Genomic DNA, 57,671 nt, shown 5'->3' on the forward strand with positions numbered 1-57,671 from the left:
TCCGTGCTGCTCTCGCGGCCGGATTTATAATATATCATAATCGCCCAACCAAATGCAAGTTTTATTTTTACTTTTTTCGATAAAAATTTCAGCTCGTTTTGGCCGGAAGAACAATATATCATGGTAACATGAATATTGCAATACGTTATTCGACATTTTTTTCAGGTGGGCGTGCGATCAAGTACTTGCTCTACAAGCTCCTGCTCGAAACGCTCCTTTAATGAATCATTACTAGGCCCTACAACCAAGCCAATCTCTTTGAATTCGCGGATCAAGTTTTGAATATCAGCAAGGTTTCCCTCTTGAGCGAATTGTTCCGTTTGCTCAATGACATGATAAGCAATCGCTTGATAAGCATCGGAAAAGCTTTGATCAACATTGGCAGCACCTCTGTAATCCGCATAATACCTTTTAAATGTAGCCATGAGTGTTTCGTCCATCTGTCAACTCTCTCCTTTCAAGATAGGAGTCAGTTTGCCTCAAGGAAAGGAAAAATATGCAGCATATAAAAGCAAAAGCTCCCGCTGTCTGGCAGCAAGGAGCTTTTCGCATGATTCATGCCTTTTTCATTTTTTCTCTAAAGGAAAATTATTTGACTTCAATTGAAGTAATAACTTGATTATATCCTTTTAACTGAACCGGATGATTTTGCACTAGTTGAGTACGGTCGCCAGTTATTACTACATTCGGAGATACGTTGTAGATTGTTGCTGTGTTATTTTGCGTTAATGAAACTGTTGCGATCTTACCTTGTGCGTCTGGTGTCGAATAGTTAAAGAAGCCAATTACATCAATTGCTTGATTATCTTGAGCCAACTTCGTCACTTGAATAGTAACTTGGTTACCGGAAGTTGTGATATTGACTACATCGCCAACTTGAAGCAAGGCAGCAGGTACCTGTACACCACCACGATAAATAACTACATTAGAGCTAAGTGTGTATGGAGTTGTTGTTCCTGCTGAATTCGTCAAAGTCAACACATTATTGTTGTTGTAAACTGCAGCACTAATCGTCCCGCTTGTGACGTTATTTTGTTGAGCCATTTTCGTTACTTCAATATAATTAACAATATTATTAAAACCATCAACTTTAATTTCATCGCCTACTTGCAGTTGAGCAGGGCTTACTTGTACACCATCACGTAGTATGAATACATTTGGGTGAAGGGTGTACGGAGTTGATACGCCATTTTTAATAAGCGTAAGAACGTTATTAGCAACTACGGCGTTCACAGTTCCAGTGCTGATACTTTGATCTTCGTCTGGCAGTTGGTTGCCTGCACGATCCAATAAAGCAGCCAATTGAGCGCGTGTTACGTTTTGAGTTGGTTTAAATGTGTTATCCTCAAACCCGTCAATCAGACCTTTTTCGATCGCTACAGCTACATAACCTACAGAACCGGCCGGGATTTTGTTTGCATCTTTAAATTGAAGGTTTGTATTCATTTTCGCTTTTGCTTCAGCTTCCAATTTCAAAGATTTGACCAAGAGTGTAGTCGCCCACAGACGGTCTGCAGGTTGATTCGGTTTAACGGAATCTTCACTTTCAGAGAACAAATCATTTTCAAGAGCTACAGCTACATAACCTACAGCCCATGCAGGAATTTGATTCGCATCTTTAAAGTTCAGTTTCGTTTGCATTTCAGCAGCAGATTCTGCTTGTTCACGTAATCCCATATTACGAACGGCTGCTACAATTGCTTGAATGCGGGGAACCGCAATGTCAGGCTTAAATGATCCATCTTCAAATCCTTCAAATACGCGTTTGGAAGATAAACTTGCTATGTAACGCAATGCCCATTTCGCGCCTTCCATATCGTTGAAGTTCAGATTAATATTGATGTTCGTATTAACTTTATTATGGTTGTTGCTTTTGTTTTCATATTTAAAATCTTTCTTATCATCACGGTCATGATCATTGCCTTTAGCGAACGCGGCAGCTCCGCCCCCCATTACCATTGTAAGCACAAGACCTGTTGCTACTGCTTTTTTCATTAAGTTCTTCTTCATTGTCAAATTCTCTCTCCCTTATTCATATGATTGGTATAAATAATGTGGAGCCTTCGCGAAGGGTTCCTGGTTATGCTACAAGAATTCGCCTACCCAATTATCTTTTGGGGGGTGGACCATCAAATCTTTTATATCAACCTAACTTCTGAGTCTATTAAATCCACTATGAAACTGCTAAACTTAATCCATATCAGACTATTGCTAAAGGAGTTTATACATGCGTTTAAGGAATCCAAGAGTTCAACTTATTATCGCTTTAGCCGTTCTGCTTATTGTTTTGTCCGCCATTTCGTATAGCAAGGTTTGGCTTAAGCAAGGGAACATGGAACCAGAAGCAGTTTCGACCCCAGCCATCACGCATTCAGACACTCCAATCGTTAGCGAATCACCCACAGCACCTGTTGTTGCAACAAATAATGAGAGCATTAATACGTATCCTTCTGAACACATTGATGTCGTAGTGATCGGCAGTGAGCTTGAAGGTCTTTACCTAGCTAGAGCTGCAGCAGATGAAGGGTTGAAGGTTAAAGTACTAGATCCTCATAAAGCATTCGGAGGCCAGATTCTTCAGAGTCAAATGCTATTTCTTGATGAAACCCGCGACGATCAAGGCCATTTACTCGTTCAAGGCCGTGTCAAAGAATTATTCGACGGTTTCAGAAACGCCAAAATTCGTAAGCTACCTGAATTCACTACATATATGAATAAATTAATGAAAGATATTCCTATAGAATCTGGCATTGTCATTAATGAGATTGAACAAACGAATACACCTGATCATATGCACAAAATCGCTTCTATCGTTTACAGTACGGAACAGAATGAAAAGAAGAAAATCACGGCCTCCTATTGGGTCGACAACAGTGATTATGCGGCGTTAATCAGTCGATTGGATGCCAAGCGGTTGCCAGGTCTTGAAAAGTTCTATGGTCAAAAAGAGATTGAGTATATGAGCGCAGGCATGATGATGAAGTTCAAAAATGTCGACTGGAAAAAGTTTAACACCGCATTTAATCTATTAAAACCGGAAGAGAAATCAAAACAATTCGGTGGCGGTTATGTAAGTGATAGCTTCGCTATTGGGCTAAGCGGAATGACTAAGGCCTATCATCCTTCTAATGATCGAGTCTTTCTAAGAGGATTGAATGCGGTACATCAAAGAGATGGGGAAGTGCTAATTAACGCCCTTCTTGTTTATACCGTCGATCCTTCAAAACCTGAATCAATCCAAGAGGCTGTTAATCTGGGAAATAAAGAAACTCCTTTGATTCTCAATCACTTCCGTAAAACGTTGCCGGGTTGGGAACATGCTGAATTAGGCGAATTTCCTACGTATCCCTATGTCCGAGAATATAATCACTATGAAATGGACTATGTTTTAAAACCATCTGATCTCCTTTCTGGCACGATGTTCTGGGATAATGTCAGTATTGGTGGGTACCCGCTTGATTTACAGGGCACTAGCGCTAACAAGTGGGGTATTGAAATGGGGCGTCCTGACAAATACGGCATGCCGCTGCGCAGCTTTTTACTGAAGAATTATGATAATGTCATCGCGGCCGGGAAAAATGTAGGTTCATCGGCTATCGCCTATGGAAGTACAAGGATTCAACCGAACACTAGTCTAGCTGCAGAGTCTATCGGAGTTATATTAGGTCAACTGCATGGCAAGCAAAAGCTGAGGGAAATAAAACCTGATGAAATGGCCAAACTCCAGCAGTACTTAGCTCACCACTATCAAATCAAGCTTACGGGTGTAGTAGGTACGAATAAAATTACCGGTTGGAACGAAGAAGAAATTAGAAAGCTCGACTCCGGAGAAATTACATATCCTAGCTATATTAAAACTAGAAAAAAACCTGCTATTAAATAATCAGATAAATGGATTAGTAACCGTGCATTCGTTCTTTGAACGAGTATACGGTCTTTTTTTATGCAATTTACACAAACAAAATAGTTGAATTAATGCATATTCAGCATTATAATAAGCCATATACTTATAATCACTTATAATCACTTAAGCGAAAGGAGTGAAATCCCCTTGTTTCAAGAAGAAAGACTTATTTCAATCGTCGAATACTTAAAATCAAATAAACGAATTACGGTTGATCTTATTTGTGAGCTCTACGATGTATCACGGGACACAGCTAGACGTGACATGGTTAAGCTCGAAGAGCAAGGCACTATTGTTCGAACGCGCGGTGGCGCCATCCTCCCTACCCTTTCCAAAGAAGTTGGAGATTATGATCAAAGGCTGCAAGCCGAATCTTCCTCGAAGCTAACGATAGGCAAGACAGCTGCAGCACTCATTCAAGACGGAGATTATATTATGATGGATGCCTCGACCACAGTCCTTCATGCAGCCACCGCACTAAGCTCCAAACAGAATATCGTCGTGACAAGTTCAATTGAAATTGCTGCTATTCTCACTCGTAAAGATGAAACGACGATCCATATTCTTGGCGGTGTACTGGATAACAAGCACCATAGTGTATATGGAGCGAAAGCGATCGAGATGTTAAATGACTATCATGTCGATAAACTGCTCATCGGGACTTGCGGAATTACAGAGGAAGGGCTGTCTGCTCCAAACGAAGAGGATTGTTATCTCGTGAGAGCCATGATGCAGCATGCAGACCAAGTTATTGTTCTAGCGGATCACTCCAAATTCGGAAAGCGATTGTTTCATCGCGTAGTGGGATTCGAGAGTATTGACATCCTCGTAACGGATCAGGAATTAAGCAATGAAATGAAAGAGAAATTACATGCATGTGATGTGGAAATCGTATTAGCAGGAGGAGAAGGCCAAAATGATTAAACTTATCGTAAGTGATTTGGACGGAACATTACTTGATCATAGTAAAAAAGTCAGTTCAAGAGAATTGGCTGCATTAAAGAAGGTCAAAGAAGCCGGTATTATGCTTTGTTTGGCATCGGGAAGAATGAATATTGAAATGCAGCAGGTTTTAGAGGAAATCGGCCATCGCGCCTATTCCGTATCACAAAATGGCGCGTTCATCCACTTAGAGGACGGTACGTTCATGAAATCTCAGCTTTTTCAACCTGAATTGGCTTATCAAGTGTACCAGCTTCTGAAGGATTTTGATCTCGTCAAGCTCGTTTGCTCGGGCGAAGCGAATTATATCACGAGTTTGACTCCTGCTTCTGATGAGGTGCAATCTCGAACATTCCAACCTTTTATTGTAAAAGAAGATGTGGAGCAGTCTTTGAAAGGTGACTTTGCTGTTTGTAAGTTCTCGATGTTTGGAGAAATAGAAACGCTCTTAGAGCTTAAAGCTCTTATGGAAGAAAAGCTTGGGGATCAGCTAGAAATGTTCATTTCCGACAAAGATTGTCTTGATATCATGCCTCTCGCTGTTTCAAAAGGTAGTTCTCTGCTTGTTCTCATCGAAAAATTGGGCATGCGGCCGGAAGAGATTGCTTGTGTCGGGGATTCTTTCAACGATGTATCGATGTTCGGCATCACACCTCATAGTTTTGCTATGAAAGGTGCTCATCCGGAGGTCAAACAAAAGGCATTGTACCATGTTGATTCTGTTGCAGAAGCCGTCGGTCATGTATTTGCTTATAATGAGAAATTTGCATTAGAACAAAAAGGAAGCACTGCATTATGAAAAGACTACTTATTATGGGGTGCTTGTCATATTTATTGACAGGTTGTACCCACGTTATTTTTGGCGCAGTTTTACCTGAATTACTTGCCCATTACGATCGGAGTTACAGTGATGGTGGAATGCTAGTCTTCCTAGAATTCGGCGGTTTCCTTCTTGGTGTCCTCTGTATGCCTAGTCTTATTCGTCGCATCAGTCGCAGAAGTACCATTACAGCGGCTTTTGGTCTTCTCTTTTTCGCCATGATCGCCATTGTCTTACTGCCTCCGTGGCCTATTACGGTTTGTCTCTCATTCATAGCCGGGGTCGCTTTCGGACTTGTCGAATCCTGCATTAGCACCTTTGTACTAATGGCTGCGAAGGATAATCAAGCGATTGCCTTCAACAAGCTTGAGGTTTTCTTCGGACTCGGGGCGCTGTTTATGCCAATTATATCAAGTATCCTTATTGCCGGCGGCTTATGGAAATACGGATTCCTGCTCTTAGGATTAAGTGCACTCGCTACGGGTATCGTCTGGTCGAAGCTTTCCTTAGGCGAGCATGATGCGTTATTAGCTCATAAAGCGGATCGCACACAGCGGACAGAGAAACTCCCTGCACTTACGAAGAGCTCCTTGACGTTTCTTCTTCTACTCATGATCGTTTTCTTCTTATATGTAGGAATGGAAAATACCATCGTTAATTTCTTGCCATCCATCTTTACTGATCAATTACATGCTTCCAGCTCTGTTTCGTCCCTCGCCGTAACAGCCTTTTGGCTAGCGATGGTGATAGGACGTATATTCGCCGGTGTTGTTGCCGAGAAAATGACTTATTTCCGTTACTTAGCGGTTTCGTTTGCAGGCAGTCTGCTCACCGTACTTATCTGGGTGTTTAGCACGAATCTATGGAGCAGCTTCGCCGTTGTACTATTACTTGGATTATTCATGTCCGGTATGTTCGCAGTAGCTCTCATTTATGCGAATCAACTGCTTCCAGGGCGTACAGAGCAAACAACGAGTACGCTTATCGCGGCAGGCGGATTAGGAGGTTCTATTCTTCCCTTAGGTGTCGGTTGGGGGATGGACCGTTTTCATGTAGGCGTGTCAATTTGGTTTGTATTGATTGGCATGTGTGTCGTATTAGGAATCATTTTATATTCTCGGAGATGGAATGTTCAAACCTCGAAGTCTGTATAAAGTTAAAAAAAGCTGAAATCCTTAGTGGATTCAGCTTTTTCTATGTTATCGCAACGGCTTTAATTGGATGATGATGGCTTTTTCCTCGAACAGTACGTTCTTTACACCAATAAGTTTTGGCAAGTGATCTTCAATAGGGAGTTCAAAAGGCGCAAGTTGAACCCATTCACTTGGTACTTGCATACCTTTAATACTTGTATTTCTATGTTTAACGACTAAATTCGGCGGGTTCCAAGCAAGGGTGAACATCATTTGGGCACCGATCGGGATCTTCTCCCGCCACCTCACATTCACATCAGCCACAAGGTTTGAACCTTGAAGTGTAAGTTTCGCCCCTTCAATTCGAAAATCGTTAGGCATAACCTGATGTGCAGCTAGCTGCTTCTTTACCACATCATTAAGATCTTGTTCCGTTAGCTGTACCTCAAGCTTCCGGTTCTTGACGATGTCTGCGATCTTACTGCTGATCGTAATTTCTTTATAATCTAGGTTTAAAGCTTCGGTTGGTTTAACATGCCAAACGGCGATCACCAGAGCAGCCGTAAGGATGATGACCACAGCTATGGCGAAAATAAATATTTTTTTCAGCACGTATCACACCCCGCAGATGACAATTTGTTGTTGCCCTAATAAATAAGGCTACTCTTTGTTCTGCTGCTTTTCTTTGAGCCAGCGAGGAGCGCCCTTGCTCTTGCGATCTCGCTCGCGTTGGGCTTTGCTCACGGGCTTGCCACCGGCGGCCGTGTTCGTGTTCGCCTGCGCTGCCGGCTTCGCCGGGGCAGCGCTGCTCTGGCCGCGCGCGTCAGACGCCGCGGCACTAGTGCGCCCCGCGCCCGCTGGCGCGGCAGCATCCCGCGCGCCGGCGGAGCTGCGCGTAGGTGCTGCGCCGCTCGGGCGCGCAGCTTCACGGCGGCTGCGCATCGTCGCCGCACTGCGGTCCTGGGCCGGGTCGACGAGCCGGCCTTCGAACATCGCCTTCGGCGCGATCGTGATGCCGAGCTGCTTCTCGAATTTGTCGAGAATGAACTGCTCCTTCGGCGTCACGATAGAGATGGTCGTACCCTCGCGGCCCATCCGACCGGTTCTGCCCACGCGGTGGAGATAATACTCCGCGTTAGTCGCAGGATCCAAGTGGAAGACGTGGGTCACGCCTTCAATATCAAGTCCTCTTGCGGCAACATCCGTTGCCAGCAGCAATTGAATTTTCCCGTCCCGGAAATTCCCCATCACTCTGGCCCGATCTTGTTTACTAGCTTCTCCGTACAAGGCTTCAACAGATAAACCAACGTATTGGAGTTTACCCACCACTTGGGCAATATCGTCCGTGACGTTAATAAACACAATAGCTGATGTAGGCTTAATCAGACGCACAAGTCTTCTTAATGTATCGATCTTTTCACGTTCCTGGCACACCACATACATGTGTTCCAATGTTTCGGCTGTGCGCTGATTCGGATTGATTTTGATAATCACAGGATCTTTGAGCCATCTCCCCGCAGCTTGTTCGGTGCTTTGCGGGATCGTCGCGGAAACAAACACCATCTGACTGGACTTTAGCATTCCTTTAAGGACTGCTTCAACATCCTGCATGGAGCCTAGCTCGAACACTTGGTCCACTTCATCAACAATACCCATTTTCACATGATGCAATGTTAGCTTCTTTATTTTCATAAGTTCAAGCAAACGACCTGGCGTACCAACAACAATATGAGGGTGTAGTCGAAGCTTTTCTACTTGTCTAACAATGGCCGCTCCCCCGATAAGAGATTGAGAACGAATCGGCCCTCCTTCGGTGAACTTCTCAATTTCCTGCATGATTTGCATACCAAGCTCCCTAGTAGGAACTACTACAAGCACTTGCAATTGTTTTTGAGTAGGATCGATTCGTTCCAATGCTGGTAGCAAATAGGCTAATGTTTTGCCCGTACCCGTTTGAGATTGAATGATGGCATCTTTCCCTTGCTTTAAAACAGGAATACCTTCGGCTTGAATCGGTGTTGGCTCACCAATCCCTAATTCTTGCAATTTATCTAAATAGGACTGCGCGATCTGCAGTTGTTCAAAGCTTGTACTCAATTTATGAAAACCCCTTTTCTCATCCAATCTAATGTCCTTATTATATGCCACGCCGTAAAACGATACAAATCGACATCCACGCAAGCAGAAATAAGAGTCCTTAAGGACTCTTATCCGCCAGATCCCCACTCTTCAAGCAGTCTCTGCTTAATCACATCACGCGCCCGGAATAAGCGTTGTCGAACGACTCCCTCCGTTACACCAAGCTCATTAGCCATATCCTTGTAAGATAAATTATGGATCCATTTCATCGCAATAATTTGTCTGTAGGAGGGACTAAGTTGATTGATGTAGGTGATAATAGCCTCGCGCATTAGCTTCAGTTCGACTTCTTGATCTAGTGGAACCAGATATTCAGATGTTGGTGCCGCTTCCTTGATACAGAGCTTGAGTTCAGCTTCCAGCTCATCCCGGTTGCGTTTATGCTTACGAAGATGATTGAGTGTAACATTCCGAGTTAACTTCTTAACCCAGCTTTCATATTTATCAATTTCAGTCAATAAAGGCGCTTTTCGAACAGCCCTAAGAAATGACTCCTGAATAATGTCCTCCACCGCCGCATGATCCCTTAATATGAAGTAAATCATGGGATAAACGAGGAGATAGAACTCTTGGTATATCTGCTCCTGCACGCTCTTATCTAATGTATAAAAATCACTGCTGAATATCAGTCTCAGAGACTTCGAATTAAACGCCCCCTAGCCTACCAGGTAGAACCTACGTGTTGTGTTCCTACCTTATTTTAGGTCATAAATGGGGAGTAAACAATAATAATAATTAATTTATGTGGAAAAGACTTCCTGCTTACTTTGTTTAAGCTTCTCATCAAGCCATGCAAATACGTCATCCAAAGCCTTTTCATCTTCTTTCCGAGGAAACCGATGTTCAAGTCCTGTATATAGAACCATCGTATAATCTTTGCCGGCTTGATCCAGAGAGTTAGCCAGTTTTCTTGCATGCCCAATATCCACTTGTGAATCATGCGTACCATGAATAATATAGATGGGCGAGTTGATTTCATTTACCCAACATGCTGGCGACCGATCAATGTAAGCCTCGATTTGTTTCTTCGGATGTCCGACAACCCGTTTGAGCATCCGCCGCAAATCTACACGCTGTTCATAGGTATCCAACATGTCACTTACACCTCCCCAAACGACAACAGGGCCTACCCCACTGCACTCTCGGGCTGCGCGCATGGCCATAACAGCACCTCTGGAAAATCCGATTATTGGTACGGGACCAGGCAATACTTCCTCTAAAGATTGCACCATTGGAATGGCATGAAACAAATCGAACCTGTCTTCCCCGCCAAAATCCTCACGTCCTTCCCCACCTTCATTCCCCCGATAATAAGGAGCAAAGACGACGTAGCCGCGTTTAGCCATCGATATAATTCTTCGTTTACGAACCATTCCAACACGTTTAATACCGCCGCGGCAGTAAATGACAGCAGGTCGTGGACTTGTTCCATCAGGAACAGCTAAAAGGCCTTTCACTTTTAGGCCTTGACTAACATAAGTAAGGATATAAAGCGATATATGCTTCACGAAGCAGCGAATTTGCTCTTTTCCAACTAGTTGACCATCTTGGATATCATCTAGTGCTATGGACATGGGTCCCCCCTATTTTGACAGCTGTCATATCATCATATAAACTAAATGTACTCCACCTATTTTCCATCCGAAGGGATGTAACTATGAATACAGATTTTGAGAACGAATTTAATTCCTTAGTGTTCAAAACAGCTGAACTCATCACAGGCGATACTTCACCTGAAATGCTTGAGAAAATCAAGATTTGGGCCTTTTTTAATCATGTTCATAAGTCGCTGCCGGCCTTAACTTCCCACTGGAATCAAACGCATCCAGAAGGCAAAGCCGAAGTACGTCGCATTTTCGAAGAAATTCGAGATTTGAACCAGGCCTTGCAAGCGAAAAAGCCCGAACAGACTTAATCGTCAATCAATGAAAGAAAAAAAGCGGAATCCCAATCTATAACTGGGAGCCGCTTATTTTTTATTTAAAATGCCTGAGGCCAAGCGATCGAACATTCGCGGGAATAGATGAAATAATTTGATCCCCATTCCAGCCACAAAAGGAAGATCTTTCTCAGGAACATTTCTTTCTATCGCATGTATGAGTTCTTTGACGACTTTCTCCGGTTTAAGCATAAACCAAGCCACATTTTTGACATAGTTACCACTCGGGTCTGCTTTATCAAAGAAAGGTGTTGAGATGGGTCCCGGGTTAATCGCTGTTATAGAAATTCCAGATCTTATAAGCTCCTGCCGCAAGCTATTCGTGAAACCTAACACTGCGTGCTTAGTCGCGGAATAACCCGTGGATTTGGCAGAACCGATCTTACCCGCCATAGAAGCCACGTTCACAATATGACCGCTCCCGGCCTTCAACATATGAGGCAATACCGCTTGGGTACAGCGGACTAAGCCCATGTAATTCACATTCATCATATCTTCAAAGTGAACAAGCGGCGCTTCCGCAAACGACTCAAATATCCCGTACCCCGCGTTATTAATCAAAATATCGATACGACCAAATTTGGCTATAATTTGTCCCACAACTTCATGAACCTGCTCTGTATTCGTTACATCCATCTCGTAAACGGCATGCTGCCCTTGCAAGCCCGAAGCAATTTCTTTAAGTTTATTTGTACTGCGTGCAGTTAATATAGGAATGGCTCCTTTGGCTGCAAATTGCTGTGCCATAACGGCCCCAATGCCGCTCGAAGCTCCTGTTATCAAGACGATTTTGTTCGAAATGTTCAAGCTTACCTTCTCCTTATAAAAAAATGGAGATGCCGCTTCAGCAGCACTCCAGTTCATTTTAACATATGTATCAAAAATAGGCCTCTTACGTGATTAATACTTGAATGTCCAGCTCTCCAATGTTGTCCATGATCAAAGGTATGGTCAATGCTCTCTTCGGCACAAATCCTGCAGCCGTCGCAGATTGAACAATTTTCGGCGGTGTAATATCCACCCTAACCCCTTGATTGAAGAGCATCGTGCTTGCATTCCCACTAATCATATTCCCCAGCTCAGAGATGGCGCTCTTACCCATATCGTCCATTTCTGTAATTACAAATCCACCCATCATGGCAGAAACCATTTTCAAAGCAACATCCTCAGCTAAGCCGAAAACAATATCGCCTTCCATCTGCCCAGTCATCCCGATTTGGATCCAGATATACTTTTCCACAAATTTGACGTCTTTGACGCCGAGCTGCCCCGTTGTTGGGCGAATGTTAGCAACTTGCTCGATGACAATTCTAGCCGACTCCAAAAAGGGATTAATGTACTCAGCCTTCATAGCTCCGCTCCGATCTCATTTGTGAATAAGTTCCGCAGAAAAACGACCTTTTTCAACATTATACCTAAAAAAATAGGACAAGTATACTGTCTTTTTCTATAAAATAGTTCCTACTACTCAGATACACATTCTCATCCTGCCTTCATACTTATATTGTCGAACAACGATGTTATTGTTCATGAACAAAGGAAAATGGAACATGAATATGGAAGATTATATATATTCGTGTCGAATCCTGATAAGCATATGGGGAAAATTCCTTGAAGGAGCGTTGAAAGTCTGTATGATAAAACAGCATATTACTGCTCGAAATTGGAGTTTATATCAACTTGCGCTTGTTTATCATATTATTGCCATATTTTTAATCGGGGCAAATTTCTACTTTATACAACCTCTTGCTTATGTGCAAGACAACCCATTGATAGGTCTATTTATCGATGTTATCTTATTTGGCTCCATTCTGGCATTAGCTTTATTTGGCATTAAAGTCCTTAAAAAAAGAGAATCTTCCATTAATGAGACCGCGAAGCGATATAAATCACTTTATGATAATCATCCTGATTCTATTATCTCGTTTAGCTTGGACGGCGAGGTATTGTCCGCTAATCATGGATTGGAAAGCCTTCTTGGACTAGCTCGTGAGACCTCGATGCTAACTTCCTTCATTCCTATGATCAATCCGCCCGATCTGCTCAAAGCCTTGCATCATTTCCAAGTGGCTTCAGCCGGGATGTCGCAAAATTTCGAGGCTGCTTTTGTTCATCAGAAAGGATACCCTATCCAATCTAATGTAACGTTCGTCCCCACGATGGTAGATGGCAGTATTGTTGGGGTCTTCGCCATTCTTAAAGATTTGACTGAAGTCAAGGAACAGAAGAAGGTCATCGATAAGCTGTATAAGCAAAATCAACTCATTCTCAATTCCGTTTCGGAAGGTATTTACGGGATTGATATGAGTGGTCGCACAATTTTCTGGAATAAGGCCGCTGAGGCGATAACCGGATGGAAAGTAGATGAAATGCTGGGCCGACAAATTCATAATCTCATTCGACCCGTTAAGAGCGATGGTACTCTTTATCCACCTGAGGAAAGTCCTATTTTGAATACGATTTTGAATCATGAAGTTTCTGATATGCAAGAGGATAAGTTCTGGAGAAAAGATGAAACCACCTTCCCCGTCATGTACATGTCCAGTCCTATGCTGGAGGGCAAAGGTCAACTTCTAGGTACGGTTATTACTTTCAAAGATATTACCGAGTTAAAAAAGACGCAAGAGCTATTAATCAAATCAGACAAGCTATCTGCTGTTGGGCAATTGGCTGCTGGCGTTGCTCATGAAATCCGAAATCCGCTAACGGCTTTGAAGGGATTCTTACAGCTGCTTAAGACGAATAATGAGAAAGAGAAATATTACATAGAAATCATGCAAAATGAGCTGAAGCGTATTGAATTTATTGTGAATGAGTTCTTGTTTGTATCCAAACCGCAGGCAACACATTTCGTAACTCAGACCTTGGATTCCATTGTCACAAGCACAATTGAACTCCTTCAACCTCAAGCACTGCTTGATAATATTCAGATTGAAGCTGAACTTATGCCAGATCTGCCACCTGTCTCCTGTGATGAGCATCAGCTTAAGCAGGTTTTTATCAACATTATGAAAAATGCGTTGGAAGCTATGCCACTAGGTGGTACAATGCGTATTCAAGCTCTACTGGACAATAACAGAAACTACATAACTATACGTTTCATCGATCAGGGTTGCGGTATTTCACCCGAGCGGCTGCCCAAGCTGGGAGAACCGTTTTATAGTACGAAGGAAAAAGGAACAGGACTAGGTCTTATGGTTTGTTTTCGAATTATTGAGGCACACGGCGGCTTTATGGAAATTCGCAGTAAATTAGAAGAAGGAACGACGGTAGAGATCAAACTTCCTTCCACGCAATCATCACATGAAAGGGAGCGTTAGCAAAATGAAAGGTTTTCTCATTGATCTAGACGGTACACTGTACCGGGGGCATGAACCAATTCCCCATGCCGCGGCATTCATTCATTGGCTTAAGCAGCAGCAACTGCCTTATTTGCTCGTGACGAACAATTCGTCTCGTACGCCAGAGCAGGTTGCCGAGCATTTGCAAGAGCTCGGCATAGAGGTTCCAGCGGCGGCCGTCTATACTTCCTCGCAGGCGGCAGCTCAGTACTTGACCGAGCAGCGCGGAGGTAACCGCGTGCATATGGTCGGCGAAGCCGGACTACGGATCGCCTTGGAGGCGACCGGCTTCGCCCTGGGTGCTGAGACGACGCCGAATTACGTCGTCCAAGGCATTGACCGCAGCTTCTCCTATGAGAAGCTGACCGAAGCGGTCCGCCATCTGAAGCATGGCGCGACCTATGTGTTAACCAATCCCGACCGCATGCTGCCGTCGGATGGTGGGCTTATGCCAGGAGCTGGCTCCCTGGCAGCTTCGATCACCGCCGCCTCGGGCGTCGAGCCCGTGGTGATCGGCAAGCCTTCGCCGATCATCATGGCTTACGCCATCGAGCGGCTCGGGCTGCCTGCCGCCGATGTGTGGGTCATCGGCGATAACGTGCATACCGACATCCGCGGAGGCAGGTTGGCGGGATGCCGCACGGCGCTTGTGTTGACCGGTGTCGCCATGGCGGACAACGTGCAAGAGCAGCTGGCGTCGGCGGGCTTGACGCCGGACTTGATCTGCGATGATTTGCAGCACTTCATCGAGCAGTTCAACGGAATTGACAGTTTATAGTTTTACTTTTATATCCAACAAGGACTAATTCCGTAAACGGTAAATACCAACTAACTCGGCCCAGCACCAATTGCATGCTAAGTATCTCAGTGATTGCTGTCTGATAAAAATAGCTGTTTGCGCCAATTGTGTGAGTTTGGTCGGAGTTAAAGATATTTTTCATCGCTAAATTGGGATGAGTGTGAGAAGTAGCTATTTAAGGATGTTTTATATCGTTACCGCGTGATTTAACTCTATTTGAGTGAGTTTGACCGGAGTTAAGGATGTTTTTCATCGCTAAATTAGGATTAGCCGAAGAAGTAGCTACATTAAGGATGTTTTATATCGTTACCGCGATGATTTAACCCATTTGAGTGAGTTTGGCCGGAGTTAAGGATGTTTTTCATCGCTAAATTAGGATTAGCGGAGGAAGTAGCTACTTTAAGGATGTTATAGATCGCTACCGAGGTGGAGTTACCCTATATGCGTGAGCTAAGCCGGAGTTAAGGATGTTTTACACACTAAAGTAGGATGAGTGAGAGAAATAGTTACTTTAAGGATCTTTTATTTCGCTACCGAGGTGGAATTACCTATATGACTTTCAAATAAAAAGCCGCAACTGCACTCAACAAGAGCAGTTGCGGCTTTTCTTCTATTCAATACGGTCCCAGTCAACTTCCAGCGGGGAATTCTTCTCTTGCAAGCGGCCTTCTCTTGCATCCTTCTGCAGCTGCTCCAGCCATTTCAGTTCACTAAATGCGCGCTTGTACGCGCCCACCATCATTTGTAAGACAACTCTTGGAACAATGGAGATGTGTTCTTCATACAAACTTTTCATCTTGTTCATAACCATTTTTTGGGCCATAATCTTATTTTCAAGAATGTCGGCAATCTTCGCCTGATCCCCATGCACGGAAAAAGGCAGAGCGACATAAAGCGGATGATAGTGCTTGATTTCTTCATGCAATTGTTCCACTAATAGTTCTTGAAACTTTAATTTCCCGGCTGCGGTAATTTGATAGATCGTTTTCTCCGGACGATTCGTATCACGTATAACTTCAAGTGCCTCTACGAGTCCATCCTTATGGAGTTGATCCATCGCATAATACAGCGAGCCGTCTTGCAGCTTCATGTAGTTGTTCATGCCTCTTTCTTTCATCGTCTGCCGAATTTCATAAGTATGCCGATTGGCTTCCATTAACAGTCCGAGAATGACGAGCTTCATCGACATGGATGTTAACCTCCTAGTGTCCTACTGGTGCGCTTTCTTTGACTGGAGCACTTCCCACTTCAAGTTTAGCGTTACCCATGAATAAGATGAACACAAGACCGATTACAGCCAGAACGATGGTCGTCTGGAAAACAACAGCAATGGAATCCGCCAATGCTGTAAGGAGCTTGTGTAAAACTTCAGCGGGAATGTTTGCACGGACCTGTGGCTGAAGTAGAATTCGCGCATCATGAAACTTCTCGGCCATCGCTGGATCCTGAAGGGATGTTGTAATGTTATCTCTTAGCGAGTTGACTTGAATGCTGCCAAACACCGCTACCCCGATTGCCGAACCTACGGAACGGAAGAAACCAACAAGTGAGGTCACTGTGCCTCTTCGGCGAAAATCTATTTTATGCAGCGCAGACATCGATGTTATCGGGAAGCAAGCGCCAAGCCCAAGACCTAAGAGAATCATATAGGTTGTAATTAACCAGCGTTTGGAATCGATGGAGAGTCCGCCTAAAAGTGAAGTTGCAAGCAGAAGTAAGGCTATGGAAACAAGCATGACATTGCGATAAGAGAACTTACCGATAAAGCGCCCACCGAGTGCACTGCTGACAACAACACCAAGCATCATTGGGGTTAAAGTAGAGCCTGCACTTGTAGCTGAGCCTTCAAATACACCTTGAATGAATAAAGGTATGTATGTACCGGCTGAGATCAAAACCGCACCATAAGCGAAACTGACACCCATGCTGGCAGTAAATAGACGATTTTTGAACAAATCAAGTGGGATGATCGGTTCTGCTGCATATTTTTCAATCATAATAAATGTACCTAAGAGAACAGCAAAACCTACAAACAACCCGATGATTTGTAAGGAATCCCAAGCATATTCTTTACCGCCAAGTTCCAACGCGAACATGAGGGAGATAATCGATGCTGTTAGGAAAATAGTACCGCCCCAATCAATTTTCGCCTTACTGTGTTCCACGGACTCGTGATAAGAGAAAATAATTAATATTAAGGACACTATGCCAAGAGGTAGATTGATAAAGAAAATCCATTCCCAAGTCACATGGTCGGTGAAGTAAGCGCCAATAATCGGCCCCAATACGCTGGATAGTCCGAATACAGCTCCGAACAGCCCTTGCATTTTACCCCGTTTCTCTGGTGGGAAAATATCAAAAATAATCGCGAAAGTAATCGGCATAAGGGCACCGCCCCCGATACCTTGAATGGCGCGGTAGATGATAAGTTCGGTCATCGATCCTGCCGTTCCACATAAGGCTGAACCAATCATAAATACAATAATACCGATAATAAAAAATAGTTTTCGGCCATACATATCGGATAGTTTACCGAAAATAGGCATGGCAGCCACATTCGCAATTAAATACGCAGAAAAAACCCAGACGAATTGGCTGAAACCGCCTAGTTTGGACACGATCGTTGGCATCGCTGTTGATACAATGGTCTGATCCAGCGAAGCCAGTAAGAGTCCCAACATCAACGCCACAACGGTCCACGTTGTATTTGACTTACGGGTTAACGACATAAATTGAATCTCCTTCATAGTTTATTTAATATATATAAAGTATTATAATCAAATTTGAGTAATTAGCAACGAAAATTGGCTATATTCGTCCTAATTTCCTGGCTATATTGTGCTTGGTTGTCCATCTTTATTCTGAAATGTTGCCGATTCTGGTATTCCTATCATATAATGGGGTTACAAAAGGTTTTTATGTTCTTTACAATTCCGATAAATTTTATTTGTATCTTTAATATAAAAAAGCAGGAGGTATGCTCATGAATATGAACCAGTTAGAAACATTGCTCACCATATCCAAAACAATGAGCTTTCGAAAAGCTGGCGAAATTCTCAACTTGACCCAACCTGCCGTTTCCGCACAAATTAAGAGTCTTGAAGACGAATTCGGCACAATTCTCATTGATCGCAATCAGCCTGTTACTTTAACCGATAGTGGTAAGCTTTTCTTAGAGCATGCAGAAAAAATGCTGCGGATCGCCAGTGATCTCAAGCAGCGACTATCCGATTTACATCATACACCGCAAGGTCATATTCACATTGGCACAACAACGTCGATTGCCATGCAGATTTTACCGAGGGTGCTGTCCTATTTCCAAGACCAATTCCCATTGATCAAGACGACCATTCACTCGATGACCTCTTCCCAAATCATGACTTCAGTGGAGAATAGCCAAATTGATATTGGCATCACGTATTTGTTCGAAAAAAACCAAGCCTTAGAAACTTCGGTGCTTTATTATGATACTTTCGAGCTGATTGTTTCCACGCACCATCCTCTTAGTCGATTTGCCCATTTATCTATTGAGAAGCTGCGCAACATTCCATTCATTATGCTTTCTCCGGAAACAGCCGGGCGACGATTCGTCGATCAAATCTTCAAAGCCTATGATGTCTCTCCACACATTGTGATGGAGCTCTCCAGCAGCGAAGAAGTGAAGCGCATGGTGGAATTAAATCTTGGGGTCGCTATCATCTCCAAGCTTTCTGTCGCAGATGAACTGCGACATGGAACTTTGAAAATGGTCAAAGTGAACGAATTGGATATTACGCATCCTGTAGGTGTAGTATATAAGTCAGGACGCTACTTAAATTCTGCGATGCAGCAGTTCCTTCGTGATCTAAAAGGAATGCCGGAAACCCAGTTTCTCGGCTCAGAATAAAAGTTCATGCTTACGATGCCAGTTTTGCTAAAGCAAAACTCTGAAGTTCATGCTTACGATGCCAGTTTTGCTAAAGCAAAACTCTAAGGTTCATGCTTACGATGCCAGTTTTGCTAAAGCAAAACTCTAAGGAGGTTATTTTCGATGAAATTCGACCTACATACCCATCATGACCGATGTGGACACGCTAAGGATAAAATTCGCGATTATATCGAAGCCGCTATTGCCGGCGGATTGCAAGTCATCGGGATTTCTGACCATTCCCCTTATTTTGGGAGCCCCGATGACCAAGCTCAACCTTTAATCGCCATGGCTAAGAGCGAATTCCCCCGGTATATCGAGGAAGTTCTGCATCTAAAGAAAGAATATGAAGGAAAAATTGATGTGCTTCTAGGTGTTGAGTCTGACTATTTCCCTGAGCATGTCGAAGTTTACCGGCAAGAATACGCGAAATATCCATTCGATTACATCATTGGCTCTGTTCATTTATCTGGTGGGGTCAGTATTTTCAATCGCAACAGGTGGAAACATTTAAATGAAGAGCAGAAAATTCAGCATAAAGAGGAGTATTATAACCTTATTGCGGAGTCCGCACGTTCCGGCATGTTCCATATTCTTGGGCATATCGATGCAATGAAAGGCTTCTATCCAGCCTTCTCTGATATCTCCACACCTAAGGTTAACGAAACGTTGAAGATCATCGGAGAAGCTAGCGTAGCGATTGAAATCAACACTTCAGGAAAAACGAAGGATGTTGGCGGCTGGTACCCTTCCAATGAAATATTGGAGCAAGCGCTGCATTATGGTGTTGAAGTAACCTTCGGTTCAGATGCTCATCTGCCAAGCCGAGTTGCTGATGATTGGGAAGAAGTTAGCAAGACGTTAAAAGAGATCGGCTTCAAACATTGGGTCTATTTCAAAAATAAACAAAAACAAATCGTTCAACTCTAAAAAAATCTCCTTCGCTCATCATTCAGCGGGGGAGATTTTTTTGTTATTTATTCAATATGACCAGATGGGTTTGATTCAAGAAAGGCAAGCTTAGGCTGTAAACATTCCTGTAACACAGGCAGTGCTTGTTCGGCAGACATGGGCCGAAAGAAGTAATAGCCTTGAATTTGACTGCAGCCATTATTGACTAAGAAGTCCGCCTGTTCTTCTGTTTCAACACCTTCCGCAATAATTTGCAATTGAAACGAATTGGCTACAGAAATAATCGCTTTGATCATCGCTCGATCCTTGTCATCCGTTTGTACGCCGCGGACAAATGATTGGTCCAATTTGATTTTGGTGACAGGGAACCTTTTCAAATAACTTAGAGAGGAGTAGTGTGTACCGAAATCGTCGACGGATATCGCAATGCCCAGCCCGCGAAGCTTGCTAAGTGCGTCCAGTTGTTCATCCTGCATCGCGAAATTTTCAGTAATTTCCATCTCCAAATACTTAGCTTCCAGGCCTGTCTCCTCTAAAATTTGTTTCACTTTATCAACAAAACGTTCATCATTCAGCTGTTTGACCGATAGATTGACTGATATCGCTAAAGGTTCAATCGTCATGCTGTGCCAAGCCTTCATCTGTTTGCAAGCACCTCTCAGAACCCACTCACCAATACTTGCAATTGTACCTATTTCTTCTGCTAGAGGAATGAAGTCAGCTGGAGAAATATATCCTTTGGTTGTATGATTCCATCGCAAGAGTGCTTCAACGCCGATAATTTTGCCCAATAAACAATCAACCTGCGGTTGATACACAATTTCGAGTTCATTCCGGTCAAGTGACTGACGCAGATGATTTCCCATCTCCAGCTTTGATAGAGAATTCATTGCCATTTGCTGATTAAAGAAGCTGTATGAGCTGCCGCTCTCTTTTTTGGCTATGTACATGGCAATATCCGCATTCTTGAGCAACGCTTCCCAAGTCACACCCCCATAAGGATACTGTACGATACCAATACTGGCGCTTATGAAAAAAGAGCGATTCGATAACAAACAAGGCGGCTTTAAGATTTCTATTAATTGTTCACAGAAGAGCTGAATCTCCTTCTCACTTGGACAATCTTCTAATAGGATGGCAAACTCGTCCCCACCAAATCTGGCAAACGTATGATAGGAAAGGTTTGATTGTCCAATACGATTAGCAACTTCCTGCAGCATAAGATCACCCATATGATGACCGTGCGAATCATTAACCATCTTGAAGTTATCCAGATCAAAGAAAAGCATAGCAAGGGATGTACGATTAATTTCGTTGTGTACAATTTGTTCTTTTAAGATCATTTGAAAGTGGGCTCGGTTATGTATCCCTGTCAGAACATCATGATAAGCCATGTACGATAGCATTTGTTCGGATTCCAACAAGCGTTTGGTTGAATCGTGCAGTTCCTGTTGTCCTGCCAGAAGCTCTTCATTCACAGCAGTCAAATCCTCATTTGCAAACTGTAACTCTTGTGTGCGTTCATTTACCGATCGGTATAACTTATCCCGCTGTCTAACGATATACAGGATAAAGATGAGACCGATTAGCAGAACAAGCATAAAAGCGGTGCGTATTAATGTGATTTGATGCTTAATACTCTGAACAGCACTTGCCTGCGGAAGCGCAGCAAGCTCCCATTTGGTATCTGTATGCTCAATGGTGGCCATCATCGGATTTTCTTGAAAAATAGAATCGTCGCCAAAAAACGCAGGCTCTCCAGGATTGCGGATGGAAATCTGTAAATCCCCTAAATCTCTATTCTTAATCCCTGCTTCGACAAGCAGTTGATCCAGATTAACACCAATAGATACGAAGCCCCAAAAAACACCATCTTGATAGATCGGCTTTCGAGCGACTAAACCATTAATGCCCTGCAGTAATTGAAATGGGCCATTCATAGTCATTTTTTTAGTTTGCAAAGCTTTTGAAATTTGCTGTTGAACACTGGCGCGGGGATCCTTCAGTAAATCCCAATTGTATATACTTTCGTTGCCCTGTATCGGATAAACGAACTTCATAACGCCATTAGGCGCAATAATTAAATTTAACGTTGATCCCTGAGCGCCAAGATAAAGAGAGGAAATGTATTCCATGACTTCTTTATCGTCTTTGTTTTGCAAGTAATTCGCATTCACATAAGCTTCCAGGCTTACCATCATATTAAAATTACGGTCAATAACGGATTGTAAAGCCAATGCTCTCGAGGATAATTGGGACTGTTCCGTAATTTCAAGCTCATGGAGTAAGGAGTCCTTATACTTATTAAGAACAAACTCTGACGATGAAACTAATATGACGAAAATTAGAGCTATTATCGTGTTTTGAATCATTTTCATGCTACTCTACCCCTAAGTCATATGAAAGTTTTATGCCACAATTCGACATCATCACCCTCTATTATTTCATCTATAAACCTTCCGATGCAATCTTTTTATTGATGTTGGTATTACTTTGCAAAAATGGATGAGAAAAAACAAGAAGGACCATGCCTAGATTGGCTGGGCCCTTCTTGTTTTCCGATTTTACAACGCTCTGGCTGCCGTTCCTGTACGCCCTATACGTATTGCCATAATGGCAGCAATCATACAGACGAAGCCCGCCATAAGAAAGGGTAGCGAATAGCTGCCGAGCAAATCTCTCAGCAGACCTGCCTCATAGGCAGCAAAGGATGCCCCGAGCTGGTGTGCTACTACAATCCAACCAAAAACCATGCCTGCCTTCTCCTTGCCGAAAATATCCGATGCGATCTTCACGGTTGGCGGAACGGTTGCAATCCAATCTAAGCCGTAGAAAACGGCAAAAATAAGAAGCTCCGTGTAGCCTAAACCAAGCGCTTGCGGCAGAAAAATAAGCGAAATTCCGCGAAGCCCGTAGTACCAAAACAGCAGCCAACGCCCGTCAAATCGGTCGGTCAACCAACCGGACATTGTCGTCCCGACCAGATCAAAGATGCCCATGAGCGCCAGCAATCCCGCTGCGGTTACTTCAGGAATGCCAAAATCCCCGCAGGCGGGAATAAGATGCGTACCAATTAACCCATTCGTGGAGAAACCGCAGAAAAAGAACGTCCCCGCAAGCAGCCAAAATGTCTTGTTCTTACTGGCATCTCGAAGGGTAAGCAGAGGGTTCATAAAGATGTTGCCTTTGAATTCGGCAGGCTTGATGACTTGATCTGACCCATAAGGAGCAGCGCCTATGTCATAGGGATGATTGCGCATCCAGATCGCTACAACAGGGATTAACACCGCAATCACAGCAATTGCTGTGTAAATGGCATAGCGCCAACCGACGTCCACCGTTATTTTAGCTAGAAGAGGTAGAAACAGCAGTTGCCCTGTCGCCGCGCTGGCCGTCAGAATGCCAACCACCACGCCTTTGTTCTGAGTGAACCATCGATTCGCGATTGTTACACCGAGCACGTTGGCAAGTGAACCCGTTCCAAGCCCCACAATGACCCCCCAAAGTAAATGAAACTGCCACAAAGCCGTGATCATAGGCGTCAGCGAAAGGCTGGCCGCGATGCAAATGAGGGAGATCAAAACCACCCGGCGGGTACCAAAACGCTCCATCAATGCAGCCGAGAATGGCCCCATCAGACCATATAGGAAAATATTAATTGAGACAACGGAGGATACATCCGCTCGGCCCCATCCGAACTCTTTTTCAAAGGGAAGCATGAAAATGCTAGGCACCGAGCGTATACCCGCCGATACAATCAAAGTAAAGAAGGTCACCAGGACAACAATCCAGCCGTAATGCAGTTTGGTGTGTTTCGCTAAAGTTCCCACTCCATTTACTCCCATTCTTCTGCCAAAATCCCATAAACCTCATGATCATGAAAGATGCTATAACTGAACTCAGCCTGTCTAATTGTTCCTTCATGCTTGAATTTCAACCTCACCGGTACTGCGCGGCTCTTGAAGTTATCCGTCCGAGCTCTTATTTCGATCCGGTTTAATTTCAACTCTTTCAAGGAGTAGCTCACGATACATCTACAAGAATCAGTCATGATCCCTTTCCCCTGATACCCTTCTGCAAGCCAGTATCCAATCGACGAATGCTTATTCCCCCAATTAATTTCATGGAGACCTATACATCCAACAATTTCATTTCGATAAAAAATGCCGCAAGAAAAGCCATTGTTCTTTGCAAAGCGGCTAAGCTCTGATTCAATATAAGCTCTCGTGTCTTCTACTTGTGTTGTTTTATCAACCCATGGAAGCCATTTCGCTAAATGAGCACGATTCTGATTGACCAACTGGAATAAGGCATCTGCATGCCTGACTTCTAGTAGCTTTAGTTCCAGTTCATCACTTATTTTACATGAAAACATGATTGACCTCCGATCTAGTAGCATGATTGGTATTTCCACGATTTTGTTCCTTGTTATATAATAATCCAAGGACAACCTGAACGAATGGAGAAAATGAATATGAATATACATGAAATTCCCATGCATTTAATTGACGAGGATACGGATCAGCCCAGATATCAATTCGATGAAGAGGCGCTCCAAGAATTAATGAAAAGCATCGAGGAGATTGGCTTACTCTCTCCGATTAAAGTGAGAACAACGTCTGACAACCGGTACAAAATTATTTACGGGAACCGGAGATACAAAGCTAGCAAAATGCTGGGACGCCCCACCATGTCCTGTATCGTATCGACCGTAACGGATGAGTTGGAGATTTATTTAGAACAGATTGCGGAGAATCTAACAAGAGAAGGCTTTTCCCCAATTGAGGAAGCCGAGGCCTTCCACAAACTTATGAATGATTCCAAATTCAGTTCCTCTATTAAATACCTTTCTAGCAAACTGGGCAAGCCAGAAACTTACATCAAAAACAAATGTGATTTGTTAAAGTTTGGAAATTCAGTCAAGAAGCTGATCGTGAGCGGCACGGAAATTCGGAAAGACAAGTTGACCGAGGACCAGCTGCTGCCTATCAAAGATTTACCGATCGAGCACCGCGATCCGCTAGCTTTGATTATTGCCAGAGATGAAATGCCTGTCAGTGATGTCAAAAAGATTGCTCGCATGTTCAAAGATAAAGATATTTCAGAAAGCACCAAAGGGAAGCTTCTCTATAAAACAGGTCATGATCTGGTCGAAACTTGGTCCGTCTTTCAAAACAATCGAGCAGAACGAGCCAAGCCTGCAGCTGCAAAAGCTCCGACAAAAGTGGAGAAATCCAAGGAAATAGTCCCGGACAATAAATCAGAAATGTCGATACAAAACGAGCTGTCTGCAGCTTCAACTAGTACAACAATTAGCCCAACAACTAGCCCAATTCAAAGCAAACTTCTGCAAATGCTTAACGCATTTCCTACAACTAGTGATTTTCAAATTGAAGCCTTAGACGTCGATGCTCGTGATAAAGAACAATTTCTGAATGATCTCAATACCTTAGTCGGTAATTTGGAAAAGCATTTGGATGCGTGGAAAAAAGTTAGAGAGCTTGCCGTTACCAAATAACATACTAGTCTAGTACTTCAAGCTTCTTCGCATAGCAATGCCTTAGAAGACCGCCATACATCGGACGGGTGAATTGAAGTGTGAAGCCTGCTGTTTCTAAGTTTTGCCGACTTATAGCATTGTCAGGATGTACGGTTGCGTAGAGGTATAATATGCCTTGTTCACGCGCGCGCTTTTCCCTCAAAGTATGAAAATGCCGCTGCAGCCCTTGTCCCCTGACCGACTCATGTACAATGGATCCTTCTAGAGAAGCAACTCTAGGTAGATCGACTTCCGGCACTCCAAACTCTCGTCCTAGATTACTGGCACTTAGACCGGGAAATGCGATAACCGTATAAGCAACAAGCTTTTCACCTTGAAAAGTGCCATACATCTCTCCCTTGTCTTGGACATATTCGTATAGTGCCTCCAAGCGGTCCATCGAATAAAGCGCATCAGAAGGAAGACGTGACACCACGTCAATCATTAGTGCTTGTACTTGCGGTATATCTTGTTGCCATAAACGCCTTATTTCCAAGTTGTGATCCTCCTCATGTTCCGTTAATCATTAGGTCACCATGGATTGCTGAAACCAAGTCTCATTTCGTCCGTCATTTTCATGAGCTTTAATTTCAATCCTGCATACCATGGTGGCGTATTTGATAGATCACTATCCTCCAAAGCTGTTAGGATTCTTGAAAAGCTATAGAGTTTAGAGAACCTTAAGAACTTTGGAAAGTGTTCTATCATTTGCTTGTCTAATGGACAAATCGCTGTATAGCCTCTCAGAAAAATTTCTACCTGACTGCTGGAATCCCTCTCTGTATTATCCAACACGTCAGCAAGAGCTGCAACAATATCCATCGCATACCAATGATACATAGCATCATCAAAATCAATAACATGAAATTGCGACGTACTTGCATGCCAGAAAATGTTATCCTGTTGAAAATCATAATGAATGAGACCATACTCATGTTTGGATTGCTTTAAAGAATAAAGCCAAATCCTCAGGTTATCCAGCTCCATCAAGGCTTCTTTTTCATGTGGATGACGATTTAATGCCACTGCAATATGATCCAGTCCATCTCGCCAATCCTTACGCTTTATTTCTTTTGGAGGTTCATATTCCTGTGACCTTACATGCAAGCTGCCAAGTGATTTCCCCCACGCCTCCATTTGCGAATCATTCATTTGATCACAATCTAAACTTTCCCCTTCCGCATCACTGAACACAACAGCAATATATGCCCCTTCACTTGTCGTTACTCTTTCAACTAGCTTACCCTTGCTAGAACGTATAGGCACAATTGTAGGATAATGAGATAAGGCTAAGTAATTTATGAAATCAAGTTCAGCTTCTACTTGCTCCAGGGCCTGTTCTCCTTCAAAAGAAAACCTCAAAAAGTATTTCTTACCTTTATTTTCAAATCGATATACGAAGTTAGAACTTGCTCGCCAAACTTTTAATGTTCCTTCCTCATGTTCCCATAACCGAATGAATGCCTTAGCCACATGATCGTCGATTAATCCAACAACCATCGTTCTTAGATTCATCATTTTATTCTACCTCTATTTTCGCAGCAGTTGCTAACTCGGGTTGAATGCGATGTTTCGTTGCCTGCTCAAACCCATAAGCAATTTTTATCAAAGTGGGTTCGCTAAATGCCGTTCCTACAAAGGTAATCCCTTGTGGTCCCTTCGTTGTATACCCGCCCGGTGCGATAATCCCCGTTGCCGCATACCCTCCCGGTACAGTAATGGACGGGTAACCGGCTCTTGCCGCAAGATCTGTCCCACCCTCAGCCCCTAGGAATAAGAGTGCATCCAGTTGATGCTCCTTTAATGCATGGTCAATCCCCTGCTCACACGACATCTCTTTATCTCTCTTTTTGCTGTCCAAATAGGCTTGTTCCGTTAGCGTCCCGCTCGTTTCCTCAGACCAGATTAAGGTTCCTTGCCCATATTTCAATGCTTGATTTGCATGAGCTTCATTATAGGCGATCACGTCTTCCAATGAATGGACGGGTATCTTGCCTGACAATTTGGATAAATAATCATTCAAGTCTTTCTTAAATTCATACCTCATGACATTGCCATCCCAAGGCGTCTGCTCACATGGAAGCACCACCGGATCAACGATTGTAGCACCCTTTTGTTTCAAAACGGCGATAGCCGCCTCTACAATATCAAGCCGAGCCTTGTCTAATTCATGATAATAAAATCTCGGGATCCCTATTCTAGCTTTCTGCAAATAATTGGCGTCTAAGAATGGGGTGTAGTCTTGGAAAGAACGTCTTTTACTAGCTAACGTCTCAACATCACGCTCATCCATGTTGGTTAAAGCGCCAAGCAAAATCGCTGCATCACTGACCGTTCTTGCCATAGGCCCCGCAGTGTCCTGACTATGAGCAATTGGGATGATGCCCGTTCGGCTAACTAATCCAATCGTTGGCTTAATGCCAACTAAGCTATTCTGGCTGGCGGGGCTGATGATAGAGCCCGATGTTTCCGTTCCAATCGCCGCTGCTGCTAGATTCGCTGCCGTGGCTGCTGCTGAGCCAGAGCTTGAACCACCTACGAATAATTCGCCAGGGCCGTAAGGATTTAAGGTGAGACCACCTCTTGAGCTATAGCCCGCCCAAATATCGCCTGACATGTAGCCTGCCCATTCGGTCATATTCGTTTTACCAAGAAGCACAGCCCCCGCCGCTCGAAGCTGATCTGCAACGAAGGAATCGGCTGCTGCGAAGGATTCCGCTAATGCGATAGAACCGGCGCTTGTATGCATACGATCGTGTGTATCGATATTATCCTTAAGCAGAATAGGGATACCATGTAAGAATCCACGGCTGCCCTTCACTTTTCGTTCTTCATCTAAAGCTTTGGCTATGTCGATAGCGTCTGGATTTATTTCTAGAATAGTATTTAATATGGAGTCGTACTTTTCTATGCGGGTTAGATATACATGAACCAATTGTTCCGAAGTAACCCGCCCCGTATTCATTGCTTGCTGCATACTTGCTATATCTGCTTCTATGATCCATCTCTCCAACTCATTTTCCATTCATCTATCTCCTTCTAGTTCTCAGTCTTATTAACACTTTTCTATGTAGGGTATGAAGTTCCTTTATGTGTAAGTTGGGGAGTTTAATTATAGTTATTTTTGAATAAAAAGCGTCTCACTAACCACCGGAGATAGGCCTGGCTTCCGAAGCTATTCCAACCAACACTAGACATATAAATTTAATTTTTCTGCTAGAAATCATTTGATTACTTGTTATAATAGGAATTACTAAAAAATGGATTCTAGGAGGATATGTTTTTGTTAAACCATGAAAATAAGTCTTTAGATAAAGACGAAAGATTTTATCAAAAAAAAGAGAACTGGGTAATTTGGATCGGAATTCTGGTAATTGCATGCGCCATTTCTCTACCTTTTATAATTCTTTATAAATTAGGTTGGAATATCACATACGATCAATTTGATGATTTGGGTGTTGTTGGTGACTTCTTCGGAGGTACGACCGTGGGATTATTCACATTAGCATCTATAATTTTTGTAATAGCTGCTATCGTGATGCAAAAAAAAGAGCTAGAGTTACAAAGAAAGGAATTAACTGAGACACGAGAGGAATTTAAGACAGGAAATGCTACAGCGAAAGTTCAACAAATAGACAATGCTTTTTTTAATATGTTGTCCTTACATCACCAAATTGTTAATAATATTATTATTAAGTACTCAAAAGATACTTATTCTGGTCGACAAGCAATCTTAGAGTTAAAAGATATTTACGAGGACAAGCTGGGCTATAAACAATTCCTTACCGAAAATCCTGAGAAAGGATTTAGAGATTGGTATCAAAATCATAGGACGAAACAAGAATATTCCAATAAGATCTTCAATTATTTTGATACAATTGACCAAGGAATACTAGATGTTGTCTATAAAGATATTCACGAAGAATATGGCAATAGTATTGGACATTATATGAGAAATAACTATCGCATAGTAAAATTCATAGTAAACAATGTGGTTGAAAATGTGAAAGAGCAACAAAAAGTAAAAGAGGAAACAGGTAGAGAACCAATAATAGGTGATAGAAGGTATTATTTTGGTATGCTACGTGCCCAATGGTCAAATGCTGAGTTTGAGCTCATACTAATAAATTCACTTTATAGTGAAAACTATAAATTTAAGAATCTCATTTTAAGATACGATGTTTTAGATATTCTAGACACAAAGGGTACCCAAGATGAACTACTTGATTGTTTCAAACTTAAATACAGCATGACTAGACTTAAACCGTATAGAAAATTAATTGAAATAATAAAAATTTAATCTTAAGTACTGAAATGTGTATTATATCAGAACAAAAAGAAGCTCAGAGACTACTTTTCTCTTGAGCATCTTTTTCTTTTTTCTTATGATAAAGTACTGTTTCTATAGCTACCTTAGCTAATGTTTCGAGAAAATTTGTTTGTCTCGTTCGGTCGAGGGTTTCGACTGTCTTATGAACATCGATGCCTACACATAACGATCCATTATTAGGCCGCATTGCCCCTGTAACTGTTAGAGCAAGCTCTTCGTATTTTAAACTCGATAGATAGAAGCATGCGTACCGCTTTAAAAACCTGTTCGTCTCAGACATCAATTTGCGGATGATGACCACCTTATTCGGTTTAAGCATGTTTTTCATCGTTATAGAGGTGATTTCGAGGATTCTCCTTACTTTAGCGATGAATTTCATCGTCTCAGACATCAATTTGTGGATGATGACCATATTTCTCGGTTCTAAGCATGTTTTTCATCGTTATGGAGGTGGTTTCGAGCATTCCCCTTACTTTAACGATGAATTACATCGTCTCAGACCAGATGCCCACGTCAACTATCGATGCATACCTGTATACTTGACTTGGATGGCCAACGTTTATATATATGTGTGTAAATAAAAATAAGCTAACCCTTTCCAGCCTTAGCTGAAAAAAGAGTTAGCTTTCTTGTTATCACGTTGTTATCCACGCTCTTAATACAACGGAAATTTTTCTCTCAAATCTTCCCTCTGAGTAACAAACGAATCCTCGCGAATGTAATGACATACATAGGAACGTCGCCAACGATCCTTGCTTCGATTTTTATTGGACGAATGGATGAGCAGCTCACTAAAGAATAGGATATCTCCTTTTTCCATCTCGACCGGGATTTGCTTACTAAGGTCAATGCCTTCTGTCTCATCTGTCCATGATTCGTGCTCTTCTATATTTTTCACTGCACCGTGGGGCAGCAATCCAAGCTTATGTGTGCCAGGGATGACCCAGAGGCATCCATTTTCGATATCCACGACTTCTTCCAAAGCGATCCAAGCGGCAATCATCGTCATAGGATCATTCTTGATGTAGTAGTAGTCTTGATGTGAGGCCTGTCCCGGTGAACCTGGTTCCTTGTAAAAGTACATACTTTGCACACAGTTAGCCTCTTTGCCCATTAATTGAGCTAGCGCACCTCGGATGATGGGAAGCTTCATCATTTGGCGAGAAAAGCTGTCATGCTTATGCGGATTAAACAACCGCAGGGAGAACTTTTTGCTTTCTTCACAGGCTGCCCAATTGGGTATTTCTGCTTGGTTACGAATATCAAAGATGTGTCCATTAAAAGCATCAATGAGATCGCTGCTGCAGCCTTTCTTTATAAGCAAATACCCATCTCTTTCGAACTGCTCATATTGCTCTTCTGTGATAGGTGACATACGATCTTGTTTCCTAACAAACATGGCAGCTATCCCCTTCCTGTTTATGAAAGTAATAAGTCTTTCTTTACCTTCATCATACTGCCGGGGTCATCCTTCAACAATGGCTGGAATTATCACATTTGTATCTGAAATTGATATAGGCAGTTCCACTCACTAAGAAGTTTCATTTGGGATAAATGTGATAATACGCTCTATTTCCTCTGCCACTTCGATGAGCTGATCATGGAAATCTTCTTTTTGCAAAACGGCAAGTTCCAGGTAGCTTGCTGCTTCATGCAATCGATTTGCGGAAATACTTCCGGCAACTCCGATAAGTGTATGTATAGCCCTTTTGACAGCCTTCCAATCCTCATCAAGGATACTCCGCGTTAGTTGCTCAACAAAAGTTGTATAATTTTTCTTGAACAACTGAAGCATGACGATTAAAATGCTTTCTTTTCCTTCTAGACGGGCAAGTGCAGCTTGCCAATCTATCGCTTCAATATGCTTATAAAAATGGATTGTTTTCGTCTGACTAGCCCCTATTGAAGTAGATGGTTCTATCCATTTACTAATCACGCTAAAGAGACGTTTAATATCCAAAGGTTTACTAATGACGTCATTCATACCGTAACGGATATAATCTTCATGATCCTGTTTAACTACGTTGGCCGTCAGTCCAATGATGGGGATATTCATATAGTTGGGGATTTGACGAATGTGCGCTGTCGCTTCAACACCGTCCATGACTGGCATGTGAATATCCATCAAAATCAAGTCGTATTCGTCGTGTTCCAGTTTTTCAATGGCTTCCCGGCCATTTTCCGCTATCGTGATCTCAAACCCATGCTCCTTTAGAAACTCCAAGGCAACCTGCTGATTAATTTCGTTATCCTCTACGAGAAGAATTCGCCCTTTCTTGCTAACGCTGGACGACTTGGTCTGCAAAGGCCTGCCGCTTCTTGGAGATCGGTTATGCGGATTGAACAGGGATTCCAACGTTTGATATAGATCTAGACGGCAAATCGGTTTAACCATGACGGCATCAGGTCTCGCGCTTATCGGAAGTTTCAGCATTTCTTCTTTGCCAAGCGGTGAAGTTAAGCAAACAACAAGCGTCCGATCTCTTTGGATCGACTCGATAAATGTGTTCCATGTATCTATGCCATACATATCTTCAATTTCCATATCAAGCAGAATACAATCGTACTTGTCGTCATCGGTTCCTAACGTCTTCATCTGTTCAAACATAGCTTTCCAGGAAGACACCTCCGAAACGATTAAGGCAAACGACTCCAAAGTGTCCCGTAAACTGCTGCGCATCAGGGGATGATCTTCGACCAGCAAAATTTGATACGTCGTATGATCTTTCGTTAAGTCCCATTCATCTGGATCAGCGAGTTCTATGACTTGAAAAGGCAGTGTAAATTTAAATCTGCTTCCTTTACCCTCTACACTCTCAGCTGTTAAAGACCCACCCATAAGCCCAATCAAATGTTGGCTGATCGTAAGTCCCAATCCAGTTCCCCCATATTCACGACTCGTAGATCCATCTGCCTGAGAAAAAGGATCAAAAATAAAGGCTAAACGATCTGGAGATATACCTATTCCACTATCCTCTATGGTAAAGCTAAGCATAATTTCTTCTATGGACGTGTGTGGTTCCAACTCAATTTGAAGCATCACATAGCCCTCTGAAGTAAATTTGATCGCATTGCTGCAAAGATTAAGCAGTACTTGTTTCAGTCTCAGCGGATCCCCAAGAATATGGTTGGGCAGTTCAGCGGCTGTATTAAAAATAAGCTCGATCTGGCGACTATCAGATAAGACACTTAGTATGCTGGAGAGATCCTTAAGAAGTTCATCTAACTGAAAGCCGGTACGTTCTACTTCGAGTTTTCCCGCTTCTACTTTGGAAAGGTCAAGAACATCATTAATAATGCCTAACAGCGTATGGGATGAAGATGTTATTTTATGTAGATAATCCTTTTGATGGTCTGAGAGCGAGGTTTTCCCGAGAAGTTGAGAAAGGCCAATGATACCGTTCAAGGGAGTTCTAATTTCGTGGCTCATTTTGGCTATAAATTGACTTTTGGCTTGGTTCGCTTGATCAGCGGCATGCCGCATGGTTACTTCTGTGAAATCGTGTACCGTTCCAACAATACCTTCCAATTCGCCACTCGCATCATGGCAGACCGAAAGCGTGACACAATAATCTCGAAGAACACCCGTAAAGGACGGAATGCTCATTTCAAAACGTACATTACCACCATTCAGAATAACTTCTTGGAAATGAGAATCCCAACGAATTTGCTCCGCTTCCGGGAGAAATTCGGTTATTTTTTTGCCTAACATGTCCGCAGCTGTCGCATGGGTCATTAGGGAAACAATTTGATTAACAGAGGTAATCTCGCCTTCCTTCGTGAACCCAAGAATTCCTTCCTGTGAATTCTCAACGAGGATACGATAACGTGCTTCACTTTCCTGAATACGCCGCTCTGCTGCTGTTCTCTCTGTAATATCTGTCGTAGAGCCGATAATCTCGACTACCTGTTCACCTTCAAATACAGGTTGTAAGGTTGTAAAGACGATCTTGCCCTTTATTTGATTCTCAAAAGCAACTATGTTCCCTTTCCACGCTTCTTCAAATTTCCCTATGATAAACGTTGTGAATTCAGTAGTAAAACCTTTGATTGATTGTATATTTTTACCTAATAAATCTTGTGGATATAGTCCGAGATTTCGTAAAAACCGACCATCAACCATCGAATAAATAAATTGATTATGAATTTTCTTAAGTTTAAATGTAATGCCAGGCTGCAGCCGAAGAATATCCATCAACTCTTGTTGGATATGACTTACCTGACTCCTTAGCTCTTCTGCCCTTAAGAAATAGCGGATTAGCGCTGCTGCGAATAAGCCCCCTCCCAAATGCAGAAGTAAAGCTGGAATGACTAACTCGAAAACAGGAATATGATAGATGAGTACCATATCAACGAACAAAACGCTGATAGGACACATAATTAATAATGTCCATTTTCTCCAATAACTGTGAACGTAATGATTGGTTAGCGCGGTTCCCGCAAATATGAGCAGTCCTAGAGTAGAGATTCGAAAGAAAACAGAAGGATCTATCATCGTCCTGCCAATAATCATAATCATGGTGGCAATAAAACCAGAAATTCCTCCACCAATGAATGTAGCCATCAGAATGGCAATCGCTTTTAAATCCAATATATGTCTGGCAGTAACATGTACGCCAAGGAAAGTTAGAATGACGCCATAGATCCCATGCATCAACCCTGCTATTATGCGATATTTCCATCTTGCTGCGGCTTTTAATCTAGAAGAATAGAAAATCTCGATAGACAAGAAAATAAAAACAGCCAGTATCGAGAAATTGTTCAGTAGATCTTTGAGCACTGCTATTCACCTCATCGCTTAGTTGCGCACCTTAAATAGCCGAAAGATGGACAAATTTATAACCAACACCCCAGACGGTTTTAATATACTGAGGTTCCTTTGGATTCTGCTCTATTTTTCTACGGAGATTCGTAATATGTACATCAATCGCGCGATCATTCACGATATCGCCCATCCGATATAAAGTATCTATAAGCTCATCGCGTCTAAACACTCTGCCGGGATAGTGAATAAAACGTTTCATAATTTCAAATTCGGAATTGGTGATATCAATTTTTTGATCTTTGATCACAATCAACCTGCGCTCTACATCCAGTGTAAAATCATGATATTGTGACTCTGACTCTGTTCCTTCCGAACCATCGGCAGCAGGAACCTGTATGTCCGACATGCGTAGCGAGGCTTTGATGCGTGCTTTTAACTCTTGCATGCTAAACGGCTTACAAAGATAGTCATCAGCCCCAATATTAAAGGCTTCCACCTTCTCCTTAATGTTTGTTTTCGTCGATATCACAATAATAGGAACGGAACTTAGTCCCCTAATGGCCCCGCATAGCTCTAAACCCTCAAAATCTGGCAACACGAGATCCAATAAAATCACATCAGGCTGAAAATGAACGATTTCCCTCATTCCGTCATGTCCATTTACCGACTGTTTCACGTCAAATTGATCTTCCGAAAGATACATGCTTATCATTTGTCCAATAATGATGTCATCTTCGATAATAAGCACCTTAACCACTAAAACCCCTCCTTTGTACCTATTTTGTTTCTATCATCTATTATAATATGTCGAATTATGGCAGGTCTACACTATTTTTTACCAGAAATATGAAATAACAAAAACGCCACAGAACCGATAGTCGCTGTCTTGGCGTTAGGATGATTCTTATGTATTCGCAATTCGATTGCATGAAAACCTATCAAATATCTCGGGTACTTCGCTTGCTTCTACCGGGCGGCTAAATAAATATCCCTGTACGGTGTCACAATTGAATTCCTGCAGAATCTTTAAATCGTCGTCGTTCTCTACCCCTTCTGCAATCACAACTAGCTTTAGGTTACGTGCTAGCGCTATGATCGTATTTACAATGGCTGCATTGGTAGGATTAACCGAGATATCCTTCACAAAGGATTGATCAATTTTCAAATGATGGATCGGGAATTCTTTCAAGTAGCTGAGCGAGCTGTAACCTGTTCCAAAGTCATCCATAGCAATCTTCAGACCCATGTTTCTGAAACTATTTAAAGTCGTTAAGGCAACTTGAACATCCATCGTCATGCTTTCCGTTATCTCTAATTCTAGATATTGCGGTTCGAGTCCTGTCTCTTGAAGTATGCTGTTAATCTGTTCTTTGAGTGACTGATCATAGAACTGCTTAGAAGATAAGTTGACAGCCATTGAAACCTTGGGAAAACCTAACTCCTGCCAGCTCTTATTCTGGCTGCATGCTTCTCTAAGAACCCATTTTCCAATCGGATAAATTAATCCAGTTTCCTCTGCGATAGGAATAAACTCTAAAGGTGATACGCGTCCCAGTTCAGGGCTTTCCCACCTAATTAAACTTTCAAATCCAACGATCTGATTCACTAATAGATTGACCTGCGGTTGGTACACCAGAATAAACTCATTTTTCTCCAATGCTTTTCTCAAATGCTTCTCAATCTTAATTCTACGTTCTATTTTTGCATAAATTTGCGAATTGAAATATTGAACTTGATTACCGCCCAATTCTTTGGCGTATTCCATAGCAATATCTGCAAAGCGAATCAGATTGTCAGGGTCTATATCATCTTGCGGATACTGGCTAATCCCAATGGAGGGAGACATATATATTTCATGATCTTGGATGCGAATAGGCTGATTAATAGTCTGAACAATCGTATGTGCGAACCCTTCCAGTTCAGCTAACGAATGGTGCTTAACCAAACCAATAAATTCGTCACTGCCCACTCTGAAAACAGAAACATCTTTGATCATGGTACTATTTTTCAATCTGCGGGCCATAACTTGAAGAATTCTGTCCCCTGTATCATGACCTAACGTTTCGTTGGCCAGTTTGAAGTGATCCAAATTCACGAATACAACAGCAAAACGTTCCTGCTGCGCAATTGCGTCCTCGATCCATTTACTTAACCCATGTCGATTCGGAAGCCCTGTCAGAGGGTCATGATGGATTAAAAAGCGGATACGTTCCTCCATGCTTCGCGACTCCGTAATATCTACCGTTAGCGAAATGACTTCTGTCATTACACCATCTCGTTTGATTGGTCGAAGAACGGTTAAGTAATAATAACCATGCCATTCCGTTTCGAAATCAATGACTTCTTCATTGTCCCATGCCGCTTGATAATAGGGAGCCATGAGGTCGGCTTTATCTTTCGGGAAAATCGCAAACAAATCCTTGCCTACCGCGAGATTCTCCTTGATACCAAGTCGGTTAAATAGTGATCCCTGCCAAGTTGTATAGATAAATTTATGATCCTCTTTATGAAATTTAACGAGAAGTCCATTCTGTTGTTTAATTTGATCCTGCAGCTCATCGTGAAAATGAAGCATATCCTCTTCCATTTTAAGTAGGAATGTAAGCATTTCCAAGTGAATTTTGATCGACTGCTCTTTCCCCAGCATACTCGTCTCATTCCGTAGGAACAGTTTCTTCCTCATTGCGGTTTTACACCGTAATAGAAATTCTTCTTCCATCAGCGCATTCTGTGTTCTTTGGAATAGTGTCTCCTTCTGGAAAAAGTCCAAAGCCCCTAGCTCCAGAGCTTGCAAGGCAACATTTGAACATTCTTCCGTGCAGCTGCTCAGCATAATAACCGGCACAGGATGGAAGGTCATAATTTGACGCAAAGCAGCTAGTCCATCGAGCTCGGGCATCTCTACATCCAGTGTTACAAGGTCTGGCTGCAGCTCTACAATTTTATCCAGCGCATTGGCACCATTAACCGCGAATCCTACCACTGTAAATTGTTCATCTTGTTCAAAAAGATTCGCAATCCTATTTCTCATTACGATGGCGTCATCAACGATTAACACCCGGTATTTCCTCATACTTATCACCTAAATTCTTATGAATTCGTCTAGACTCACATTTGAATCGAAGAGAAAACAAGATCAATGATTTCCCCCCGGGCTTGATTTACATAACCTAATGTTGTCTGCTGCAAGCTTTCTATAGAAACACAAGAGGTTAACTGAATCTTATCAGAGAACAAATACAAGGACAGCTCATACGAAGAAGAAACGTTTTTAACTACTTCACTAATATTCGTCTTTTTGTATTTATCAGGAAGCTCAACCGCATACACTAAGTACAAGGGCTCGCTCGGAAATTGAGTCATTTGAAAAATTTCTTTAAAAGAAGACTTCGCATACGAATTCCAACGAAATCCAAATCTATAGGTATGATCCTCTTCCCAATTAGGCTCGAACTGAGAGATTAATTCGAGAAACTGCTGACGGTAATAATGTATCAGGTTCATAGGTGACCCCTCACAATTCCTGAAAATGTTAGCTATCATTTCTGTACATCCATCATACTTTGTAATTGTTGTTAAACATCTATTTTAAATCTTAGCTAAACATTATTTTTCCTAATAGTTCGCTAACGAATCTAACACTTTCACTCTTCAGAAAAAAGCGAAAAGACCAAGCTCTGACCCCAATTGGGTCATAAACTCGGCCTTTATCTTATAGTTGTTACATATTCTGTCAGACATGCTTGCTGTTCATGGCAATCGTTACAGCGAGCGCCGCTAGATAAAAGGCTAGAGGCGATTTCCTGCGCCTTACAAGTCCTTTTTTCACGTCATATCCCTCCTTACAATTGGAAATATCTTGATGAAAATTATTAACCAATTGTAAGGAAATCGAAACAAAACTTCGTTTAGCGTGTCGTCTGCAGTTTGACCCACATTGACTTATTTCGGAATTCTTCCTCCGCTCCTAACTCTCTCCCAAACCAAGAAGGTACTTCAAAGAGCCGCGCAGCTTCAACATCTGGAAACTCGACTTCAACAACCAGGAGGTCTACTTGTTTATATTCATCAATTTCAAAATGGAGCCCCCGAACATCAACTGTGGTGCGAATCTTCTCCAATGGAATTAACCCCGTACGTTCAAGCAGCTGCTTATATATTGGCTCCGATATGTTATATTCAATCTCTTCCCGAACCAATCCATGCCCCGATTTGAACGTATGTGTAAAATGCGACAATCCAGAACTATCTACCAGCTGGCGCACTCTGATTTCTTGATCCTCTGAGAAGGCCAAATAGGTTTGATAGATGTACTGCTTTGAAACTAGCGTTATCTCATTATTGTCCAGTTCAGCCTCAGGGAACGCGGGTAATAGGAACTTTCTTTCGATTTCGGCACTCATTGGTGTGACCCCTCTCCAAACAAATCATTTTTTCTTCACCATTTTACCACGCAATCATGAAAAAGACTCCCATAAAGGAAGCTCTCCCCCTTCTCATCGATTAGACTGGTTTAAAGATCGGAATCGAGCAGGTGATACCTCGTTCCACGCCCGAAACATTTTACCAAAATGAAATTCATCGGCAAATCCACATGCAGCCGCAATAGCTTTCATCGGTTCTTCTGTCAGCAGCAGCAGTGTTTTGGCTTTCTCATTGCGTATCCTGTTCAAGTACTCTTTTGGGGAAACGCCAACTTGCTGCATGAACATTTTTCGCAACTGAGAGACGGAGATATGGCATGTTCGCGCTAGCTCTTCCATCCTCAAGGACCGATTATAGCAGGTTTCGATCCAAAACTTCGCTTGCTGAAATGCTTTCATATACGGGTCCGTTGACGTGTTCGTATCCCTCATGAAATGAATCAATCGTGAAAGGACATATTGGAACTCAGCCTGTCTTTCGTGTGGGTCCGGACTCTGTATGGACCCTATTTGCTTGAACTGCTCTTGAATCCAGTTCGCTTGCTCCGGTGAATACAACTTGTTAAAAGGCAGTTGAAGTGAGTCCAAATGAACGGGCTGCAGCCAGGTTTGATTCTCATAGGGGATGTCGAAAGCATCAAATAGAATCATACGAATATAGAGTGGTTTATCCACAGATGATGTCATGGTCAGCGTAAAACCCGGCTTTAAGTAGAGAAGCATACCCGAATGTACCTTTAACAGCTCTTCGTCAAGCGAATGTGCAAATTCTCCTTCTCCACTCATAATCCAGTAAAGAGAATGAACATCTGTTGTATTCCGAATGTCTTTCCAGCCTGGAACGGGAAGCTTCTCATAAGTCAGACGAAGATGATACATTCGGTGCGCTTTTGTTTCCATTCTTTCACCACCTTCAAAGCGATTTTGACAAATACTAAAGTTCTTTATCCATAGAAAATAGCCTTTCTTCCATGATACGCTTTACTAAACATACATGAAAGGGGCTTTTAACTTTGATACGTACTTTTCAACAACACTCCCTACGCCATACCCGACTTCTTGATGGATTATGGGACTTCATAACGGATCCAGGAAATGTAGGAATTACGGAACAATGGCATGCCAAGTTTCCATCCGATTCCCGAAAGCTTGTGGTTCCTTCTTGCTGGAATAACGAATTAGGCTATTACGATTATATCGGCGCTGCGTGGTATCGCACGTATTTCGACACCGTACAAGAAGCCAATATCGGACTATGCTTTGAAGGAATTCTCCACCATGCCGATGTGTATGTTGACGGTCATCACCTCGGTTACCACTTTGGCGGCTACACCCAGTTCTCCAAAGTAATCCCTCATCTAGCGCAAGGAAAGCACGAATTAATTATTCGTGTAGATAGCACCTTGGACTGGCAGACACTGCCTACAGATATCGCAGACTGGTACTCTTATGGTGGTATCATTCGTTCTGTCGAGCTTCAGGAGCTGCCCGATGTTTATATTGAATCCTTGAAAATTGATTATCAACTAGAGGGCGATACAGCAGATATCCAGCTTCAAGTAAAGTTAAACTCCTTAAGCTCGGTTGATGGTCAAATTGTTGTTAGTGCCTCTACAGAGGGACTAGCTTTCTCAGATTCAACCGTTCATATCGCGGCGGGCCAATCTTCACGGCTTTCTCTCCGAGGAAGCCTCGAAAACATCCGCAAATGGGATGTTGGACAACCGGAATTATATACGTTCATGGTCAAAGCAGGAGAAGATGATCTTATCGATCGGACAGGATTCCGCACCATTGAAGTTAATAACGGTCAAATCCATTTAAATGGCAAAGCGCTATATTTGCAGGGAGTGAATCGACACGAAGAGCATCCCGAATGGGGATTTGCTTTTCCACCTAAGCTCATGCTGAAGGATTTGGATATTTTGACCGATATGGGCTGCAACATCGTTCGCGGTTCACACTATCCACAAAGCCAGTTCTGGATCGATTTGCTTGATGAGCATGGACTGCTCCTGTGGAGCGAGATCCCGATGTGGGGCTGTTTTATGAGCAAAGAAACGCTGGCTAGTCCCCTATTCGCAGAACGTGGGTTGCAAATGTTAGACGAAATGATAAGCCGTGATTATCATCATCCTTCGATTATTTTCTGGGGGGCTCACAATGAAATTGATACACGCACGGATGAAGCGCTGGAGCTTACTAAGAAATTCGTTAGCAAAATACGCAGCATGGATACCAGCCGCCTAGTTACGTATGCCACGATGCATCCTGAAGAAGACATTGTACTATCCTATTTCGATGTCATCGGAATCAATAAATATTACGGTTGGTACCAAGGTAACGTAAACGGATTCCGCGACATGCTTCAGCAGTATTATAAAAATGCAGAATCACAAGGGGCCAGTGATAAGCCCATCATCATGAGCGAGTTTGGCGCTGCGGGCATCTTCGGAGATGCAGGCTGGGAGCCTCGCTTGTTCAGTGAAGACTATCAAGCTGACATTGTGCAGCAGGCTTTACAGATCTTCCGCGAGGATCCTCGCATCGTCGGCACACTAATTTGGCACTTTGCCGACATTCGCGTCGATGTGCGCAGTGACCGTCCTTACTTCCGTGATCGGGCGCGTAGTTTTAACAACAAGGGGCTGCTTAATGAATATCGCAAGCCTAAGCTGGCTTACCGGTTGGTTAAGGAAATTTATCGATCCAAGCGTTAAAGGAAAGAGACCTAGCCGACGGGGCTAAGTCTCTTTTTTGATTAGCGAGAGTCGCTTTCCAATATGGCAAACATCACGTGGTCCCGCCAAACGCCTTGAATCTTCACATTCTCCCTGGCAAGGCCCTCCTGACGGAAACCAACCTTCTCCAACACCCGAATAGATCCGGTGTTATGCGGCATTGCCCCAGCTTCGATCCGATGAAGTCCCGCTTCCCGGAAAGCGTAATCCAGCACAAGATGAATGGCCTCTGTCATATAACCTTTGCCATTGTGACTTGCATCCAAGCAATAACCTAGCATCGCTTTCTGCAGCGGTCCGCGTACGATTTCGAAAAGGGAAGCTTCCCCTATGAGTTCATCAGTGCCTTTAAGGAAGATACCGAATGTATAGCGTCGGCCCTCTTGTTCCGCCTGCTTCCAGAGCTCAATGCTGCTGGCTTGGTGATCCAGCGTGTAGAACGGCTCCAACCGGGTAGGCACCACTTGTTCAAACAATTGCCGGTTGCGCAGCATCAACGCCAGCAGAGCTTCCGAGTCTCCGATTTCAAAGGGGCGGATGTATAACCGTTCTCCTGTGCGAATCATTTTGGCATCATCCTTTCTCTCTAACAAAAAAAAGGGGACCTAGCCAACGGGGCCAGGTCCAAAGTTTATATTAAAAAAGGGGGGTCTTGTTTATTATAATACACCTACTATGTTAGAGAACTGTAACAGGAATGTTCCAATTGTGTTACAAAAAAAGCGATTCCATTCGAAATCGCTTTTTTTGTATGCACTTTTGTACATACTACAGAATGTAAATCTTTAGGAATAGGAGTCAAACATGTGAAAGTTGAAGACGCCATTGTGGAACAGATTAGACAGCAAGCTGTGCGGCTGAGCACCTCCGAAGATTTGGATGTATTAGTAGAGGCAATCGGAGACAAGAAGTACGTTTTACTCGGTGAGGCAACGCATGGTACATCGGAATTTTATAAGCTGCGCATGGAGCTAAGCCGTAAATTGATTGAAACAAAAGGTTTTTCTTTTATTGCTGTCGAGGGCGACTGGCCGTCATGTTATGAGATTAACCGCTATGTGAAGCAGTACAAGGATGCAAAGCCGAGCTCCCGTGAGGTATTGGAAACTTTTAATCGCTGGCCGACTTGGATGTGGGCCAATGAAGAGGTTGGGGAGTTGATGGAGTGGCTCAACCAACACAACGCTGATAAGCCGATGGCAGAGCGAGTCGGGTTTTACGGTTTGGACGTCTATAGTTTATGGGAGTCACTAGAAGAGATCGAACGTTATTTACAGGAAAAAGGCACACCAGAGCAGTTAGCTCTGGCGCGGAAGGCATTTGAGTGCTTCGACTCTTATGAGAAGGAGGGACAAAATTACGGGGTATCCGCGGCTTTTTACGACGAAAGCTGCAAGGATGAGGTTGTGAAGCTGCTTCAAACGCTTCACGCGAAACGCGTGCGGTACGAAGAAGACAGCGAAGCAGCTCTTAGCGTGGAATTAAACGCGCTTGTTGCTGTGAACGCTGAGGATTACTACCGCACCATGGTTCGTCACGACGCGGACTCGTGGAACGTCCGCGACCGACACATGGTCGAGGCGCTGCGCCGCCTCGCGGACCACCACGGCCCAGACGCCAAGATCATCGTCTGGGAGCACAACACGCACGTCGGCGACGCACGCGCCACAGATATGTTGGCCGACGGCATGGTGAACGTCGGCCAGCTCGTGCGCGAAGCGCACGGCGAAGCCGATGTGTTCGCCATCGGCTTCGGCACTTACCGCGGCACGGTCATCGCCGCGACATCCTGGGGCGCGCCGATGGCGACGATGCAAGTGCCACCTGCCCAGCCGGGCAGCTGGGAGGAGCTCATGCATCGCGCCGGCGCGCACGATCAGATCCTCCTGCTGAGCAAGGAGGATCCCATTCTCGGGCACGAGGTGCTGGGGCACCGTGCCATCGGGGTCGTGTACCGCCCTGCTCATGAGAGAGGGAATTACGTTCCCTCTCTTATGGCTCGGCGGTATGACGCCTTCGTGCATGTAGATGAAAGCCATGCGCTTCATCCGCTAACCATAAAAAAAGTGCTTGTGTGAATTCACACAAGCACTCCCACAAGCATATCCACAGAGTCGATTTCAGGCTCAGTTCCTATGTATTTAAAACTGTTGTACGAAATACAACTTTATTGCTTCTATTTCCACATGCTCCCTGCAAATGTTGCATTAAACACAACAATTTCGCTCAAAAGCGGCCTTTTAGATAGAATTAGGGCTAGATTGTTGCATCGCGTACAACTTATGGCTTTCACTTGTCACTAATAAGATGTTTTAACCCAACACTCGGTTCCTCCAACGGAAAATACTCTAAACCGATATACCCAGTGAATCCAGTTTCATCAATGGCCTTGAAAATCTGCTCGTAATTCAACTCGCCATTATTCAGCTCATGTCGCCCTGGATTGCCAGCTGCATGAAAATGGCCTATCCAAGCCATATTTTCACGAATATTCGTAATAAGATGACCTTCGGTAATTTGTTGGTGATAAATATCGAACAGCACTTTCACATGCTGGCTCCCTACCTCCTTCACAATTTCGAATGCTTCTTCAGATGAAGCTAAGAAATATCCTTGATGGTTCACAAGTGTGTTCAGCGGCTCTACCAATAATGTTATCCCTTCCCGCTCCAACAACGGTACGGATGCTTTTAGTCCATCAATCAATGACTGACGCTGCACTTCTCTGGACACGCCTTCTAGTTCCTGACCCACTTGCGAAATGAGCTGAGAGCAATTTAATCGCTTCGCTGCCTCAATGGATTCGGCAAGTCCAACTATATAAGTTTCACGCATGGTTTCATCTACTAAGCTCACAAATTTGGTACAAAAGGCGGCAATCGAAACTCCAGCATCCTTCGCCACATGCGCGACTTCGTCCAAATCCTTATTCCACCATGACCAGAATTCAATGGTATCATAGCCAATTTGCTTCACTTCCTTAACACTTTGAGCAAAATCATACTTGCTATAAACCGCATCCATACAGACGGAGAGCCTCATTGTCATCCTTCTTTCTATATACGTTATTTACAAGTAACCAAGCATTTCTGAACTCTCACTATTGTATGGTAAAATTAAGCAGATGAAAATATGAGCCAAGGAGTTTTAATGATGATTCGTTCCCTTGCTATTACCATGGACTTCAAAGTGCTCCATAATGTCCCCTTCGAGGAGCTTCTTGGCCCGAACATTAAGTGGTATTGGGTCGACTTTCATAATCCGAGCGAAGAGGAAGCGCTGCATCTGAAAGAGCATTTCCATTTTCATCCGTTGGCCATAGAGGACTGCTTTTTCTTACTGCAACGACCGAAGATGGATCACTATGAGAACGTTCACTTTTTTGTGATGCATGCAATTAATGCTATGACACTGGATGCTGAAGAAGTGGACATGTTTCTGGGAAGTAACTACATTGTGACCTTTCATTTGCATGAATCACGGGAAATTGAGGATGCTTGGAGCCGAATTTCAGAACAAGAACACTTGCGGAATGAAGGTCATATTTATGCGGCTTATTTAATTCTTGATAATTTGGTGGATCAATATTTCCCAAGCGTTTACCAAATCGAAGATCAATTGGATGATATCGAGAACAATTTTGATGCCGAATCTATTGAAGCCCTCATGAAACATATTTTTGGTATTCGGGCCAAATTGTTAAAATTACGTCGCACCATCGTGCCCATGCGTGACTTGCTGTACAGACTCATCAATACAGATCGAATCGAACATCTTCGCGAGCAGCTCGTCTTTTTCACGGACATTCATGATCATCTGCTCAAGCTGTCTGAAATGATTGATTCAAACCGTGACATGACGGCTGATATGAGGGACAGCTACATCTCCCTAAATTCTAACCGAATGAATACTATCATGAAAACGTTGACCGTAATCACGACGATCTTCATGCCATTAACGTTCATTGCTGGTCTTTATGGGATGAACTTTGCTTATATGCCTGAACTGAAGTGGCACGGGGGTTATTTTGGAATTCTCTTGATCATGTTCGGAATTGGATTCGGCATGTTCGCTTGGTTTTGGAAAAAGGGCTGGTTTAAATAGAAGACCTTACGGATTCTGAGCGATGCTCATCACGGAATTCCTTCCTAAAGCCAGCAGGAGAAACCCCCACTTTTTTCTTAAAAGCTCGACTGAATGCATGAATACCGGAAAATCCTAATTGATCTGCGATTTCCTGAAGCGGCATTAAGGTATGCCTGATCATATTCTTGGCTCGCTCCAGCCGGATTCTCTGGTGATATTGGATCGGACTTACATCGAATACTTTATTAAACAAATGGATCAAATAGTATTTACTGATATGGAATCGCTCCGATAGCTCATCCAATTTCAACTCACGGTGAACGTGAGCCGCGATATAACGCTCCATATCCAATAACAGCTCTTGGTGAAGACTATTTTCAAATAATCGTCCGTTCCATGCATGCTCCCTCACAACATATGTAATTAATTCCAGCAGACTGCCCTTTAGACGCCATTCGTACAATGGCAGCTTCGCTTCAAATTCCGCTATGATTCCAAAAAGCTGCTGCTCCACGCGACTCGGATCCCTTAATCGAATATGATTCGGGAGATCAACGAGCGCGCCCGACAGCTCATCTTTACGAAACCAGCTTCGCTCCCTCTCATCCATGTCTTGCAGCATTTTGAACGATACCTTTACGTCTCCGCTATCCTCCAGCTGGAACAAATCAAAATGCACGTGCGGCTGCCGAATCGGCTTATCACCTACGATCTGGATGGAATGCCTCTGTCCAGGCTTAAACAGAAACAAGTCCCCTGGTTTGCCTTCATAGGTCTTGTCCTCGATCGTTATGTCTACCCGGCCCTCCATTAGATATAACAGCTCATAGTCCCAAATCATTCTTTCTTTTAACATCCAAGGAGATTGTATGATGCTATCCATCGCAATACGAACATATGGGGAGACAGTTTGAAAGCTCACAGAAAGAATCTCTCCTTTTCAGCAATAATGGTTAACTTTTAACTAACTTTGGCTAAATGAACGCGCTTACCTTCATTATATAATGTTTTCAAGTTCGCATAACTATAATGATAAAGGTGGATGTTCCTATGTCGCAAAATCAAGGCTTTTCCCATGAACTCTCTGCAGCACCATTCCTGACACAAGGCCGAACACGTTGGATCACAGCAGAGAATCCGACCGGTGAGAAGGGAGAAGGAGGGAAAACAGCAAGCAATTTAGGTATTGCCCGCAAAGGCAGGCCGTGTATCACTTTACCTCAAGGAGAAACGGTCGTTCTGGCCGATATTCAAGGAACTGGCATCCTGCAGCACTTCTGGATCACTTGTACGAACGCTACCTCCAAGGGGAATTTTGTCCTTAGAGATTTAGTGCTCCGCATCTACTGGGATGATGAAGCCTCGCCTTCCGTGGAGGTGCCGCTTGGCGATTTCTTTTGCAATGGGTTCGGTGAACGCTGTAAGGTGAATTCGCAGCCGATCGTCGTGAATCCCACAGGCGGCATGAACTGCTACTTCCCCATGCCTTACCGGCAATCAGCCAAAATTACGATCGAGAATCAGCACGCCGAGGATATTCACGGCTTCTTCTATCAGTTTCATTATACGCTAGTAGATTCGCTCCCAGAGAATACGGCATACTTTCACGCCCAATGGAGAAGAGAGAATATCACAACGGAAGGCAAAGATTACACAATTCTGGACGGAGTTAAGGGCAAGGGAAAATATGTTGGCACCTATTTGGCATGGGCGGCATTAGAGCGTTATTGGTGGGGTGAGGGGGAAATTAAATTTTATATGGACGGAGATGAAGAATGGCCGACTCTCTGCGGGACGGGGACGGAGGATTATTTCGGTGGAGCCTGGTGCTTTTACGAAAAAGAAAACGAGATCCCCGTCGAGGTGCCATACAGCACTCCCTATCTTGGATACCCATTCTATTCCAAATCGGATTCGACCCTCAAAGAGAAGTTTGGCGAAGATTCCGTGCCTATGCATGGACTGTATCGCTGGCATCTTCCAGACCCTATCCATTTCGAGAGCGATCTGCGCGTCACGATTCAACAGATTGGGCATAACAGCAGAGAGCTTTTCGAACGAACCGACGATGTTTCCTCCGTTGCCTATTGGTATCAGATGGAGCCTCATGCGGATTTCCCCATACTTCTTCCTGTTCACCGGAGATGGCCGCGATAATGAATACGCCAACCTAGGGTATGATCTTATTCTAAGAAATAGTTGGCTGAGAGTTCATCGCCATAAATAGGCTAGGCATAACTCCAACAGTAGCCTTGAAGGATCGGCTGAATAAATAAATGCTTGAAAAGCCCACCTGCTCAGCAATAGCGGTTAAGGTTTGATTCCCCTCGATCATTCTTATTTTCGATTGCTCAATTCGAATATGGGTCAAATATTTATGAATCGTAATGCCAAGCTGATCTTTAAATAAAAACGACAAATGATTGGTCGAAATTCCGACCTGTTTACTTATCGTATGATTATCAAGTTCAGGGTCCCAATATCTTTCATTAATGAATTTGATGGTGTTTTCAATAAACACCCAACCCTTTGTCATTTTACCTTCTATATCGTTATGGCTCGCTTGCCCTTTCATAAAAAGAACTAATAATTCCAAACAAATTCCCTTAAGGATCAACGAATAACCCGATCTCTTATCCAGAAAATCCTTCTGCATGAGCAGGAATCTTTTCTTTAACTCGATCCGGTCCGGCAGCTGCAGGCGGGAAATTGGGATGGTAGATGCTAGCTGCATCTCCTTGTTTGAAATTACTTTACGCTCTTCAGTAATCGCTTGGTCCTTCCAAGAACTTCGTTCTTCGTCATAATACAAATCAAAATGAAAGATATATTGGATCAATGGCATCTCTGACGTAGAGTGAATAATATGCGCCATGAAGGGGGACATAAGGAGAATATCCCCCTCCTTCACATGATATTTGACCCCGTCCAAAAAAAACTCAGCTTCCCCTTGCTCGATATAGGTATACACATGGTCGTAATCCATCCATTCACCCGCCAGAGAGAAGGATTTATGAATTTTAACCATTCTGACGAAAGGCGTTATGCTGTTCATCCAAGTCTCCATGTACTTCCCTCCTGCGGAATGATTGATGACCTAATCATTATTTCCCAAGTATAACTGAAGCGTATTCATATTCTCCATATCTTAACATGCCGAAGCGAACTTTTCTCTTAAGACTCATGTCTCGCTCCAGTCAAATAAAACACCGCTGTACTGATCCTTATTCAATCGGAGACCCTCATAAGTTTTCTTCGCTTCCTCCGGCTTCAGCACATGGCTGATTAATGGCTCGACCTGCAACCGTTTCTGCTTCATCAGCTCGAATACGATGTTTGAGTTTCTAACCAAAGAATGTTTAACAAACTCATTAGGTTCGGTTGGATACCGCCATTCGTGCGCTCCCTTGAACGTAATGCAGCCTCGTCCGTATAAATGGCAGTAGTTCAGAATTTCAGTTACATCCGTGTTATATTCACCTCGAGGACTGCCAAGGAAAATGATCTCGCCTAATTTGGCGATCCACTCGAGACTTTGGACGGCTACTTGAGGCACCCCAGTAGCCTCGATATGTGTGGAAACTCCTTTTCCATGCGTGATTTCGGCAATCTGTTCCTTCACGCTGTCTTTTCCACCACTAAGGACATGAATAACACCACATTGCTCGGCAATTCGAAGACGTTCCCCCGATAAATCAATACCAATCACAGTAGCACCTTGCAAATGCGCCAACTGAGCGGCCATATTTCCTATAAGTCCAAGCCCCGTTACGCTTACATAATCTCCGAACTCAATATTTGAAACACGAATTGCAGTCGTCGCGACAGTGGCCATGCGAGTAAACGGAACCCATTTCAAATCCAAATTCTCCGGAACTTTAAGAAAAGTCCCTCTGATCGAAACAACCTCATATTTCGTGTGGTTCCCATAATGAAAAACAATATCACCGGTATTAAACTCCGTAACTCCTCCCCCTACTTCCACGATCTTACTTACAGCTGCATAACCTGGAGTACCCGGCATCGGGAACCAAGCTTCGTTCCCTGACAGCATGGCCAATTCAGTTCCCGGGCTGATTAATGTATAGAGCTTCTTGACCAGAACTTCCTGATCGCCAATCTGTGGGGAGAACTTCTCTTCTACCGTTTCAACCTGCCATGGACTGAGAAACATAACCTTCGTATTATTCATCGCAACGCACTCCTTTGTATTGAACTCATTTTCAATATAAACGTTTTCATAGGAGGCGTCTTTGACGTAAGCAATGATTTTTTATCGAAAACAACGATGGAAGGGAAAGTAAAAAGTAAAGGGCCGACTTTCCAGAGTTATTCGCTGGATTGTCGACCCATCTATTGATCATTCAAATCTACTTCTTCTTCGCATCATAAGCAGCTTGGTAAATTTCCAGATAACGCTTCAGGTTCATATTATCCAAATTTTTCAGGTAACCATCCCATTCCTTATCCAAATTTGCATCCCCGATGATGAAGCGTGCGGTCATCTCTTTGACATGATCAGTAATCGTCTTCTCGAGATCGGCTAGCTCCATCGCCTGCTCATTCGTAAAGAACAGCTGCGGCAGAACAGTATCCAGCTTCTGCTTATAAGGCTCGTATTTGGTTTTCGTTTCATTGTACAAAATAACTTCCAATGGGTTTTTCGGATCGGCGACCAAGCCTAAGCGGAAATCATTCGTTCTAAGCGATGGTCCGGTTTGAGACCATTTCACATTTTGCACATTTGCCAGCTTGGCTTCGGTATATTTCCAAATGGCTTGCTTGCCATTGATACCGAGTTCGCCTTGAGCCGCATATTTCCATTCCACATCTGGACGCCCTTCTGCGTTACGCAGCGTCATTTCCTGCGTATACATTAAATCCGCTAAACGGAAGGCGGCTTCTGGATTTTTACTCGCTTTCGTAATGACATAACGTCCTTGAGAGACACTATTGGTATACGGTGCAACTTGCAAGCCTTTCGGCCCTTTGAGCACTGGAACAGCCGTAACCTCAAGCCATCTTCCACTCGGTCCATTGAAAGCTGTAAACGTCCCGTTATGCTGAGCTATCGCCGCGCCCAATATATTAATGTTGGGATTTTCCCCCATTTGCTTCGCTTGATCCCGATCCTGTGTGAAGGACTGCGGCGCGATCAAACCTTCGGCATACAGCTTGTGCAGGTACTTCAGACCCTCTTGCCATTCCGGCTTGTTATAAGGCACATCGACCTTGCCGTTATTAAGGTACAAACGATTGGTATTGTTAGGGTTTAGTATAAAAGCATTCATAAGGAACGAATCGATATTAACTGCTGGTCCCACCGCTGCACCTGCAAGCGGAATCTCATCTGCTTTTCCGTTGCCATTCGGATCCTTTGTTTTAAACTCCTTTAACACCTTGTACAGCTCATCCGTCGTTGTTGGCACAGCAAGCCCCAATTTATCCAGCCATGGCTTGTAAATCCACATTTTTTGCCCCATTGAACAGTGGAAACACTCGTTCACTAGCGGCAGCCCGTATATTTTACCGCCTGGCGCCGTAATAGCATCTTTCACTCCATCAACCTGCTCAAACATCTTCTTGGTCTCGACGCCATACTTAGCGATATAGGGCGTTAGATCGAGGAAATCCCCTTGGCTGCCATAGATCAGCTGCTGCGTAGGGCTAACGTCAAAGCCCATGATCACATCAGGCAAATCTCCGCTTCCGAGCACCAAATTAAGCTTTTCTACCGCTGATTTCTCCGGGGCAACATCCCATTCAATATGAATGTTCGTCTTCTCCTCCAGGTACTTCGTATATTCATTCGTTGCAAAGTCTTCAACAAATGCGCTTCCTTTTACAAGAACCTTTAAGGTCGTTTTTTCCTTCGTGATAGGTAATTCCCCTGCTGCAGTCACCCGATCCTCTGACACTTTAGGAGTCGCATCTGATTGTGCTGCTTCCTTATCTGAACAACCGCTTAATATCGAGACTGTACACAAGGCTAAACCTAAGCTTACTACCATCCATTTTTTCATCTAAAAGAACCCTCCCTAGCATTTTTCATTAGAAAAATTTTCAATGAATGACTAACCTTTCAACGAACCGATCATGACCCCTTTAACAAAATGCTTCTGTACAAAAGGGTAAATCATCATGAGCGGCAGCGATGAGACGACAATGAGAGAGTATTTAAGCAGTGCCCGTAGGCCCTCCCGATTCGCTTCCTGTCCCAGATCGGACAGCATGGCGGGATCCACTTCATTCTGAACGAGTATTTCCCTAAGTACAAGCTGCAATGGATATAGGCTTGGCTGCTTCAAATAGATCAGCGCATTGAAATATTGATTCCAATAGCCTACCGCCGAATACAGGGTAATGACAGCAATGATCGGACCAGACAACGGAATAACGACATTCCATACAAACTTGAAATCGTTACAGCCGTCCAGCTGAGCGGCCTCCAACAGCTCTTCCGGTATCGTCGTTTTAAAATAGGTTCTCGTAATAATGACATTGAAGACACTCATCGCCCCGGGCAAAATCATCGACCAGATCGTATTAAGCATGCCAAGATCTTTGACCAGCAGGTAGCTTGGAATGAGCCCGCCAGAAAACATGGTAGTGAACACCAGCAAGAGCATGACGGCATTTTTCCCATACAAGTCTCTACGTGCGAGCGGATAAGCGGCCATAATCGTTAGTGCGACATTGATGACTGTACCTAGAACCGTGTAAATGACGGAATTGCGAAATGAGCTCCAAATCAACTTATGTTTAAAAACAGCCTCGTAACCGTCGAGTGTAGGTTGAACCGGCCATAGCCACACTTTCCCTGAGATAACCGCGTCTGGGCTGCTGAAGGATGCGCTTACAATAAACACTAGCGGATACATCACTATAATGAGAAATAAGGTAAGCACCGTGTAATTGATCACGTTAAACCAACGGTCATTGCTGGCTTCCCGAATGTTAGCTTGCTCCATGATGACTTCCTCCCTCTATCTGCCTTACCATAGGCTTTCCTGCTTAGCTTTCTTCGCCATTTGGTTAACCGATATCAGTAAAATCAAACCAATGACCGATTTGAATAAATTGATGGCCGTGGAATAAGAGTAATTCATCGCCTGAGAGGCAAGGCCGACCTTATACACGAACGTATCAATGACTTCTGAGGTTCGCGCATTCAGCGGATTCTGCAATAGCAGTACCTTTTCAAAGCCCAGATCCAGAATATGACCGGTGTTCAAAATAAGCAGAATAATCATAACTGGAACGATGCTCGGCAGATCGATATGCAGCATGCGCTGAAATTTACTTGCTCCATCAATGACAGCCGCTTCATGCTGCGCGGGATCAACACCCGCTAAAGCAGCTAAATAAATGATGCAGGAAAACCCTACATTTTGCCAAATACCTGACCAGACATAGATCGAGCTGAAATATTCCGGCTTGGCCATAAAATTGATCGGTTCGAAGCCCAATTGACCAAGCAGCATGTTCACTAATCCATTGCGGGGGTCGAGCAGCTCCATAACGATCCCTACCATCACGACGACGGATATAAAATGGGGTGCGTAAGTGATCATCTGTACGGATTTTTTGAACAGCTGGTTTTTCACATAATTCAATGATAGGGCCAGAATAATCGGAAACGGAATTCCGGCAAGCAAGCTGTACAAGCTGATGATCAACGTGTTTTTCATCAATTTCACAAATTCATATGAGTTGAAAAATCGGATGAAGTGCTTCATGCCGACCCACTCGCTCCCAGCGACTCCCTTGGATGCAATATAATCCTTGAAGGCAATCTGCGCCCCGTACATCGGATAATATTTAAACACAAGGACATAGATGACTGGAAGCGCAAGCAGGGCATACAATTGCCAGCTTTTCTTCATTTGCTTCCTTATTGCAACAAACAGCAGATTGCTTGCTCGCGTGCCTGCCTTGGTTAATACAACCTCTTTCATAGTGCGCTCTTCCCCCTTTCAATTATTACCTTAACGATACAAGAAACCGCCATAAGCCGTAAATTAGAAAGCGCTTTCTTAATGTGCAAATATTAAGATTCGGCCATGTGCACTTCTAAATGGATGTGCAAAAGTAAAGAATACGGCACCTAAGTGCCGCATTCTTATCCGTGTAATTTCTTATAGGAGGTCGCACTGACGCCATGCAGCCGCTTGAATGCCCGACAAAACGTATTGGAGGAGCTATAGCCAACCTTATCGGAAATTTCAAGAATGGTTAACTCCGTTGTCTGTAGTAGATCTTTGGCCCGATCCATGCGTAGATTTTCCAAATAGTCGGAGAAATTAATGCCCGTTTGCTCTTTGAAGAATTGGGAGAGATACACTTTCGAAATACGAAACCGATCAGCCACTACATCCAGACAAAGTTCACTGTCCATATATGCGTTCTGCAGCATGCCAAGAATACTTTGGATCAGCTGCACATTTTGGCTTTTCTTATGCTCGTTCACACTTTCACATATCCATTTAAAGGTTGCGCGGATCGACTGATAATTTTTTCGCATATTTTCATACGAGTCAATGTCGCTGCTCAGTGACTGGATCCGTCTGTAAACCTCCTGCTGATCGAGCTCCATTTGCGGAAGCAGCTTCACCAGACTTCCCCACATTTCGAACAAGAACAACTGCATAACCGCGAAGGAAAGGTGCCTCAGCTCGAAATTTTCATGGTATATCTCATCGAGCGTATGCTGAACCTCAGCATGATCCCCCGCTTTAGCCAAATTAATTAAGCGTATCTCAACATCCTGCGGAAAATAGTAGTTGTTCATATCTGTCGGAAGCTCGTCATACCACACGATTTCGTTCTCATTTTTCCATAATTGTACGTTCAATGCTTCTCTGGCCTGTTCATACGATCTGGAGATGCTAGTGAGGCTATCACATAAGCCGCCTACACCATAGACGGACACCAGCTTCAACTGACTTTTCATCTCCTCATTGGCTTCTTTCAGCTTCTGCTCAATAGGCTCCTTGTAAGGCTCTGGCTGCTCAGCTCTATAACAGAAAAGCACCCCGAATTGATCCTCCGCTATATCGTAAACGAAGCCTTCCTGATCGATCGTCCTTCTCAACATTTCTTTAGCCAGCAAACGCTTCATATCCAGTTCTTCCAACAGGTCATTGTTATAGCCGTTATCGAAGCCTCGCAAATGTACAATTGCAACCCGATAGGACATCCCTTGCAAATCCATACCGACATGCTTTAACAGTGCATCTGCATCACGTGCCGAAATAAATTGCCCGTTCAACAGCCGCTGAAAATACGCTGCCCGCAGCAAAGGAACCTGCTGCTCTATCTCGGACTTCATCCTATGGTTATTGTGGAACAAACCAGTTACCGTTTCTCCGATTAATCCAAAGACATCCCTCTGGTGCGAGATTACGTCCGCTTTTTCCAGAATCATGTTTACGATATTGCGTAACGGTTTACTGTTGCGATAAGCCAGCACATAGGCGATGAAGACACCCACGACAAGAAAGACGAACGTCAAAGAGAAAGTGATTTTCTGAATATAACGAACCTTCTCCAGTACAACAAAAGTTGGCTGTCCCACCAGATACGTCCAACCGTTATAGGAGGATTTCGTATAGGTAATCATCATCTCCTTCGATTGCAGCGATTGCTCGATTACTCCCTTATCGCCAATAAGATTGCCGATCTCGATTGGTAAGGAGGCTTTACTCGCCGAAAGCTCACTGATGATTTTCCCCTCGCTATCCACAATATAAGCCCATCCCCCTTCGGAAATGTTCAGCCCTTGAAACAGCTTCTGGATCTCCTTCTGGTCAATCATGACAGCAATGGCGCCCTGAGGGTTTCCGGGATACCCAAGCGACTGCATATACGTCAGCATTGAATAAGGCACGCCCTGTACGATGACTTCCTCAGACGCAAAGGTTTTGCGGGTATGAAATTGCTTGGCGACAAAGTCATACCATGAATCATAATCATGCTTGCTGTAATGAGCTACCCGATCAAAAAAATGCTGAAAAGAGTAACTAGCTCCCGGAGTTAACACCATTTCACTATTTTTGAACAAGACATAATAATTAAATATGAAATTGTTAGACATCCTGTAATCGTACAAGCTTTTATTCGTATCCAAAATCCGGTACGTATTCGTCCCCTCAAATGGATCGGTGACAGACTGAAACCGCATAATTCTTGTATCCGCCGCTAACTGCTGAGTAATCGAGGCGATTTCCTCCAGTCTTCGATCGAGGATATCTTTACTCTGCTCCAGCAGGTTCATATGGCTCGCGGTTGCTTCGCTTTCGATTAGCGCCGTCGTCTTCTCATAAATGACCCAGCCAATAATCATCGGCAGCATCAGAAAAACAAGATAAGGAACGAGAATACGCGCAAACACGCGGTGCCTTCCTTTGTTAACGTTAACATTAACGCTTCTCTCTCTCTTGAACAGCATAGTAAATGTCCCCATTTCCTTTACGATTCCGTGTTACGATCATATTGAGAGTAATCATTGTACATGATTTACATTTATGTATGCGTTTGCAATCCATTGTGGCGTTCATCCCGAAAGCTGATACTTCCAGTATACCTTGCTGTGCTGGTAATCGGAAGCTTGAAATACATCGCTAGATATGAAATGAGAAGTTTTTGTACTTAACAAAAAAAAGGAACCCAGCCAACGGGGCGTGGGTTCCGAGATTTTAGTGATTTTTAAAGGTTTGAGCAATAAGGGAAACTGCTAGCGTATTTTACTTCAGGCAATGATAAACCGCCATCATATCTCGTTTATTCAACTCACGAATACGATTGAAGATAGGAATATCTGCAACGGCCTCAGTTAGTAAGCTTTCAGCAACAACATCACTTACTTTGCCAGTAAGCCATGTTTGTACATCTATGCCCTCGACGATTTCCTTGCGCCCCTCATCATTAATCCCACTTACATAACAGCTAACACATGGCACCGATAACTTAAATACGCCGTCATGGAGACCATCTTCTGAAATGACTTTCTTCCCGCCACAGAATGGGCATGGATGACTTGCTTTAATCTTATTAATTTGGGTAACAATTTTATTGTAACCAAACGCTTCATAGACATAAGTTAGTTTTTTATATTTCCCATTGGTAAAATACTTATCAATAATGGTTTCTCTAGTTTCAACGATATTGGCAAAATCACAGATAGTAATCAAGTTGTTACTGCTGATCGCCTCGATGTTACCTTTAATCTTGTCCCAAAAAGGTACGGCATTTTGTAAAACCACTTCATAGCCCACAAAGCTTGCAAGTTCTAATTCAAGCATTTTCAGCGCAACTTGTGTTTCCCTAGGAAGTAAGGAGACTTCTTCCGTAAGTGCAAGATCGCCGCCAACAATTGATTTTAGTTTTTCTAGTTGAGGTAAACTCCCTACGGTTTTAATGACTTGATCAATCGGTTGCTGAATAATCTCACGAATATCCGTATCACCAAATTTTAGCTTTTTATGATGGTTTAATACGCTTCCTTGACAAACTGGGCAGGTAATCATTTCTTTTGAGGCTTTCATTTGCTCTTTAAGAGGAATGTTCTTCGAAATTACCATATAACGCCCAAGGAAGAGATTAAAGCCTTCCCATGTTCGCGAAGCCTTCCCTGCTTTATCATAAAATGACTTTTCCCAATAACCAAATAAGAAAGTACGCTTTTCTGCTTCAGACATCTCATTAAAGCTTTTATTCATATCGTGACCAAGTTCGTTCTTTATCTCATCAAATAGGAAGTGCAATTTAGCATGTTGATAATATTTCAAGACATCCATGACTTCTGGAAGTAACATACCATCCCAGAATGGGACTGTTTTATCTTGAATGAGAACATCCATATCAAATTGTTCAATGACACGACGACCCGAACAACTCGGACAGTGATTGTCTTGATAATAGAAATCGAAGCTTCTTGTATCTTTATTGG

48 protein-coding genes (1 of these 48 running past the window's edge) are annotated in these 57,671 nt (G+C 43.3%); 15 read left to right on the forward strand and 33 right to left on the reverse strand.

Going from position 1 to position 57,671, the window contains the following annotated elements; translation table 11 throughout:
• Window positions 1-161 precede the first annotated feature (161 nt).
• Both GC102_RS29560 and GC102_RS29565 read right to left on the reverse strand, forming a co-directional pair.
• Window positions 162-440, reverse strand: coding sequence for a hypothetical protein (locus GC102_RS29560; RefSeq protein ID WP_171692694.1), 279 nt, complete (start codon window positions 438-440; stop codon window positions 162-164).
• Window positions 441-588: 148 nt separating this feature from the next.
• Window positions 589-2,010 carry an S-layer homology domain-containing protein gene (locus GC102_RS29565; RefSeq protein ID WP_171692695.1) on the reverse strand — a complete coding sequence of 474 codons (1,422 nt, stop codon included), beginning with the start codon at window positions 2,008-2,010 and terminating at the stop codon, window positions 589-591.
• 217 nt (window positions 2,011-2,227) lie between these two features.
• Between GC102_RS29565 and GC102_RS29570 the strand changes: the two genes are divergently transcribed.
• The 4 genes from GC102_RS29570 (at window position 2,228) to GC102_RS29585 (ending at window position 6,820) form a co-directional block, all read left to right on the forward strand.
• Window positions 2,228-3,883, forward strand: coding sequence for an FAD-dependent oxidoreductase (locus tag GC102_RS29570; RefSeq protein WP_246321187.1), 1,656 nt, complete (start codon window positions 2,228-2,230; stop codon window positions 3,881-3,883).
• Window positions 3,884-4,051: 168 nt separating this feature from the next.
• Window positions 4,052-4,828 carry a DeoR/GlpR family DNA-binding transcription regulator gene (locus tag GC102_RS29575; protein ID WP_171692696.1) on the forward strand — a complete coding sequence of 259 codons (777 nt, stop codon included), beginning with the start codon at window positions 4,052-4,054 and terminating at the stop codon, window positions 4,826-4,828.
• Window positions 4,821-5,645, forward strand: coding sequence for an HAD family hydrolase (locus GC102_RS29580; RefSeq protein WP_171692697.1), 825 nt, complete (start codon window positions 4,821-4,823; stop codon window positions 5,643-5,645). The genes GC102_RS29575 and GC102_RS29580 overlap by 8 nt, the downstream gene beginning before the upstream one ends.
• The gene (locus tag GC102_RS29585) at window positions 5,642-6,820 is read left to right on the forward strand and encodes an MFS transporter (protein WP_216628212.1); all 1,179 of its coding nucleotides are present in this window, start codon (window positions 5,642-5,644) and stop codon (window positions 6,818-6,820) included. The genes GC102_RS29580 and GC102_RS29585 overlap by 4 nt, the downstream gene beginning before the upstream one ends.
• Window positions 6,821-6,865: 45 nt before the next feature.
• Here GC102_RS29585 and GC102_RS29590 read toward each other — a convergent pair whose 3' ends face one another.
• The 4 genes from GC102_RS29590 to GC102_RS29605 all read right to left on the reverse strand — a co-directional run bounded on the left by GC102_RS29590 (window position 6,866) and on the right by GC102_RS29605 (window position 10,512).
• Complete coding sequence (locus GC102_RS29590; protein ID WP_171692698.1) at window positions 6,866-7,411, reverse strand: hypothetical protein; 546 nt, start codon at window positions 7,409-7,411, stop codon at window positions 6,866-6,868.
• Window positions 7,412-7,459: 48 nt separating this feature from the next.
• Window positions 7,460-8,896: a DEAD/DEAH box helicase gene (locus GC102_RS29595; protein WP_171692699.1), complete on the reverse strand. Its 1,437-nt coding sequence runs from the start codon at window positions 8,894-8,896 to the stop codon at window positions 7,460-7,462.
• A gap of 110 nt (window positions 8,897-9,006) precedes the next feature.
• Window positions 9,007-9,528, reverse strand: coding sequence for an RNA polymerase sigma factor (locus GC102_RS29600; RefSeq protein ID WP_312883405.1), 522 nt, complete (start codon window positions 9,526-9,528; stop codon window positions 9,007-9,009).
• A gap of 150 nt (window positions 9,529-9,678) precedes the next feature.
• The gene (locus GC102_RS29605) at window positions 9,679-10,512 is read right to left on the reverse strand and encodes an alpha/beta hydrolase family protein (RefSeq protein ID WP_171692700.1); all 834 of its coding nucleotides are present in this window, start codon (window positions 10,510-10,512) and stop codon (window positions 9,679-9,681) included.
• Between the two features lie 83 nt (window positions 10,513-10,595).
• On the opposite strand from GC102_RS29605, the gene GC102_RS29610 reads away from it, so the two are divergent.
• On the forward strand, window positions 10,596-10,853 hold the full coding sequence (locus GC102_RS29610) for a DUF2573 family protein (RefSeq protein ID WP_057307489.1): 258 nt from the start codon (window positions 10,596-10,598) through the stop codon (window positions 10,851-10,853).
• 54 nt (window positions 10,854-10,907) lie between these two features.
• Here the strand turns inward: GC102_RS29610 and GC102_RS29615 are convergent, their stop codons facing one another.
• Both GC102_RS29615 and GC102_RS29620 read right to left on the reverse strand, forming a co-directional pair.
• Window positions 10,908-11,684 carry an SDR family NAD(P)-dependent oxidoreductase gene (locus tag GC102_RS29615; RefSeq protein WP_216628213.1) on the reverse strand — a complete coding sequence of 259 codons (777 nt, stop codon included), beginning with the start codon at window positions 11,682-11,684 and terminating at the stop codon, window positions 10,908-10,910.
• Window positions 11,685-11,769: 85 nt separating this feature from the next.
• Window positions 11,770-12,228, reverse strand: coding sequence for a chemotaxis protein CheX (locus GC102_RS29620; protein ID WP_171641157.1), 459 nt, complete (start codon window positions 12,226-12,228; stop codon window positions 11,770-11,772).
• Between the two features lie 283 nt (window positions 12,229-12,511).
• On the opposite strand from GC102_RS29620, the gene GC102_RS29625 reads away from it, so the two are divergent.
• Together GC102_RS29625 and GC102_RS29630 are read left to right on the forward strand one after the other, a co-directional pair.
• Entirely contained in the window at window positions 12,512-14,197 is a 1,686-nt protein-coding gene (locus tag GC102_RS29625) for a PAS domain-containing sensor histidine kinase (protein ID WP_171692702.1), read from the forward strand.
• A gap of 4 nt (window positions 14,198-14,201) precedes the next feature.
• Window positions 14,202-14,996: a TIGR01457 family HAD-type hydrolase gene (locus GC102_RS29630; RefSeq protein ID WP_171692703.1), complete on the forward strand. Its 795-nt coding sequence runs from the start codon at window positions 14,202-14,204 to the stop codon at window positions 14,994-14,996.
• A 631-nt stretch (window positions 14,997-15,627) separates the two neighbouring features.
• Here GC102_RS29630 and GC102_RS29635 read toward each other — a convergent pair.
• Together GC102_RS29635 and GC102_RS29640 are read right to left on the reverse strand one after the other, a co-directional pair.
• Entirely contained in the window at window positions 15,628-16,206 is a 579-nt protein-coding gene (locus GC102_RS29635; protein ID WP_171692704.1) for a PadR family transcriptional regulator, read from the reverse strand.
• A 13-nt stretch (window positions 16,207-16,219) separates the two neighbouring features.
• A complete protein-coding gene (locus GC102_RS29640; protein WP_171692705.1) occupies window positions 16,220-17,746 on the reverse strand; it encodes an MDR family MFS transporter in 1,527 nt (508 codons plus the stop codon).
• A 254-nt stretch (window positions 17,747-18,000) separates the two neighbouring features.
• Between GC102_RS29640 and GC102_RS29645 the strand changes: the two genes are divergently transcribed.
• Both GC102_RS29645 and GC102_RS29650 read left to right on the forward strand, forming a co-directional pair.
• Complete coding sequence (locus GC102_RS29645; protein ID WP_171641147.1) at window positions 18,001-18,903, forward strand: LysR family transcriptional regulator; 903 nt, start codon at window positions 18,001-18,003, stop codon at window positions 18,901-18,903.
• A 144-nt stretch (window positions 18,904-19,047) separates the two neighbouring features.
• Entirely contained in the window at window positions 19,048-19,854 is an 807-nt protein-coding gene (locus GC102_RS29650) for a histidinol-phosphatase (RefSeq protein WP_171692706.1), read from the forward strand.
• Window positions 19,855-19,901: 47 nt separating this feature from the next.
• On the opposite strand, the gene GC102_RS29655 is transcribed toward GC102_RS29650, so the two are convergent.
• From GC102_RS29655 to GC102_RS29665, 3 genes are all read right to left on the reverse strand, one after another.
• Window positions 19,902-22,214: a bifunctional diguanylate cyclase/phosphodiesterase gene (locus GC102_RS29655; RefSeq protein ID WP_171692707.1), complete on the reverse strand. Its 2,313-nt coding sequence runs from the start codon at window positions 22,212-22,214 to the stop codon at window positions 19,902-19,904.
• 186 nt (window positions 22,215-22,400) lie between these two features.
• Window positions 22,401-23,666, reverse strand: a complete 1,266-nt coding sequence (locus tag GC102_RS29660; protein WP_312883406.1) for an MFS transporter — start codon at window positions 23,664-23,666, stop codon at window positions 22,401-22,403.
• A 5-nt stretch (window positions 23,667-23,671) separates the two neighbouring features.
• Window positions 23,672-24,211, reverse strand: coding sequence for a GNAT family N-acetyltransferase (locus GC102_RS29665; RefSeq protein WP_171692709.1), 540 nt, complete (start codon window positions 24,209-24,211; stop codon window positions 23,672-23,674).
• 99 nt (window positions 24,212-24,310) lie between these two features.
• Here GC102_RS29665 and GC102_RS29670 point away from each other — a divergent pair, with 99 nt between their 5' ends.
• Window positions 24,311-25,354: a ParB/RepB/Spo0J family partition protein gene (locus GC102_RS29670; protein WP_171692710.1), complete on the forward strand. Its 1,044-nt coding sequence runs from the start codon at window positions 24,311-24,313 to the stop codon at window positions 25,352-25,354.
• Between the two features lie 4 nt (window positions 25,355-25,358).
• Here the strand turns inward: GC102_RS29670 and GC102_RS29675 are convergent, their stop codons facing one another.
• Genes GC102_RS29675 through GC102_RS29685 form a run of 3 tightly spaced genes read right to left on the reverse strand, consistent with a single transcriptional unit; the run spans window position 25,359 to window position 28,400 of the window.
• The gene (locus GC102_RS29675; RefSeq protein WP_246321188.1) at window positions 25,359-25,871 is read right to left on the reverse strand and encodes a GNAT family N-acetyltransferase; all 513 of its coding nucleotides are present in this window, start codon (window positions 25,869-25,871) and stop codon (window positions 25,359-25,361) included.
• Window positions 25,872-25,906: 35 nt separating this feature from the next.
• Window positions 25,907-26,848: a phosphotransferase enzyme family protein gene (locus tag GC102_RS29680; RefSeq protein WP_312883407.1), complete on the reverse strand. Its 942-nt coding sequence runs from the start codon at window positions 26,846-26,848 to the stop codon at window positions 25,907-25,909.
• Window positions 26,849-26,894: 46 nt separating this feature from the next.
• Complete coding sequence (locus GC102_RS29685) at window positions 26,895-28,400, reverse strand: amidase family protein (RefSeq protein ID WP_171692712.1); 1,506 nt, start codon at window positions 28,398-28,400, stop codon at window positions 26,895-26,897.
• Window positions 28,401-28,652: 252 nt separating this feature from the next.
• Here GC102_RS29685 and GC102_RS29690 point away from each other — a divergent pair, with 252 nt between their 5' ends.
• On the forward strand, window positions 28,653-29,675 hold the full coding sequence (locus tag GC102_RS29690; protein ID WP_376769420.1) for a putative phage abortive infection protein: 1,023 nt from the start codon (window positions 28,653-28,655) through the stop codon (window positions 29,673-29,675).
• A 685-nt stretch (window positions 29,676-30,360) separates the two neighbouring features.
• On the opposite strand, the gene GC102_RS29695 is transcribed toward GC102_RS29690, so the two are convergent.
• From GC102_RS29695 to GC102_RS29725, 7 genes are all read right to left on the reverse strand, one after another.
• A complete protein-coding gene (locus tag GC102_RS29695) occupies window positions 30,361-31,104 on the reverse strand; it encodes a phytanoyl-CoA dioxygenase family protein (protein ID WP_171692714.1) in 744 nt (247 codons plus the stop codon).
• A 132-nt stretch (window positions 31,105-31,236) separates the two neighbouring features.
• Window positions 31,237-34,485, reverse strand: a complete 3,249-nt coding sequence (locus GC102_RS29700) for a response regulator (RefSeq protein WP_171692715.1) — start codon at window positions 34,483-34,485, stop codon at window positions 31,237-31,239.
• A gap of 31 nt (window positions 34,486-34,516) precedes the next feature.
• Window positions 34,517-35,227, reverse strand: coding sequence for a response regulator transcription factor (locus tag GC102_RS29705; RefSeq protein ID WP_171692716.1), 711 nt, complete (start codon window positions 35,225-35,227; stop codon window positions 34,517-34,519).
• A gap of 147 nt (window positions 35,228-35,374) precedes the next feature.
• Window positions 35,375-37,543, reverse strand: coding sequence for an EAL domain-containing protein (locus tag GC102_RS29710; protein WP_171692717.1), 2,169 nt, complete (start codon window positions 37,541-37,543; stop codon window positions 35,375-35,377).
• A 35-nt stretch (window positions 37,544-37,578) separates the two neighbouring features.
• On the reverse strand, window positions 37,579-37,974 hold the full coding sequence (locus GC102_RS29715; protein ID WP_171692718.1) for a hypothetical protein: 396 nt from the start codon (window positions 37,972-37,974) through the stop codon (window positions 37,579-37,581).
• Between the two features lie 404 nt (window positions 37,975-38,378).
• Entirely contained in the window at window positions 38,379-38,873 is a 495-nt protein-coding gene (locus GC102_RS29720) for a CYTH domain-containing protein (RefSeq protein ID WP_171692719.1), read from the reverse strand.
• 93 nt (window positions 38,874-38,966) lie between these two features.
• The gene (locus tag GC102_RS29725; RefSeq protein ID WP_171692720.1) at window positions 38,967-39,794 is read right to left on the reverse strand and encodes an AraC family transcriptional regulator; all 828 of its coding nucleotides are present in this window, start codon (window positions 39,792-39,794) and stop codon (window positions 38,967-38,969) included.
• Between the two features lie 113 nt (window positions 39,795-39,907).
• On the opposite strand from GC102_RS29725, the gene GC102_RS29730 reads away from it, so the two are divergent.
• Window positions 39,908-41,614, forward strand: a complete 1,707-nt coding sequence (locus GC102_RS29730; protein WP_171692721.1) for a glycoside hydrolase family 2 protein — start codon at window positions 39,908-39,910, stop codon at window positions 41,612-41,614.
• A gap of 41 nt (window positions 41,615-41,655) precedes the next feature.
• On the opposite strand, the gene GC102_RS29735 is transcribed toward GC102_RS29730, so the two are convergent.
• Entirely contained in the window at window positions 41,656-42,201 is a 546-nt protein-coding gene (locus tag GC102_RS29735) for a GNAT family N-acetyltransferase (protein WP_171692722.1), read from the reverse strand.
• Window positions 42,202-42,441: 240 nt separating this feature from the next.
• Between GC102_RS29735 and GC102_RS29740 the strand changes: the two genes are divergently transcribed.
• Window positions 42,442-43,713 carry an erythromycin esterase family protein gene (locus GC102_RS29740; RefSeq protein WP_171692723.1) on the forward strand — a complete coding sequence of 424 codons (1,272 nt, stop codon included), beginning with the start codon at window positions 42,442-42,444 and terminating at the stop codon, window positions 43,711-43,713.
• 211 nt (window positions 43,714-43,924) lie between these two features.
• On the opposite strand, the gene GC102_RS29745 is transcribed toward GC102_RS29740, so the two are convergent.
• On the reverse strand, window positions 43,925-44,659 hold the full coding sequence (locus GC102_RS29745) for a hydroxypyruvate isomerase family protein (protein WP_246321189.1): 735 nt from the start codon (window positions 44,657-44,659) through the stop codon (window positions 43,925-43,927).
• Window positions 44,660-44,788: 129 nt separating this feature from the next.
• Between GC102_RS29745 and corA the strand changes: the two genes are divergently transcribed.
• On the forward strand, window positions 44,789-45,739 hold the full coding sequence (gene corA, locus GC102_RS29750) for a magnesium/cobalt transporter CorA (RefSeq protein ID WP_171692919.1): 951 nt from the start codon (window positions 44,789-44,791) through the stop codon (window positions 45,737-45,739).
• Here the strand turns inward: corA and GC102_RS29755 are convergent.
• Window positions 45,732-46,643: an AraC family transcriptional regulator gene (locus GC102_RS29755; RefSeq protein ID WP_171692725.1), complete on the reverse strand. Its 912-nt coding sequence runs from the start codon at window positions 46,641-46,643 to the stop codon at window positions 45,732-45,734. The genes corA and GC102_RS29755 overlap by 8 nt on opposite strands.
• A gap of 128 nt (window positions 46,644-46,771) precedes the next feature.
• Between GC102_RS29755 and GC102_RS29760 the strand changes: the two genes are divergently transcribed.
• On the forward strand, window positions 46,772-47,878 hold the full coding sequence (locus GC102_RS29760) for a glycoside hydrolase family 172 protein (protein ID WP_171692726.1): 1,107 nt from the start codon (window positions 46,772-46,774) through the stop codon (window positions 47,876-47,878).
• A 31-nt stretch (window positions 47,879-47,909) separates the two neighbouring features.
• On the opposite strand, the gene GC102_RS29765 is transcribed toward GC102_RS29760, so the two are convergent.
• The 7 genes from GC102_RS29765 to GC102_RS29795 form a co-directional block, all read right to left on the reverse strand.
• Window positions 47,910-48,788 carry an AraC family transcriptional regulator gene (locus GC102_RS29765; protein ID WP_171692727.1) on the reverse strand — a complete coding sequence of 293 codons (879 nt, stop codon included), beginning with the start codon at window positions 48,786-48,788 and terminating at the stop codon, window positions 47,910-47,912.
• Between the two features lie 114 nt (window positions 48,789-48,902).
• Entirely contained in the window at window positions 48,903-49,913 is a 1,011-nt protein-coding gene (locus GC102_RS29770; RefSeq protein ID WP_171692728.1) for a zinc-dependent alcohol dehydrogenase, read from the reverse strand.
• A 178-nt stretch (window positions 49,914-50,091) separates the two neighbouring features.
• Window positions 50,092-51,744 carry an ABC transporter substrate-binding protein gene (locus tag GC102_RS29775; RefSeq protein ID WP_171692729.1) on the reverse strand — a complete coding sequence of 551 codons (1,653 nt, stop codon included), beginning with the start codon at window positions 51,742-51,744 and terminating at the stop codon, window positions 50,092-50,094.
• A gap of 51 nt (window positions 51,745-51,795) precedes the next feature.
• Window positions 51,796-52,692, reverse strand: a complete 897-nt coding sequence (locus GC102_RS29780) for a carbohydrate ABC transporter permease (RefSeq protein WP_171692730.1) — start codon at window positions 52,690-52,692, stop codon at window positions 51,796-51,798.
• 24 nt (window positions 52,693-52,716) lie between these two features.
• The gene (locus tag GC102_RS29785; protein ID WP_171692731.1) at window positions 52,717-53,679 is read right to left on the reverse strand and encodes an ABC transporter permease; all 963 of its coding nucleotides are present in this window, start codon (window positions 53,677-53,679) and stop codon (window positions 52,717-52,719) included.
• A gap of 164 nt (window positions 53,680-53,843) precedes the next feature.
• On the reverse strand, window positions 53,844-56,171 hold the full coding sequence (locus GC102_RS29790; protein ID WP_171692732.1) for a helix-turn-helix domain-containing protein: 2,328 nt from the start codon (window positions 56,169-56,171) through the stop codon (window positions 53,844-53,846).
• Window positions 56,172-56,466: 295 nt separating this feature from the next.
• Window positions 56,467-57,671, reverse strand: partial view of an ATP-binding cassette domain-containing protein gene (locus tag GC102_RS29795; protein ID WP_171692733.1) — the 3' portion only. It continues 1,960 nt past the right edge of the window; 1,205 of the gene's 3,165 nt are visible here — the last part of the coding sequence; its start codon lies beyond the right edge, outside the window; its stop codon occupies window positions 56,467-56,469.

It is taken from the genome of Paenibacillus germinis, from assembly GCF_013141785.1.
Taxonomy (GTDB): Bacteria; Bacillota; Bacilli; order Paenibacillales; family NBRC-103111; genus Paenibacillus_E; species Paenibacillus_E phytorum.

Excerpts from the sequence above, each read along its gene's own strand:
- GC102_RS29640 (WP_171692705.1), bottom strand. The coding sequence starts at position 17,746 with ATGTCGTTAACCCGTAAGTCAAATACAACGTGGACCGTTGTGGCGTTG.
- GC102_RS29635 (WP_171692704.1), bottom strand. The coding sequence starts at position 16,206 with ATGTCGATGAAGCTCGTCATTCTCGGACTGTTAATGGAAGCCAATCGG.
- GC102_RS29720 (WP_171692719.1), bottom strand. The coding sequence starts at position 38,873 with ATGAGTGCCGAAATCGAAAGAAAGTTCCTATTACCCGCGTTCCCTGAG.
- GC102_RS29745 (WP_246321189.1), bottom strand. The coding sequence starts at position 44,659 with ATGGATGCGGTTTATAGCAAGTATGATTTTGCTCAAAGTGTTAAGGAA.
- GC102_RS29695 (WP_171692714.1), bottom strand. The coding sequence starts at position 31,104 with ATGTTTGTTAGGAAACAAGATCGTATGTCACCTATCACAGAAGAGCAA.
- GC102_RS29710 (WP_171692717.1), bottom strand. The coding sequence starts at position 37,543 with ATGAGGAAATACCGGGTGTTAATCGTTGATGACGCCATCGTAATGAGA.
- GC102_RS29580 (WP_171692697.1), top strand. The coding sequence starts at position 4,821 with ATGATTAAACTTATCGTAAGTGATTTGGACGGAACATTACTTGATCAT.
- GC102_RS29685 (WP_171692712.1), bottom strand. The coding sequence starts at position 28,400 with ATGGAAAATGAGTTGGAGAGATGGATCATAGAAGCAGATATAGCAAGT.
- GC102_RS29770 (WP_171692728.1), bottom strand. The coding sequence starts at position 49,913 with ATGAATAATACGAAGGTTATGTTTCTCAGTCCATGGCAGGTTGAAACG.
- GC102_RS29665 (WP_171692709.1), bottom strand. The coding sequence starts at position 24,211 with ATGTTTTCATGTAAAATAAGTGATGAACTGGAACTAAAGCTACTAGAA.
- GC102_RS29785 (WP_171692731.1), bottom strand. The coding sequence starts at position 53,679 with ATGAAAGAGGTTGTATTAACCAAGGCAGGCACGCGAGCAAGCAATCTG.
- GC102_RS29630 (WP_171692703.1), top strand. The coding sequence starts at position 14,202 with ATGAAAGGTTTTCTCATTGATCTAGACGGTACACTGTACCGGGGGCAT.
- GC102_RS29760 (WP_171692726.1), top strand. The coding sequence starts at position 46,772 with ATGTCGCAAAATCAAGGCTTTTCCCATGAACTCTCTGCAGCACCATTC.
- GC102_RS29560 (WP_171692694.1), bottom strand. The coding sequence starts at position 440 with ATGGACGAAACACTCATGGCTACATTTAAAAGGTATTATGCGGATTAC.
- GC102_RS29715 (WP_171692718.1), bottom strand. The coding sequence starts at position 37,974 with ATGAACCTGATACATTATTACCGTCAGCAGTTTCTCGAATTAATCTCT.
- GC102_RS29620 (WP_171641157.1), bottom strand. The coding sequence starts at position 12,228 with ATGAAGGCTGAGTACATTAATCCCTTTTTGGAGTCGGCTAGAATTGTC.
- corA (WP_171692919.1), top strand. The coding sequence starts at position 44,789 with ATGATTCGTTCCCTTGCTATTACCATGGACTTCAAAGTGCTCCATAAT.
- GC102_RS29775 (WP_171692729.1), bottom strand. The coding sequence starts at position 51,744 with ATGAAAAAATGGATGGTAGTAAGCTTAGGTTTAGCCTTGTGTACAGTC.
- GC102_RS29765 (WP_171692727.1), bottom strand. The coding sequence starts at position 48,788 with ATGGAGACTTGGATGAACAGCATAACGCCTTTCGTCAGAATGGTTAAA.
- GC102_RS29585 (WP_216628212.1), top strand. The coding sequence starts at position 5,642 with ATGAAAAGACTACTTATTATGGGGTGCTTGTCATATTTATTGACAGGT.
- GC102_RS29725 (WP_171692720.1), bottom strand. The coding sequence starts at position 39,794 with ATGGAAACAAAAGCGCACCGAATGTATCATCTTCGTCTGACTTATGAG.
- GC102_RS29655 (WP_171692707.1), bottom strand. The coding sequence starts at position 22,214 with ATGAAAATGATTCAAAACACGATAATAGCTCTAATTTTCGTCATATTA.
- GC102_RS29650 (WP_171692706.1), top strand. The coding sequence starts at position 19,048 with ATGAAATTCGACCTACATACCCATCATGACCGATGTGGACACGCTAAG.
- GC102_RS29610 (WP_057307489.1), top strand. The coding sequence starts at position 10,596 with ATGAATACAGATTTTGAGAACGAATTTAATTCCTTAGTGTTCAAAACA.
- GC102_RS29780 (WP_171692730.1), bottom strand. The coding sequence starts at position 52,692 with ATGGAGCAAGCTAACATTCGGGAAGCCAGCAATGACCGTTGGTTTAAC.
- GC102_RS29605 (WP_171692700.1), bottom strand. The coding sequence starts at position 10,512 with ATGTCCATAGCACTAGATGATATCCAAGATGGTCAACTAGTTGGAAAA.
- GC102_RS29565 (WP_171692695.1), bottom strand. The coding sequence starts at position 2,010 with ATGAAGAAGAACTTAATGAAAAAAGCAGTAGCAACAGGTCTTGTGCTT.
- GC102_RS29690 (WP_376769420.1), top strand. The coding sequence starts at position 28,653 with ATGTTTTTGTTAAACCATGAAAATAAGTCTTTAGATAAAGACGAAAGA.
- GC102_RS29670 (WP_171692710.1), top strand. The coding sequence starts at position 24,311 with ATGAATATACATGAAATTCCCATGCATTTAATTGACGAGGATACGGAT.
- GC102_RS29645 (WP_171641147.1), top strand. The coding sequence starts at position 18,001 with ATGAATATGAACCAGTTAGAAACATTGCTCACCATATCCAAAACAATG.
- GC102_RS29570 (WP_246321187.1), top strand. The coding sequence starts at position 2,228 with ATGCGTTTAAGGAATCCAAGAGTTCAACTTATTATCGCTTTAGCCGTT.
- GC102_RS29735 (WP_171692722.1), bottom strand. The coding sequence starts at position 42,201 with ATGATTCGCACAGGAGAACGGTTATACATCCGCCCCTTTGAAATCGGA.
- GC102_RS29625 (WP_171692702.1), top strand. The coding sequence starts at position 12,512 with ATGATAAAACAGCATATTACTGCTCGAAATTGGAGTTTATATCAACTT.
- GC102_RS29790 (WP_171692732.1), bottom strand. The coding sequence starts at position 56,171 with ATGCTGTTCAAGAGAGAGAGAAGCGTTAATGTTAACGTTAACAAAGGA.